Origin of the sequence: Xanthobacter autotrophicus, from assembly GCF_030015065.1 — a bacterium.
Lineage (GTDB): Bacteria > Pseudomonadota > Alphaproteobacteria > Rhizobiales > Xanthobacteraceae > Xanthobacter > Xanthobacter autotrophicus_D.
The window spans coordinates 1-52362 of sequence record NZ_JAIVFN010000014.1; the positions used below are offsets into that span (position 1 = coordinate 1).

52 protein-coding genes and 4 pseudogenes are annotated in these 52362 nt (G+C 67.1%); 22 read left to right on the forward strand and 34 right to left on the reverse strand.

What is annotated here, in order from left to right; translation table 11 throughout:
* Positions 1 to 524: DUF6969 family protein (locus tag K9U40_RS05025; protein WP_432715905.1), on the forward strand; the 524-nt coding region annotated here is incomplete at its 5' end.
* 98 nt (positions 525 to 622) lie between these two features.
* On the opposite strand, the gene K9U40_RS05030 is transcribed toward K9U40_RS05025, so the two are convergent.
* From K9U40_RS05030 to K9U40_RS05050, 5 genes are all read right to left on the reverse strand, one after another.
* On the reverse strand, positions 623 to 865 hold the full coding sequence (locus tag K9U40_RS05030) for a zf-HC2 domain-containing protein (RefSeq protein WP_282889116.1): 243 nt from the start codon (positions 863 to 865) through the stop codon (positions 623 to 625).
* A gap of 81 nt (positions 866 to 946) precedes the next feature.
* Positions 947 to 1567 carry an RNA polymerase sigma factor gene (locus tag K9U40_RS05035; protein WP_282889117.1) on the reverse strand — a complete coding sequence of 207 codons (621 nt, stop codon included), beginning with the start codon at positions 1565 to 1567 and terminating at the stop codon, positions 947 to 949.
* Between the two features lie 50 nt (positions 1568 to 1617).
* Positions 1618 to 1866, reverse strand: a complete 249-nt coding sequence (locus K9U40_RS05040; RefSeq protein WP_414115019.1) for a GDCCVxC domain-containing (seleno)protein — start codon at positions 1864 to 1866, stop codon at positions 1618 to 1620.
* A gap of 17 nt (positions 1867 to 1883) precedes the next feature.
* On the reverse strand, positions 1884 to 2273 hold the full coding sequence (gene nrtS / locus K9U40_RS05045) for a nitrate/nitrite transporter NrtS (protein WP_282889119.1): 390 nt from the start codon (positions 2271 to 2273) through the stop codon (positions 1884 to 1886).
* Between the two features lies 1 nt (position 2274).
* Entirely contained in the window at positions 2275 to 2970 is a 696-nt protein-coding gene (locus tag K9U40_RS05050; protein ID WP_282889120.1) for a TetR/AcrR family transcriptional regulator, read from the reverse strand.
* On the opposite strand from K9U40_RS05050, the gene K9U40_RS05055 reads away from it, so the two are divergent.
* From K9U40_RS05055 to K9U40_RS05075, 5 genes are all read left to right on the forward strand, one after another.
* A complete protein-coding gene (locus tag K9U40_RS05055) occupies positions 2956 to 3360 on the forward strand; it encodes a thioredoxin family protein (RefSeq protein ID WP_282889121.1) in 405 nt (134 codons plus the stop codon). The two genes, K9U40_RS05050 and K9U40_RS05055, sit on opposite strands and share 15 nt — an antisense overlap.
* A 10-nt stretch (positions 3361 to 3370) precedes the next feature.
* Positions 3371 to 4093 (forward strand): cytochrome c biogenesis CcdA family protein, encoded by a 723-nt coding sequence (locus tag K9U40_RS05060; protein WP_282889122.1) that lies wholly within the window; start codon positions 3371 to 3373, stop codon positions 4091 to 4093.
* A gap of 26 nt (positions 4094 to 4119) precedes the next feature.
* Entirely contained in the window at positions 4120 to 4257 is a 138-nt protein-coding gene (locus K9U40_RS05065; RefSeq protein WP_282889123.1) for a hypothetical protein, read from the forward strand.
* Between the two features lie 13 nt (positions 4258 to 4270).
* The gene (locus K9U40_RS05070; protein ID WP_282889124.1) at positions 4271 to 4960 is read left to right on the forward strand and encodes a haloacid dehalogenase type II; all 690 of its coding nucleotides are present in this window, start codon (positions 4271 to 4273) and stop codon (positions 4958 to 4960) included.
* A gap of 105 nt (positions 4961 to 5065) precedes the next feature.
* On the forward strand, positions 5066 to 5683 hold the full coding sequence (locus K9U40_RS05075) for a TlpA disulfide reductase family protein (RefSeq protein ID WP_282889125.1): 618 nt from the start codon (positions 5066 to 5068) through the stop codon (positions 5681 to 5683).
* 221 nt (positions 5684 to 5904) lie between these two features.
* Here K9U40_RS05075 and K9U40_RS05080 read toward each other — a convergent pair whose 3' ends face one another.
* Positions 5905 to 6528, reverse strand: coding sequence for a pyridoxamine 5'-phosphate oxidase family protein (locus tag K9U40_RS05080; RefSeq protein WP_282889126.1), 624 nt, complete (start codon positions 6526 to 6528; stop codon positions 5905 to 5907).
* Positions 6529 to 6597: 69 nt separating this feature from the next.
* Complete coding sequence (locus tag K9U40_RS05085; RefSeq protein ID WP_282889127.1) at positions 6598 to 7143, reverse strand: carboxymuconolactone decarboxylase family protein; 546 nt, start codon at positions 7141 to 7143, stop codon at positions 6598 to 6600.
* Between the two features lie 128 nt (positions 7144 to 7271).
* Here K9U40_RS05085 and K9U40_RS05090 point away from each other — a divergent pair, with 128 nt between their 5' ends.
* The gene (locus K9U40_RS05090) at positions 7272 to 8222 is read left to right on the forward strand and encodes a LysR substrate-binding domain-containing protein (RefSeq protein WP_282889128.1); all 951 of its coding nucleotides are present in this window, start codon (positions 7272 to 7274) and stop codon (positions 8220 to 8222) included.
* A 42-nt stretch (positions 8223 to 8264) separates the two neighbouring features.
* A pseudogene (locus tag K9U40_RS05095) lies at positions 8265 to 8450 on the forward strand (integrase); the annotation flags it as partial.
* 111 nt (positions 8451 to 8561) lie between these two features.
* Here the strand turns inward: K9U40_RS05095 and K9U40_RS05100 are convergent.
* From K9U40_RS05100 to K9U40_RS05115, 4 genes are all read right to left on the reverse strand, one after another.
* Positions 8562 to 9971 carry an MFS transporter gene (locus K9U40_RS05100; RefSeq protein WP_282889129.1) on the reverse strand — a complete coding sequence of 470 codons (1410 nt, stop codon included), beginning with the start codon at positions 9969 to 9971 and terminating at the stop codon, positions 8562 to 8564.
* Between the two features lie 61 nt (positions 9972 to 10032).
* Complete coding sequence (locus K9U40_RS05105) at positions 10033 to 10362, reverse strand: multicopper oxidase domain-containing protein (RefSeq protein WP_282889130.1); 330 nt, start codon at positions 10360 to 10362, stop codon at positions 10033 to 10035.
* Positions 10363 to 10473: 111 nt separating this feature from the next.
* The gene (locus tag K9U40_RS05110; RefSeq protein WP_282889131.1) at positions 10474 to 11394 is read right to left on the reverse strand and encodes a sulfurtransferase; all 921 of its coding nucleotides are present in this window, start codon (positions 11392 to 11394) and stop codon (positions 10474 to 10476) included.
* Positions 11395 to 11443: 49 nt separating this feature from the next.
* The gene (locus K9U40_RS05115; RefSeq protein WP_282889132.1) at positions 11444 to 12109 is read right to left on the reverse strand and encodes an ArsR/SmtB family transcription factor; all 666 of its coding nucleotides are present in this window, start codon (positions 12107 to 12109) and stop codon (positions 11444 to 11446) included.
* Between the two features lie 93 nt (positions 12110 to 12202).
* Between K9U40_RS05115 and K9U40_RS05120 the strand changes: the two genes are divergently transcribed.
* Both K9U40_RS05120 and K9U40_RS05125 read left to right on the forward strand, forming a co-directional pair.
* Positions 12203 to 12556, forward strand: a complete 354-nt coding sequence (locus K9U40_RS05120; protein ID WP_282889133.1) for a DsrE/DsrF/TusD sulfur relay family protein — start codon at positions 12203 to 12205, stop codon at positions 12554 to 12556.
* The gene (locus tag K9U40_RS05125) at positions 12556 to 13755 is read left to right on the forward strand and encodes an MFS transporter (RefSeq protein WP_282889134.1); all 1200 of its coding nucleotides are present in this window, start codon (positions 12556 to 12558) and stop codon (positions 13753 to 13755) included. Before K9U40_RS05120 ends, K9U40_RS05125 begins: the two co-directional genes overlap by 1 nt.
* Before the next feature lie 4 nt (positions 13756 to 13759).
* On the opposite strand, the gene K9U40_RS05130 is transcribed toward K9U40_RS05125, so the two are convergent.
* Positions 13760 to 15130, reverse strand: coding sequence for an ATP-binding protein (locus K9U40_RS05130; protein WP_282889135.1), 1371 nt, complete (start codon positions 15128 to 15130; stop codon positions 13760 to 13762).
* Complete coding sequence (locus K9U40_RS05135; protein ID WP_282889136.1) at positions 15127 to 15861, reverse strand: response regulator; 735 nt, start codon at positions 15859 to 15861, stop codon at positions 15127 to 15129. Before K9U40_RS05135 ends, K9U40_RS05130 begins: the two co-directional genes overlap by 4 nt.
* A 171-nt stretch (positions 15862 to 16032) precedes the next feature.
* Here K9U40_RS05135 and K9U40_RS05140 point away from each other — a divergent pair, with 171 nt between their 5' ends.
* Both K9U40_RS05140 and K9U40_RS05145 read left to right on the forward strand, forming a co-directional pair.
* Positions 16033 to 16566 carry an EF-hand domain-containing protein gene (locus tag K9U40_RS05140; protein WP_282889137.1) on the forward strand — a complete coding sequence of 178 codons (534 nt, stop codon included), beginning with the start codon at positions 16033 to 16035 and terminating at the stop codon, positions 16564 to 16566.
* 63 nt (positions 16567 to 16629) lie between these two features.
* Positions 16630 to 17127, forward strand: a complete 498-nt coding sequence (locus K9U40_RS05145) for a cytochrome b (RefSeq protein WP_282889138.1) — start codon at positions 16630 to 16632, stop codon at positions 17125 to 17127.
* 21 nt (positions 17128 to 17148) lie between these two features.
* Here K9U40_RS05145 and K9U40_RS05150 read toward each other — a convergent pair whose 3' ends face one another.
* From K9U40_RS05150 to K9U40_RS05160, 3 genes are read right to left on the reverse strand one after another with little or no spacing between them, the layout of a single operon-like run.
* Complete coding sequence (locus K9U40_RS05150) at positions 17149 to 17862, reverse strand: ABC transporter ATP-binding protein (RefSeq protein WP_282889139.1); 714 nt, start codon at positions 17860 to 17862, stop codon at positions 17149 to 17151.
* Positions 17863 to 17867: 5 nt separating this feature from the next.
* Positions 17868 to 19001, reverse strand: a complete 1134-nt coding sequence (locus K9U40_RS05155; RefSeq protein ID WP_282889140.1) for an ABC transporter permease — start codon at positions 18999 to 19001, stop codon at positions 17868 to 17870.
* On the reverse strand, positions 18998 to 20137 hold the full coding sequence (locus K9U40_RS05160; RefSeq protein WP_282889141.1) for an efflux RND transporter periplasmic adaptor subunit: 1140 nt from the start codon (positions 20135 to 20137) through the stop codon (positions 18998 to 19000). The genes K9U40_RS05155 and K9U40_RS05160 overlap by 4 nt, the downstream gene beginning before the upstream one ends.
* A 519-nt stretch (positions 20138 to 20656) precedes the next feature.
* Between K9U40_RS05160 and K9U40_RS05165 the strand changes: the two genes are divergently transcribed.
* Complete coding sequence (locus K9U40_RS05165; protein ID WP_282889142.1) at positions 20657 to 22009, forward strand: ferredoxin reductase family protein; 1353 nt, start codon at positions 20657 to 20659, stop codon at positions 22007 to 22009.
* Between the two features lie 307 nt (positions 22010 to 22316).
* Here K9U40_RS05165 and K9U40_RS05170 read toward each other — a convergent pair whose 3' ends face one another.
* Positions 22317 to 22883 carry a Spy/CpxP family protein refolding chaperone gene (locus K9U40_RS05170; protein ID WP_282889143.1) on the reverse strand — a complete coding sequence of 189 codons (567 nt, stop codon included), beginning with the start codon at positions 22881 to 22883 and terminating at the stop codon, positions 22317 to 22319.
* A gap of 288 nt (positions 22884 to 23171) precedes the next feature.
* Between K9U40_RS05170 and K9U40_RS05175 the strand changes: the two genes are divergently transcribed.
* Genes K9U40_RS05175 through K9U40_RS05190 form a run of 4 tightly spaced genes read left to right on the forward strand, consistent with a single transcriptional unit; the run spans position 23172 to position 25200 of the window.
* The gene (locus tag K9U40_RS05175) at positions 23172 to 23471 is read left to right on the forward strand and encodes an ArsR/SmtB family transcription factor (protein ID WP_282889144.1); all 300 of its coding nucleotides are present in this window, start codon (positions 23172 to 23174) and stop codon (positions 23469 to 23471) included.
* Positions 23468 to 24532, forward strand: a complete 1065-nt coding sequence (locus tag K9U40_RS05180) for a permease (protein ID WP_414114852.1) — start codon at positions 23468 to 23470, stop codon at positions 24530 to 24532. Before K9U40_RS05175 ends, K9U40_RS05180 begins: the two co-directional genes overlap by 4 nt.
* Before the next feature lie 19 nt (positions 24533 to 24551).
* Positions 24552 to 24788 (forward strand): thioredoxin family protein, encoded by a 237-nt coding sequence (locus K9U40_RS05185; RefSeq protein WP_282889145.1) that lies wholly within the window; start codon positions 24552 to 24554, stop codon positions 24786 to 24788.
* A 7-nt stretch (positions 24789 to 24795) separates the two neighbouring features.
* Positions 24796 to 25200, forward strand: coding sequence for an OsmC family protein (locus tag K9U40_RS05190; protein ID WP_282889146.1), 405 nt, complete (start codon positions 24796 to 24798; stop codon positions 25198 to 25200).
* A 223-nt stretch (positions 25201 to 25423) separates the two neighbouring features.
* On the opposite strand, the gene K9U40_RS05195 is transcribed toward K9U40_RS05190, so the two are convergent.
* Positions 25424 to 25708: a type II toxin-antitoxin system RelE/ParE family toxin gene (locus K9U40_RS05195; protein ID WP_282889147.1), complete on the reverse strand. Its 285-nt coding sequence runs from the start codon at positions 25706 to 25708 to the stop codon at positions 25424 to 25426.
* Entirely contained in the window at positions 25705 to 25986 is a 282-nt protein-coding gene (locus tag K9U40_RS05200; protein WP_282889148.1) for a ribbon-helix-helix domain-containing protein, read from the reverse strand. Before K9U40_RS05200 ends, K9U40_RS05195 begins: the two co-directional genes overlap by 4 nt.
* Before the next feature lie 448 nt (positions 25987 to 26434).
* On the opposite strand from K9U40_RS05200, the gene K9U40_RS05205 reads away from it, so the two are divergent.
* The 4 genes and pseudogenes from K9U40_RS05205 (at position 26435) to K9U40_RS05220 (ending at position 31309) form a co-directional block, all read left to right on the forward strand.
* Positions 26435 to 27631 (forward strand): DUF932 domain-containing protein, encoded by a 1197-nt coding sequence (locus K9U40_RS05205; RefSeq protein WP_282889149.1) that lies wholly within the window; start codon positions 26435 to 26437, stop codon positions 27629 to 27631.
* Between the two features lie 173 nt (positions 27632 to 27804).
* Complete coding sequence (locus tag K9U40_RS05210) at positions 27805 to 29904, forward strand: ParB/RepB/Spo0J family partition protein (protein ID WP_282889150.1); 2100 nt, start codon at positions 27805 to 27807, stop codon at positions 29902 to 29904.
* Between the two features lie 62 nt (positions 29905 to 29966).
* Positions 29967 to 30158: pseudogene (locus K9U40_RS05215) on the forward strand (DNA primase); the annotation flags it as partial.
* A gap of 107 nt (positions 30159 to 30265) precedes the next feature.
* The gene (locus K9U40_RS05220) at positions 30266 to 31309 is read left to right on the forward strand and encodes a DUF7146 domain-containing protein (protein ID WP_282889151.1); all 1044 of its coding nucleotides are present in this window, start codon (positions 30266 to 30268) and stop codon (positions 31307 to 31309) included.
* 25 nt (positions 31310 to 31334) lie between these two features.
* Here the strand turns inward: K9U40_RS05220 and K9U40_RS05225 are convergent, their stop codons facing one another.
* The 12 genes and pseudogenes from K9U40_RS05225 to K9U40_RS05280 all read right to left on the reverse strand — a co-directional run bounded on the left by K9U40_RS05225 (position 31335) and on the right by K9U40_RS05280 (position 48992).
* Positions 31335 to 32330, reverse strand: a complete 996-nt coding sequence (locus K9U40_RS05225; protein ID WP_282889152.1) for a tyrosine-type recombinase/integrase — start codon at positions 32328 to 32330, stop codon at positions 31335 to 31337.
* Entirely contained in the window at positions 32323 to 33273 is a 951-nt protein-coding gene (locus K9U40_RS05230) for a tyrosine-type recombinase/integrase (protein ID WP_282889153.1), read from the reverse strand. The genes K9U40_RS05225 and K9U40_RS05230 overlap by 8 nt, the downstream gene beginning before the upstream one ends.
* Positions 33270 to 34517 carry a tyrosine-type recombinase/integrase gene (locus K9U40_RS05235; RefSeq protein ID WP_282889154.1) on the reverse strand — a complete coding sequence of 416 codons (1248 nt, stop codon included), beginning with the start codon at positions 34515 to 34517 and terminating at the stop codon, positions 33270 to 33272. The genes K9U40_RS05230 and K9U40_RS05235 overlap by 4 nt, the downstream gene beginning before the upstream one ends.
* A gap of 166 nt (positions 34518 to 34683) precedes the next feature.
* Positions 34684 to 34875 (reverse strand): annotated as a pseudogene (locus K9U40_RS05240) (DNA primase); the annotation flags it as partial.
* Between the two features lie 90 nt (positions 34876 to 34965).
* Positions 34966 to 37029 (reverse strand): ParB/RepB/Spo0J family partition protein, encoded by a 2064-nt coding sequence (locus K9U40_RS05245; protein WP_282889155.1) that lies wholly within the window; start codon positions 37027 to 37029, stop codon positions 34966 to 34968.
* A 175-nt stretch (positions 37030 to 37204) separates the two neighbouring features.
* Complete coding sequence (locus K9U40_RS05250; protein WP_282889156.1) at positions 37205 to 38401, reverse strand: DUF932 domain-containing protein; 1197 nt, start codon at positions 38399 to 38401, stop codon at positions 37205 to 37207.
* Between the two features lie 418 nt (positions 38402 to 38819).
* Positions 38820 to 47306, reverse strand: a complete 8487-nt coding sequence (locus tag K9U40_RS05255; protein WP_349239411.1) for a GH36-type glycosyl hydrolase domain-containing protein — start codon at positions 47304 to 47306, stop codon at positions 38820 to 38822.
* Positions 47307 to 47492: 186 nt separating this feature from the next.
* Positions 47493 to 47714: a hypothetical protein gene (locus K9U40_RS05260; RefSeq protein ID WP_282889157.1), complete on the reverse strand. Its 222-nt coding sequence runs from the start codon at positions 47712 to 47714 to the stop codon at positions 47493 to 47495.
* 106 nt (positions 47715 to 47820) lie between these two features.
* Positions 47821 to 48084: a DUF1488 domain-containing protein gene (locus K9U40_RS05265; protein ID WP_282889158.1), complete on the reverse strand. Its 264-nt coding sequence runs from the start codon at positions 48082 to 48084 to the stop codon at positions 47821 to 47823.
* Positions 48047 to 48415 carry a hypothetical protein gene (locus K9U40_RS24685; RefSeq protein WP_349239412.1) on the reverse strand — a complete coding sequence of 123 codons (369 nt, stop codon included), beginning with the start codon at positions 48413 to 48415 and terminating at the stop codon, positions 48047 to 48049. Before K9U40_RS24685 ends, K9U40_RS05265 begins: the two co-directional genes overlap by 38 nt.
* Before the next feature lie 9 nt (positions 48416 to 48424).
* Positions 48425 to 48553, reverse strand: a complete 129-nt coding sequence (locus K9U40_RS05275; RefSeq protein ID WP_282889159.1) for a hypothetical protein — start codon at positions 48551 to 48553, stop codon at positions 48425 to 48427.
* A 226-nt stretch (positions 48554 to 48779) separates the two neighbouring features.
* On the reverse strand, positions 48780 to 48992 hold the full coding sequence (locus tag K9U40_RS05280) for a cold-shock protein (RefSeq protein WP_282889160.1): 213 nt from the start codon (positions 48990 to 48992) through the stop codon (positions 48780 to 48782).
* Between the two features lie 391 nt (positions 48993 to 49383).
* On the opposite strand from K9U40_RS05280, the gene K9U40_RS05285 reads away from it, so the two are divergent.
* Positions 49384 to 50247, forward strand: a complete 864-nt coding sequence (locus tag K9U40_RS05285; protein WP_282889161.1) for a transglutaminase family protein — start codon at positions 49384 to 49386, stop codon at positions 50245 to 50247.
* Here K9U40_RS05285 and nhaA read toward each other — a convergent pair.
* The 3 genes and pseudogenes from nhaA to K9U40_RS05305 form a co-directional block, all read right to left on the reverse strand.
* Positions 50242 to 51569, reverse strand: a pseudogene (gene nhaA / locus K9U40_RS24690) (Na+/H+ antiporter NhaA). The gene K9U40_RS05285 and the pseudogene nhaA overlap by 6 nt on opposite strands.
* 91 nt (positions 51570 to 51660) lie before the next feature.
* Entirely contained in the window at positions 51661 to 51987 is a 327-nt protein-coding gene (locus K9U40_RS05300; protein ID WP_282889163.1) for a hypothetical protein, read from the reverse strand.
* Positions 51988 to 52016: 29 nt separating this feature from the next.
* On the reverse strand, positions 52017 to 52362 hold a 346-nt coding region (locus K9U40_RS05305; RefSeq protein ID WP_282889164.1), incomplete at its 5' end, for a hypothetical protein.

Genomic DNA, 52362 nt, shown 5'->3' on the forward strand with positions numbered 1-52362 from the left:
GCCCTCGGCGGCAGAACGCCGGAGGAGGTCCATACGGCCTGCGACAGCATCGACATGGCGGCGTAACGCACACCAGAACCAAGCTTAGCAAAGCCGCCAATCTGTCCGCCAAACCGGGACCACCTCACGCTCGGCCGGACGCCGAAGACAGCGGCAAGCAATTATGCCACCTCGTGGCGATCTCCATGGACCACAGGGGTGTGCCGGTCGAACTGTTCACCACCAACCAATGGGTGACGGACGAATGGCTTTATCCTGCCGATGCGGTGATCCCGCTGATTGATCGGTTCGCTTTCTCCGATCCGGGCGCTGCACCCCTTGCCGCCCGGTGGCTCGCAGCCTTCATCGCCCTCCACCAGCCGGTGATCGCCCGACTGCTGCAAGAACGCGATGCGGCGCTCGAAATCGGAACCGCCGGAGGCGCAGGAAGGTGGGGCGATCCGGACTTGGGGGTCCTCTCGCGGCGTCCGGTCGATATCGACGGCTGGATCACCGCGGTTCGAGGAGCGCGCCAAGACCGGTGAGGCGACTCACGAGCGCCAGCGCCCCGAATGTGTTGTAGACTTCTGTTTTGACGCGCGTTCTTGGCGCAGGATCGCAATCCACTTTTGCTTAAATCCTTTTACGGGCGAGGCTCGCCGGCATTGCGGAACAGCTCTGCGAGCTTGTCTTCCGTGCCGCGATCCAGCGCCTCCGCATGTCCCGCTTCACGCAGCAGTGTCACCGTCTTCGCCAGTTGATCGACATATCTGCGGCAGTGCTTGCACATCATCAGATGCAGCCGAAATTGCGCGCGTGCCGACCAGCTCAACTCCTGATCGAGATAGGCGCTCGCCTTTTCGGTCACTTCGCGGCAACTCAGCACGATACGTCTCCGAAATTCGATCCAGGGCTCTTTATACGAACGAAAGGAGGATCCTTCTCAGTCTCGCAGTTCATCCTACTGTTACACTTTTCGCGTCGTGCGAGGCGCGCTGCCCATTTCCGGCCGAGCGAGCAGCGTCTCCATGGCCTGGCGCAGCCGGGCGCGGCCGCGGTGGAGGAGCACGCGCTGATTGGCCTCGCTCACGCCGAGGATCGCGCAGGCCTCCTCCGGTTCCAATCCCTCGACGTCGCGCAGGATGATGACGCTGCGCTGGGCCGGCGGCAAGGTATCCAGCGCCGCACGCACATGCTCCAGCATCTGGCGTCCCGCGACAATGCGCTCAGGGGTGAGGTCGCACCAGGAGGTTGGAGGATCGGCCCACATGCCGTTGGGTTTAAAACGACCGGGATCGACAGCGGGATCCCCGTCCACGCCCAGGTCCGAAAAGGTGATCGTGCGTCCATCACGCGCGCCGCGCGTGCGGGCCTTGTTGACCAGGACGCCGAAGATCCAGCTCTTGAGGGAGGACCGCCCCTCAAAACCGGAGAGGCCGGTGATCACGGCGACCCAGGTATCCTGAACCACCTCCTCGGCGGTCGGGCGGCTTTTGACGAAGGTGCGGGCCAGGCTGATCATGGCCCCGTTGAGGCTGCGCACCAGTTCGCGGAAAGCAACCTCGTCCCCCGCCCGCAGCCGCGCCACGGCCTCATCCGGTTCGGTTTCACCCGGGCCGTGCTGCTTCCCTCCACCCATCATGGCCCCCGCTTAGGTTTAAGCCCCGAGCATTCGTTCTGAGCCTCGCCCATCGACCCGGCCCGCTGCGCTTGCATCGGGGGACAGGGCACCGATCCGTATGAGCAGAAGACGCAGCAATCGCCCGACTTGGGTCGCAGCACAACGCCGCATGTCTTGCACGCATAAAAGAAAAGACATGCATCTTCAGGCATCGGCTCCGACGCGATGGCGCCGCAGTGCGGACAGGTGATGATGCCCTCGCGCATCAGAGGCGCGGCCGGGGTCATCGCTTCATTTCCGCGTCGGTGTAACGGCGCGCGCGCTCACGAGACGAACCATCAGGCGTTGCGTCTTCCGCCTGGCTCTCCGTCGCAGGAGGGGGCGAGCGAGGGGGCGCCCCGGTGCAGTTGGCGTCCCGTTCCTGGCGCAGGCGGTACGAGACGGCGCCATAGGTGGCGACACAATAGGGCACGATGAATGTGAGTGCGATTTTGGTCCAATCGAGCGCGCGTCCGCCCACCATCGCGTCGCCCTGGTTGATGAGGTTAAGGACGGTGCCCACCACCGCGGCGACGCCGAAGGACCGCCGGGGAATACCGGACTCCAGGGCATGGGAGAGAAAGCGCATGATCATGATGCCTCCCGGATGGCGGCCGGATCCCTCATCGGCCATCTCAGCGCTCCCGCGGCGGCAGCGCGGACCGGACGATGCTCTCCAGGAGCGCGCGGTCCTCACCCAAGCGGGCGAGCACGCGGACCGAGATGACCGCCGACAGGAGGCGGCGGGCAACATCCTCGGAGCGCATGCCGGCGTCGACGGAACCCTCCTGCTGCGCCCGTTCGATGGTGCGGCGAAATCCGTCCTCCACTTCCTTGAGACCGTCCCTGATGTCCGCACCGAGTTCGAGATCGATGGGCGCAACCTCCATGGCGGCGTTCACGAGGAGGCAGCCACGGCGATCGCAGAGGGAGGCGGCAACAAGGTTCGCGAAGAAATCGTGCAGAGCAGCCAGCGGATCGGCGGCGGCATCGAGTTCAGCCATCCGCCGTCGCGACGAGAGGTCGAGATAGCGCTGGAGCGCGCGGATGAACAGCCCCCGCTTATCTCCGAACGCATTGTAAAGGCTCGCTCCGCCCATCTGCATCCGGGCCGCGAGGTCCCTGATCGAGGTCGCGCCATATCCCTTCTCCCAGAAGCCGGCGACGGCGGCGTCGATGACTTCTTCTTCGTCGAAGGCGCGGTGTCGTCCCATGGCGCGTGCTCCTTGAAACGTGACCTGTGCATTGGGGATCTTCGTTGATTTTTTAGATCGCCCGATCAAAAAAACAAGCACCGATTTTTCAGGAGGACCTTCATGAAACGACTGCACCCGCTGCTCGCCGGCCTGACCTGCGCTCTGGTCCTGCTCGGATCGCACCTCTCCGCTTCCGCCGCCGAGCGCAAGCCCTTCGACCCGGCAGCTTTTGCTGCTGCCCAGGCGGCGAGTGCACCCATTCTCGTGGAGATCTCGGCCCCCTGGTGTCCCACCTGCAAGGCGCAAAAGCCCATCATCGATGCCCTGGCCGCGCAGCCGGAGACCAAGGCTTTGGTCATCTTCGAGGTGGATTTCGACACGCAGAAGCCCGTGGTTCGGGGCTTCAAGGCGCAAAGCCAGAGCACCCTGATCGCATTTCGGGGCAAGACCGAGACGGCGCGGTCGGTGGGCGACACCAACCCCGCTTCGATCGCCGCGCTGGTGAAATCGTCACTCGCCCGGTGAGGCGCGGCTCATGACCTTCGGCGACAGCTTTCTCGCATTCCTGGCCGGCATCCTGTCGACGCTGTCTCCATGCGTGCTGCCCATCCTGCCCTTGGTCTTGGGGGCAGCAGCCTCGCAACATCGGCTGGGGCCTGTCGCATTGGCGGGCGGCCTTGCCTTGTCCTTCGTCACCATCGGCCTCTTCGTCGCGACCATCGGCTATTCCATCGGTCTCGATGCCGGGGTGTTTCGGGCCGTCGCAGCGGTGCTGCTGATGTCGGTCGGCCTCGTTTTGCTCGTGCCGATCTTCCAGGCGCGGCTGGCAAGTGCGGCAGGCCCGGCGTCCGGCTGGGCGCAGGAGCGGTTTGGCGGCTTCTCCGCCACCGGGCTGAAGGGGCAGTTCGCCGTCGGGCTATTGCTCGGCGCGGTCTGGAGCCCCTGCGTCGGTCCCACCCTCGGGGCCGCGTCCGTTCTCGCCGCCAAAGGCGAGAACCTCGGCGAGGTGGCCCTGGTCATGCTCGCCTTCGGCCTCGGCGCGGCCTTGCCGCTGCTGGGGCTGGGGATGCTCTCGCGCGAAGCCATGATGCGCTGGCGTGACCGGCTGCTGCAGTTCGGCCAAGGCGGCAAGTCCGTGCTCGGCGCCCTCCTCATCATCATCGGCCTGCTCATCCTGACGGGCCTCGACAAGCGCCTGGAGGCGGCCCTGGTGGAGGCTTCCCCCGCTTGGCTCACCCATTTGACCACGCAGTTTTGACCGGTCTCCGGATGCGGAGGCAATCCATGACCGGCCTCGACATTCTGTTTCTGCACCAGCCATTGCGCACGCTCGGGGTCGTCCTGCCGTTCGGTCGTGATGGCGTGGTGCGCAGAGCGCGCCGCTGGCTGCGAGCCGAGGACAGGCGAGACCGAAACCGATGAGGAGGGCATCCACATGAATTCCGTACCGCTTCAGGGAATCCGGGCCTGCGTCTTCGACGCATACGGGACCCTGTTCGACGTCTCGTCCGCGGCGCAGGACTGTGCCGATGTGCTGGCAGACAAATCCGCCCCGCTTGCTGCGCTGTGGCGCGACAAGCAGCTTCAATATACTTGGCTGCGCGCCGCGCAGGGACGGCACGCTGATTTCCATCAGGTGACCGGTGATGCGCTCGACTTCGCCCTGGAGACCCTGGCGATCAGCCATGCGGGCCTGCGCGAGCGCCTGATGGGCCTTTATTTCACCCTACGCCCCTTTCCCGAGGTGAGCGATGTTCTGCGTCGCCTCAAGGCGGCCCGACTGCGTCTTGCCATCCTGTCCAACGGCAGCCCCGCAATGCTCGACGCCGCGGTCAAGGGCGCTCAGCTCGGCGACGTCCTCGACGCGGTGCTGTCGGTGGAGGACGTCGGGGTCTTTAAACCCCACCCCAAGGTCTACCAGCTTGCGCTCGATCGGCTGGACCTGCCCGCGTCGGCTGTGTCCTTCCAATCGTCCAATGCGTGGGACGCCCACGCGGCATCGGCGTTCGGGATGCGGGTCATCTGGTGCAACCGCTATGGGCAAAGACCCGAGCGGCTCCCCGGGAGGCCCGATCGCATGGTGACGTCCCTTGCCTCTCTCCCGGAACTGGTCGGGGCGGCGTAGGCGGGCTCAGGACGGCGGACCGGACGACGACGGCTTGGAGCGATGCGCGCGCACGTCGGCACCGCGCACTGTCGACGCGCTGACGCCGGCCGCTGATCACAACACATGGAACAGCTTCCCATGCGGGCGCGAAGTCTCATGAACAGGCGGGCAGTGATCGGCGGCCTCGCCAGCCTCATCTGGCCGTCCGCCGTCGGGGCACAGATGCCGCCGCTCCAGGATGATCCGCCCGAGCTGCGAACGGCGCGGTCGCAATTCATCATCGTCGCGGGGGGCGGTGTCCTTTCCCCGGTGAACGTCGAGCGGATGGACGGGAAGCGGATCGATCTGTCGTCCTTTCGCGGCCGCGTCGTCCTGCTGAGCTTCTGGGCCACATGGTGTCCGCCTTGCCGGCGCGAGGTCCCGCAACTGGAGCAACTCCAGGCCATGCTCCGCGGAGAGAAGATCGAGATCGTCGCGGTCTCCATCGATCGCTCAGGTACGTCGGTGGTGAAGCCGTTTCTCGATCGGCTCGGGGTCCGCAAACTGACGCCTTATCTCGATCCGGGCGGACAACTGACGCAAGCTCAGGGGCCCGACGCGAGGCCGCTGTTCAGGCTCTACGGGATGCCCATCTCCTACATCATCGACCGCCACGGCCGCGTGGCCGGCTATTTCAGTGGCGAGATGGACTGGACATCGCCCGCAGCGCTCCGGCTCCTGCGCTATTACGCGGATCCTTAAGACTATCGGGGGCAGGCGGCACAGGAATTCAGATACCATTCCGCAAGGCGAACCAACAGGAGGTGACGAGTTCGGATTCCGGCTCGGCCGCGGCGAGGATCAAATATCGATGCCCTCGACCAGGGTGACTCCGGGCTCGATTGTCGACCGCCACTCCTGACGCGGATGTCCGTATTGCGGGAATCGATCCAGCGTCAGCGGTTGGTTTGGCATGACGCACCTCATCTTGCCCGCGGCTGCGCCGCCTGCCGCGCCAGCTCGGCCTCCAACTCGGCGATCCGGGCCGTCAGCGGCGCCGTCACCGCGCGCACCTCATCGAGCGTCAAGCGCTCGGTAATGTGCTGGGGGCAGTTCCAGTCGAAGCCCTCGACCGTGATGACGAAGCCCCGCTCGATCCGCGCCCTGTAGTCCGGCATCTCAAGGCGCGACAGCACCGCCTCATCGTCGGACCCGACGATCTTGGCGCGGCCGAACAGCTTGAGACGGGTCTTGTTCGGATAATCCATGAAGAACAGGGACACCCGCTCGTCCGTCATCAGGTTCCCGACGCTGACATACTGGCGGTTGCCGCGGAAATCGGCAAAGCCGATCGTGCTCTCGTCGAGCACGCACACGAACCCTGTCGGTCCGCCGCGATGCTGGATATAGGGCCAGCCCGTCTCGCTGACAGTGGCCATGTAGAGTGAGTTCCGGGCCGCGATGAACCCGACCTCGGCATCCGTGAGCCGGTAATTCACCGCATGGGGCAAGTGCTCCATCCGGGCATAGGACGCTCGGCTGCCCAGGTCCTCCTGCACCTTCTTCACCATGGGTGTGAAGGCGATCTCCGCGAAGTGGTGTGGCATGATGTCCTCCTCCATCCGCCCCAGAGACGGATGGCGCGGCCGAAGCCGCGCCATGTCGCCATCGCCGGGTCAAGCGGCCGTGTTCAACTCGATCGCCGGGAAGTCGATGTCGATCTGGGTGGCCTTGCCCAGCAGGTTGGTGAAGATGTTCATGGCCACATGCGTGATGATCTCGATCACCTCGGCGTCGGAGTGGCCCGCCGCGCGGACCGCGTCAAACTCGGCCTTGCTCACCTGGCCCGTATGCGCGACCAGCGCGCGGGCAAAGCCCAGGGCGGCTTCCGCCTTGGCGTCCGAGGACCGGCCCGCACGGTTGGCGAGCATCTCCTGAGTGTCGAGGCCGGCCTTTCGGCCGATCGCCGTGTGCGCCGAGACGCAATACTGGCAGGCATTCTGCTCGGCGACCGTCAGGGCGATGCGCTCGCGCGTCCGCGGGTCGAGCACGCCGGCGCCGGCGATCCCGTAGAGGCCCAGGAAGGCGCTGAGCGCGGCCGGCGAATTCGCCAGCACACGGATGAAGTTCGGTACCATGCCGAGGCCGGACTGGACGGCGTCAAGCAGTTGCTTGGCCTCGCCAGTGGCGGTCTGGGGGTCGATGACGGCAACACGAGCCATGGGATTGGTCTTTCCGTATCTGATGGTGCGGTGCGCCTCGGCGCCGCTCCCGTGCAATCTGGCTCACCGCGCCGTTTGAAAGAATGCCCGAGATGTGGAACGATTTATTTCGCACGGAGGAATAATGCGTGGACCGGCTGCATGAAATCGAGGTGTTCATCGCGGTGGCAGACGCCGGCAGCTTCGCCAAGGCCGGCGCACGGCTGCGCCTGTCGCCGCCGGCGGTGACGCGCGCCATTTCTGCGCTCGAGGACCGCCTCGGCGCGCGCGTCTTCAATCGGACGACTCGCAGCGTGACCATCACCGATGTCGGCCGAAGCTTCCTGGAAAGCGCACGGCGCGTCCTCACCGATCTCGACGCGGCCGAGAAGGAAGCAGTCGGCGAAACGGCCATGCCGCAAGGCCACCTCACCATCACGGCTTCGGTGACGTTTGGGCGATCCGCGCTTCCACCGGTGGTCTGCGCCTTCCTTGCTCAGCACCCGCGCGTGTCGGCATCCGTTCTGCTGCTCGATCGGGTCGTGAACCTCGTCGAGGAAGGCATCGATATCGCCGTGCGCATCGGTCACCTGCCGGATTCGAGCCTGATGGCTAAAAGGATCGGCGCGGTCCATCGGGTCCTGGTCGCAAGCCCGGATTACCTCGCAAGGCGCGGGGCGCCGGTCGCACCCACCGACCTGCGGCTCCATTCCATGATCGCCTTCACAGGCCTCATGCCAAACCGCGAATGGCGGTTCCTGAACGGACAGAAGCAGGGCAGCCTGAACCTCAACCCGACCTTCGAAATCAACGACGCAGTGACCGCCATCCAGATCGCCGAGAAGGGGCACGGCATCGCCATTGCCCTATCCTACATGGTGAGCGACCAGATCCGCGCCGGAACGTTGGTGGCCGTCCTCGACGCATTCAAGCCACCGGCCCAGCCGGTGCATCTGGTCTATCCGCACGCCCGGCTCGTCGCGCCCAAGATTCGCGCCTTCGTCGATTTTGCGGCGCCTCGGCTGAAGACCGCCCTCGATCAATTGATGTGGAGAGGCGCGGGCGACCCCCGACAGGACGCTTCGGGGCGAGCGTCCTGACAGCTGAAAGCCTACGCTTCAGTATTCGGTCCGAGCCCGATGGGCGGACGCCCCAAGAAACCCGGGACGATTGTCTCCGATCTGGGCCGCATCCACCGTCATATCGTTCCTCTCCTCGGCTCGCGTCGCGTCAGGGAGCTGACGAAAGCCGACGTCACGAAGGCCATGAAGGACATCATGGCCGGGAAGACACGCATCACCGTCAAGACGAAGAAACTGCGCGGAGAGCGCTGACGGATATCCGAAAGGGCTTCCTCCACCCGCCGCTCTACAAACCGCTCAAACATGCCATCCCCGAATCCCGGACAATCGGAAGCAGTGATATCGGCTGATTGGAAGTCAATGGCCCGCCAATTGGAATAGCATGGGTCGCCATCTGGAAGCGTAAGGGGAAGCCTTCCCCTGCGGTCGAGCAGCCCGGCGAGCCGCACTCCCACTGGCACCGGCATGCGCCGCTGGCGCATCGGCACCCGCACTATCCCGATCTCCATCATCGTCACGGGCACGGACGGCCTGGGGCCGGGGCGTCTCAGGGGAGGCGCGCGCCGCCCGGCGCGTCAGGGCGGGCACCGTCACGAACAGGGCCGCGACGACCGCGAAACCGGCCCCTGCGGCAAAGGTCGCCGCGGAGCCGATCCGCTCCCACAGCACCCCCGCGACGACGCTCGCCACCAGCATGGCGACGCCGGTGGCGAGGTTGAACAGACCGAACGCCGAGCCCCGCAGCGTCGCGGGCGCGTGCTGGGCTACAAGCTTGGCGAGCAGGCCCTGGGTGAGCGCCATGTGCGCGCCCCACAAGGCGATGCCGAGAAAGGCGCCCCAAAGGCCCGGCGCGAACGCCAGCATCAGGTCCGCGCCGATGAGGACTGCCAGCCCCACCAGCAGCGGGCGCGTGGGTGAGGCCTGGTCGGACCAGGCACCGGCGGGATAGGCGCCGAGCGAATAGACGACGTTCATGGCCACGAGAACGAGCGGCGCGAGGGCCAGCGGCAGGCCCTCGTCGTGCGCCTTCAGCACGAGGAAGGCTTCGCTGAACCGCGCGAGGGTGAACACCACGCCGATGGCGACGACGCCCCAGAACGCGCCGTCGAGGTGCCGGAGATCGGCGAGGCGCACCGGCGGCGGACGGCCGACGGCGCCCTCCTCCCCGATGGCGCGATCCTCGACCCCCAGGATGACGCACGCCACCGCGAGCGCGCCGGGGATGAGGGCGAACCAGAACACCGTTCGCATGTCGTCGGCGAACAGCGCCATCAGCGCGATGGCGAGGAGCGGCCCGAGGAACGCGCCGACGGTGTCGAGCGCCTGTCGCACCCCGTAGGCGCGCCCGCGGATGGAAGGCGGCGTGACATCCGCCACCAGCGCGTCCCGCGGCGCGCCGCGCATTCCCTTGCCGATGCGGTCGGCGAAGCGCGCGGCGAATACCATCGGCGGCGCGCCGGCGAGGGCGAAGAACGGCTTCGACGCGGCGCCCAATCCATAGCCGATGAGGATCAGCGGCTTGCGCCAGCCGATGCGGTCGGACAGGTAGCCGGAAAAGACCTTCACGATGGCGGCGGTGGATTCGCCCACCCCCTCAATGAGGCCCACCACGGCCACGCTGGCTCCGAGGGTTGCGGTGAGAAAAAGGGGCAGCAGCGCGTGGATCATCTCCGACGAGATGTCCATGAACAGGCTCACGAACCCGAGCGCCCAGACGGTTCTCGGGATCGACCGGCGCTTATCGGTGTCTTGAGCCGGAGCATGCATGATAGCTCTCAACTTGACGAACCCGACCGACGCCCACAAGGGCTCATGCGCCCTCGTCCCGTTACGCTGCGCGCACCTGCGTCATCATGCCGAGCCCGTGTGGCCGAGGTGGCAGTGGAGGAACCACGACCACATGGCCCGCGTCGAAGGCGGTGGTCACCGGCGCATGGGCGGGAACGACCACCGTATCGCGCACCGACCCGGAAAAGCGCTGTCCACCGATGCCCACCACCTGGAAATGATGCCCGTGCAGGTGCATCGGGTGCATCATGGATGTGGGGTTCATGAAGGTCATCTCCGCCCTCTCGCCCTGGCGCACGTCGAAGGGCCGGTGCCCGCCGCGGATGTGGCCGTCAATGACCCGGCGAGAGCCGGGCTCTTCGCCGAACATCACCGTATAGCGCGTGTCAGGTTGCCGTGGCGCGACGGGCTTTGCCGCGGGTAGCTTCAGTTCGAGGGAGAGGTCGGCCAGCCCCGGGGAGTATCGGCTCCGTCCGCCTCGTTATCTGAGCTGCGTCTCAACCGGCAGGCCGTGCCTGCTCCAGGCCAGCATGGAGCCGTCATAGAGCATGACGTCCCGGTAGCCGAGCAGTTCGTGCATCACGAACCACGAGATGGCGGAGACATGGGCCGTGTTGCAATAGGCCGCCACCGTCTGCCGGGGACCGAGGCCGACGGCTGTATAGGCGAGGGCGAGTTCCTCCTTCGGGCGATAGGTGCCGTTGGCGGCAAAATTCGCATCGAAAGGAAAGAGCCTCGCGCCGGGAATGTGGCCCGCCTTCACGATGTTCGGGCGCTTCTCCAGGCCCACATAGAAGCTGAAGAACCGGGCGTCGAGGATGCCCGCATCCTTGCGCGTCTGGAGCGCCTCCATCTGGGCCGTGTCGGCGAGGAATTCGCGGCGCGGAGGCCGGGCCTTGAAATTCCCCGTCTGCGCCGCCTCGTCCTCGCCCCACACCTCGCGGTTCTCGGCCACCCATCTGGTCGTGCCGCCGTCGAGGATGGCAACCTTGTCGTGGCCATAATATCTGAGCTGCCAATAGACGTAGGCGGCATAGCCCGCATCGTCCGGTCCCCGCCCCCGATGGGTGAGCACGACGAGCGTGTCGTCGCTCACCCCGACCGATCGCATGAGCGCCGAGAACGCCTCGGGCGGGAGGTTCATGTCGGTGATTTCCACGCCGCGTTCGGTGGTGGTGCCACGGGCCTTGCGGAAGTCGAGAGGCACCGCGCCGATCAGGTGGCCGCCCTCCTTGTAGCTGGTGTCGTCATTGCGCACGTCGAGGACGAGGACCTCCTCCTGGTGGGCTGCGAGCCATTCGCTCGAGACCAGCGGGCCGGGAAGGTCCAGGGCGGCGGCGGGCGGCGCGGGCACGGCCGCGAGGAACCCGAGGGCAAGCATGCCCCATACCAGTTTGAACATTGGCGTTTCTCCCATTCTTGTTGGTTGGGACTTCGGCGACGGCGTCGTGTCAGCCTGCCGCGACGGGCAGCCCGGCGGCGCGCCATTCCGGCATTCCGTCTTCCATGCGGCGGGCCGAGAAGCCCCTGGCGCGCAGGCGTGCAACAGCCTCCACCGCGAGCAGGCAATAGGCGCCGCGGCAATAAGCAACGATCTCCGTCGCCGGATCGAACTCGGCGAGGCGGGCATCGAGCTCCTCAAGCGGGACGCTGACGGCTCCGGGCACGTGGCCGAGGTCGAACTCCTCCCGGGGCCGCACGTCGATCACCGTGACGAGGCCCGCCTGCGCGCGGTCCACAAGGTCGGCGCGACCGACGGGCTCAAGCCCGTCCCGCCCGTCGAAATAGCGCGCAAGCAGAGCACCCACAGACGCGACATTGCGTTCCGCCGTCTGCCGCAGCACCGACATGAGCTGGACGACCCCGTCGTCCGCCAGCCGGTAGAGGACGAACTTGCCGTCGCGGCGGGCCTCCAGCAGGCCCGCACGACGCAGCTGCTGCAGGTGCTGGGAGGCATTGGCCATGGAGAGCCCGGTCAGCCGGGCCAGCGCCTCCACGCTACGCTCGCCCTGCGCGAGGTGCTCCAGCAATTCCACGCGGTGCTCGTGGCCGAGGGCGCGCGCCACCGCGGCCAGCTCGGCGAACAGAGCGCGTTTGGGATCCGTTGACTTGCACATGATGGTAACGATACATCATTCAAGCGATAACTTGAACGTATAATTGTCCTGCCCATGCCGCGAGGGCATCGTGGGGTACAGGCGGAGTCGGACATGCACGCGCTGTTCATTCTCAACGATCCGCCCTACGGCACGGAGCGCGTCTATAACGGCCTGCGCCTCGCCGCCGGCATCCTCAAGCAGGATGCGGGAAACCGGGTCACCGTGTTCCTCATGGCGGATGCCGTCGCCGCCGCGAAGGCTGGCCAGAAGACGCCGGACGGCTATTACAATGCGGAGCGCATGCTGAAGCGGGTCCTCGCCGGCAAGGGCGAGGTGCTTCTGTGCGGCACCTGCATGGACGCCCGGGGCCTCTGCGATGCCGATGTGACGCCGGGCGCGCGGCGCAGCACCATGGATGAACTCTCGGCCGTCACCGTTTCGGCCGACAAGGTCCTGGTGTTCTGATGACCGCACCCGCCATTGCGCAGGCGATGCCGCGAAGCCGCATGATCCGGCAGGTCGCGCTGCTCTCCGCCGCCCAGGCGCTGTTCCAGACGGCATCCGTCATGGTGATGACGGTGGCCGGCCTTGCCGGGGCCGCCATCACCCCCGCGCCGGAACTCGCCACGCTGCCGGTCGCGGCCATGTTCCTCGGCACGGCGATCGGCATCGCCCCGGCATCCCTGTGGATGGCCCGCGTGGGGCGAAGGGTCGGCTTCGTGGCGGGCGCCGTGCTGGGAACCCTCGGCGGCCTCCTGGGGGCGCTCGGAATCTTTTATGCGTCGCTGCCGCTGCTCTGCCTCGGGACCGGCCTCGTCGGCGCCTATCAGGCCTTCGCGCAATTCTATCGCTTCGCCGCGGCGGAGGTGGCCACCGACGCTTTTCGCCCCCGCGCCATCTCCTTCGTCCTGGCCGGCGGGGTGGTGGCCGCCATCGCCGGACCGATCCTCGGGCGCTTCGGTGGCCCATTGCTGGCGGCGGACTATGCGGGCTCGTTCCTGATCCTCGCCGTCGTTTCGCTGCTGGCGGCGGGTCTCCTGCAGGGCGTTGACGTGCCGCGCCCCACCCAGAGCGCATCGAGCGGCGGGCGACCGCTGGGCGCGATCGTCCGGCAGCCCGGCTATCTCGTGGCCCTGTTCGGCGCGGCCACGGGCTATGGCGTGATGATCCTCGCCATGACGGCGACCCCGCTCGCCATGCTGCACCATCAGCACGACCTTTCGGCCGCAGCGACGGTGATCCAGATGCATGTGCTGGGAATGTTCCTGCCGTCCTTCTTCACCGGCGCGCTCATCTCCCGCTTCGGGGTGCTCAAGGTGATGCTGGCCGGGGCGTTCCTGCTGGCGGGTCATGTTCTCATCGCGCTGTCGGGCACGCAATTCCTCGCCTTCGCCTCCGCGCTGGTCCTGCTGGGCGTGGGCTGGAACTTCCTGTTCATCGGCGGCACCACGCTGCTCACACGCTGCTACGCGCCGGAAGAGCGCGCTCGGGCGCAGGCGGCCAACGACCTCGTGATCTTCATCGTCGGGGTGGCGACCTCGCTCGGCGCCGGCGCGATGCTGCACCTGCTCGGCTGGCAGATCATGAACGCCGTGCTGCTGCCATGGCTCGCCCTCGCGGTCCTCGCCCTCGTCTGGCTCGGCTGGCGCGAGGGGCGGGTTTAAACGGCTAGACCTCACGCGACGCGTTCGCCCAAGCTTTGGCCCCAAGCTCCGGCGTCGGCAGGCGGACCGTCGCCCGCAGGCCGCCTTCCGGCCGGTTGGACAGGCTCACCTCGCCCCCATGGGCGCGCAGGATGGCGCGGGCGATGGGCAGGCCGAGGCCTGCGCCACCGGTCTCGCGCGAACGGGAGGTCTCCAGCCGCTCGAAGGGGTCGAACACCCGCTCCAGGTCCGCCTCCGGAATGCCCGGCCCGGCATCGTCGATGGTGACGAAGGCCGCTTCCCCGGCATGGCTGATCCCGACCGTCGCGCCCGCGCCATAGCGCTGGGCGTTCTCCAGGAGGTTGCGCAGCGCGCGGCGCAGGGCCATCCGGCGGAGCGGGAGGATGTGCGGCGTCGACACGACGAGGGTGACGGGCGGGCCCGAGGCGGAAAGCTCCGCCGCGAGATCGGCCAGGAGGCCGGTCAGGTCCACCGGCTCCAGGGGCTCCGCCACCGACACGCCGCGCGCGAAGGCCAAGGTGGCCTCGGTCATCTCCTGCATCTCGTTGAGGATGAGGGTCATGCGCTCGCGGATCTCGTCGTCCTCCACCATCTCCGCACGCAGCCGCAAGGCGGTGATGGGCGAGCGCAGATCGTGGCCGAGCGCCGCCAGCATCCGCGTGCGCTCGCCGATCATCCTGAAGAGCCGCTCATGCATCCGGGCCAAAGCCTCGGCGAGCGCACGCACCTCGCGCGGGCCGTCGCGCGGCAAGGGCGGCGGCTCGGCGCCGAGCCCGAAGGCGTCGGCTGCGGCGGCCAGCCCGCGCAGGGGACCGGTGATCCGCTTGAGGCCCAGCCAGAGCGCGCCGAGAAGCAGCAGCAGCGTCAGCAGGGTCGAGGCGAGCGCCTGCGGCGGCAGATGCATGCCGGGCCGCTCCAGCCGGGCGGCGGCGTTGAGCCAGAGGCCATCCGAGAGCGGCAGCGAAAGGCGCAACTCGGCCGGGGCGATGCCGTAGTCCCTCAGCCATCGCATGGGGGACGGTGGCCCATGGCCGCGATGAAAGGTGTCCCAGGCCTCCTGCGCGCGGGCGCCGGGCCAGTCCACCGCAATGTCCGAACGGCCCTCAGGTACTGCAGGATCGGGGGAGAGCGCGAAGCGCAGGGCACGGGAGGTGGCAGCCTCCACCAGTTCGCCACGCACGGGCGCGGGGCCCCCGTCGACGAGCCTGGCGAGCCGCGTCGCGTGCTCGGCCGCCATGGCCCGCTGATCCGCCCGGATGATCGCGCCCCGCTCCGCCGTGAACAGCCAGAAGCTGGCGATCTGGCCAACGATCATGGCCGCCACCGAAAGTAGGGCCACCTGGGCCAGAAGGCTGCGGGGGAGGGGGAATTTCATCTCGCCTCCCGCACATCGGCGGCGAGGCTGTAGCCGCCCGCCCGGATGGTGGTGATGATCTTCGGCTCGGCCGGGTTCACCTCGATCTTACGGCGCAGGCGGCTGACCTGGTTGTCGATGGTGCGGTCGAAGGCGTCGGCGCTGCGGCCGCTGGTCAGGTCCATCAGCTGGTCGCGGGAGAGCACGAAGCGGGGCCGCTCCAGAAAGGCCACCAGCAGCTTGAATTCTGCGGTGGTGAGGGCGACCTCCCGTCCGTCCGCCGCATGCACGAGTTGGCGGCTGTCGGTATCAAGTACCCAGCCGGCAAAGGCCAGCTTGCGCCCGCCGAGGGCGCCCGCCAGCAGTTCGGGCCGCTCGCTGCGGCGCAGGATGGCTTTTACCCGGGCCAGCAGCTCGCGGGGGCTGAAGGGCTTCACCAGATAGTCGTCCGCGCCGATTTCGAGGCCGACCACCCGGTCGGTCTCCTCCGCCAGCGCGCTGAGCATGAGAATGGGCGGGCCGCCAGCAGCGCTCAGGCGGCGCGCCGCCGACAGCCCGTCCTCGCCCGGCATCATCACGTCGAGGATCACGAGATCGAAGCGTCCGCCCCGCAGATGCTCGTCCATCTCGGCCGCCGACTTTGCGGTGGTGGCGCGCAGGCCATTCTTCTCCAGGTACCGGCCGACCGCGTCGCGGATCTCGCGGTGATCGTCCACGACCAGGATGTGGGGAATGTGAGGGTGCTCGGCCATGGGGCAGGTTTAGCGCCTCCTTGGACGACCCGGAAAACCAATTGTCGCGTCCGGTCGCGAAGCCAGGGCTTGCGACAGAGCGATACACTTCGCCCCTTCCCCCGATATCCTCCTGCGACGCAGCCCGCCCACCTTCGCCCCATCGACACGCACAAGCGATGAGGTGAGGACATGAAACGCAAGACGCTCGCGATCCTGGGCGCCGTCGCCGCAATTGCCGTGGTCGGCGCTCTCTCCATCCCCGCCATTGCCGGTGGCCCGGGCGGCTGCTGGGGCCGCGGTCCCGGCTTCGGCATGATGGGCGGCCATGGCGGTCCCGGCTGGCAGGGCATGGGTGGCCCAATGGGCGGTGGCATGGGCGGTGGCATGCATGGGCCTATGGGCCGCTTCGCCGCCGCGCAGGTCTACATGACCTTCGACGCCGACGGCAACGGCACAGTGACCGTCGCCGAGGCGGAGGCCGGCATCGAGAAGCTGCGGGCGAGCCATGATGGCGACGGCAACGGCACCTTGTCCCGCGAGGAGTTCGGCAAGCTCTTCGCCGAGGTGACGAAGACCATGGCTGACCGCCCCTTCGCCATGCTCGACGCCAATGGTGACGGCCAGCTGAGCGCCGAGGAGATGCGCTTCCCCGCCCAGATGATGGCGCGGATGCAGGCGTGGCACGGCCAGCAGGCTGCGCCCGGCGCCAAGCCGGGGAAATGACCTGGAGCAGGTGGCGGCCCCGCGCGGGGGCCGCCACCTCGTCCGACACGGAAAGGAGAGGACATGACCGCCCCCATCACCACCGGATATTCCCGCACCCAGATCGCCCTGCATTGGGCCGTTGCGGCCCTCGTTGCCGCCCAATATCTCTTCAACGATGCCATCGCCGAGGCCTGGAGCGCTTATGTGCAGGGCAAGGCCTACGGCTTCGACCCGCTGGTGCTCGCCCATGTGGCGGGTGGCGTCCTCATCCTCGCCCTGGTCCTGTGGCGCATCGCCCTGCGCACGACGCGCGCCGCGCCGCCGCTGCCCGAGCGCGAGCCCCCGGCGCTCGCCGTGTTGGCAAGGGTGACGCATCTTGCCTTCTATGCGGCGCTGATCGGGCTTTCGGCCACCGGGGCCCTCGCCTGGTTCGTCGATGTGCGGCCCGCCGCCGGCGCCCACAACGTGCTGAAGGTGGTGCTGCTGGCGCTGATTGCCCTGCACGTCCTCGCCGTGATCTTTCACCAGAGCGTGCTGAAGAGCGGCATCATGCAGCGCATGGTGCGTCCCGGCGTCTGAGGGCGGGGGCGTCGTGGGATCTCAGGCGGGTGAAACCGCTTCGGCTTCCAGCCGGCCATCGCGAAGGGCAAAGATGCGGTCGAAGCGATCAAAGATCTTCTCGTCGTGGGTGACGGCGATGATCGCGGCATCCTGATCGATGGCGACCTTGCGCAAAAGATCCATGACGATCCCGGCGCGCTTGGAATCGAGAGCCGCGGTGGGCTCGTCGGCCAGGATGATGCACGGGCGATTGGCCAGCGCGCGCGCGATCGCGACCCGCTGCGCCTCGCCGCCCGAAAGCTTGGCCGGCATCGCCGAGCGTCGATTGCCGACCTCCAGATAGTCGAGGAGCTCGGCCGCGCGTGCCCGGGCCGTCTCGGCATCCTTGCCGGCCAGGCGCAGGACGAGGGCCACATTCTCGGTTGCGTCGAGAAACGGGATCAGGTTGTGGAACTGAAAGATGAAGCCGATCTTGTCCAGCCGCAGACGCCTGAGATCCGACCTCAGCCAGCGACCATCCTCGATCACGCGCTCGCCATCGAGCTCCATCGCGCCGGACGAGGCGTCGAGGATGCAGCCGATCACGTTCAGCAGTGTCGTCTTGCCGGATCCTGACGGACCCAGCAGAGCCACCACCTGGCGCGGGTAGACCGTCAGCGAGACGTCGCGCAGGGCGTCGACACGCGTTGCTCCCGTGCCGAAATGCTTGGAGATGTGATCGAGCCGAACCAGGGGATCACCGGCCAATGGCATGTCGCCTAACCTCCGAGCGCCGTGGCGGGATCAACCCGCAATGCCGCGCGAACACCCAGGCCGCTCGACGCGATGCAGACCGCAAGCACGACCAGGCCGAGCCCGGCCACATTGTCCACATCGAGGACCACCCGACGCGGGAAGTGATCCTTGATGGCGAAGATCATGGCCGTGCCGAGCGCGAACCCAATCAGGCCGAGCGCCAGCGCCTGCTGCACGATCATCAGGACGATCGTGCGATCGGGGGCGCCGATCAGCTTGAGCGTCGCGATCTGCTTCAGCTTCTCCATGGTCATCGTATAGATGATGAGGGCGATGATCACCGCGGACACAAAGAGCAGGATTGTCGTGAACAGCCCGATCTGGCGCCGGGCGCGATCGACCAGCGAGCGGGACAGGATATCCTCCTGCTCCGCCTGCGTGATGGCCGAAAAGTGTTTCCATCGACGAATCGTCTCCGCCACGGCATCCACTGACGCTTTGGGCTGAAGGCGTGCGACGACGGCATTCACCGTGTCGCGACCGGCCGCCGCGGTTCCGCGTGCGATCTGGACGCGGGCCGCGGGAGGACCGAGATCGAACTGCAGCTTCTGCGCATCGCCCAACGTGATGTAGACCGCCGGGTCGCCGCCGGAATTGACCTGGTGCCGGGTCAGGCCGACGACCGCGAACGTGTTGCGCCCGAGATCGATCCTGTCGCCGAGAACAAGTCCGCTCGCCTGGTCGGCGACCATCTCGAAATGGCTGCGCACGATGGCGCGTCCTTCCGCGATCTCCGGCGGTCCCCCGGGCCGCGTCGGCTCATAGCCGATGACGTAGAGACGGAGCTTGCGGCCTTGATGCTCGGCCTCGACGGTCTGGTAGGTGATGCCGCCGGCTGCGGTGACGCCGGCGATGCGCGCCACCGCCTCGCGGACATCGCCCGGAATGCGGGACGCTTCGGCGAAGGGGCCGCGCGAGTTGGCTTCCACGACCCAGAGATCCACCGCCGGAGCACGCGCAATCGTCAGGGCGTCAACGACGATGCCGCGATAAATTCCGATCATCGCCATCACCACCCCGAGCAGAAGGGCGAGCCCCAGGCAGGTCAGCAGGAAGCGCCCGAGGTTGTGGCAGATGTCGCGATAGGCGAGGTTCATGGGGCGCCGGCCTCGATGACGCGCGCGGCACGGCCCTCCTTGAAGGCAGGATCGACCTGCGTGACGACCAGCGCTCCCTCGGGCAGGCCGCCGAAGATCTCGAGCCGCCCATCTTCGGTGCGATGGCGAAAGGCGACGAGACGGCGCTCGAGGCGCCCCTGCTCGACGGTCCAGACCTTGCCTTCCCGCCCGTCATAGCCTTGCACGGCGGCTTCCGGAACGAGCAGCGCCTTGTCGAGCGTGGCGACAGAGATCCAGAACTCGACTTGCTCGCCGAGGAAGATGCGGGGCGGAGGATTGTCTCCCTTCACATAGATGCGCCGCTCTTCCGTGACACGGTCGCTTTCAAGACCGATGCGCGCCACGCGCCCGGCGAAGCTCTGCTGCGGGGTTGAGCGCCTGCGGGCCTCCACGCGCTGGCCCTCCTCGATGAAGCCGGCACGCGCCTCGTCCACATAGGCCAGCCCCCAATAGGTGCCGACCGCCACGAGGGAAAAGATGGGCTCCCCCGGATTGACGACGCTGCCGGCCTCCTTGTGGCGCGCGATGACGATGGCGTCGTAGGGTGCGACCAGCGTGCGATGGCGCAGCATGGTCTGCTCAAACTGCAGCTGGGCGCGCGCATCGGCGAGTTGGGCCTTGGCGCTTGCAAGCTCGCTTTCCGCCACAAGCGCATCCGCATTGGCGACAGCCTCGTCGCGCAGCGTCTCCTCGGCGACCTGCTGGGAGACGATGTCGCGTCCCGCCAGGGTTTGCTTGCGCCGGTTGGCCACCTGCTTCTGGGCGAAGACGGCCTTCGCCTTCTGGAGGTTCGCCTCGGCGCGGCGGATGTTGACCTCCGCGATCTCCGCTGCGGCCACCGCCTTGGCAACCTTGGCCTCCTGCTCCCCCGCATCGAGGCGCGCAAGCACCTGCCCCTGGGACACGCGGTCCCCATGATCGGCCAGAAGCTCGGTGAGGGTCGCACCGACCTCGAAGCCGATCTTGGACAGCACCTGGGCCTCGACGGTGCCCAGGCCGAACACCCGCACAGGCACGTTTTGCTCTGGATATGCGACACTGACGGGAATGGGTCTGCTGCCGGCGAAGAAGACCCCCGCCGCAAGCACCGCGACCGCCGCGGCGGACAGGGCCACCGTCCTGAGCATCCGTCCCTTGGGACGCCTTTCGGCGGCGCCAGCGGATGAGGAAGGCATGGGCGGCTGCGCCTCGTCTTGTCCGTCCGACACTTTCACCTCCTGCCAGAAGTCTCCACAGCGTCGCACCGACATCCGGGTGAGGCCGATATCAGCATCATTTCGGACGCGGCGCATTGCTCGGACCTCGGGCGATCCTCGGTAGGCTCAATGCGCGCGGCGACTTCGAGCCTCTTCAACGGATCCAGCCCCGCCTGCACCAGCACAATCGGGATCAGACGGGCATCCACGTTCGGGAATATTCTGACCATACATCAAGCCAGCATTACACATTGCCTGATTCGACGTGGCCATAAGCGACCATTCCGCGCCGGCGGGCGGTGCGGTGCGGTGCGGACGTAAAACCTGCCGCTTGAGTTCTCTCAATGCGGCATCCGCCACTCTCGGGTGTTCTTCGCCATGGAGATGCCTGTTCAAGGTCGATGGCGCCTCGTCGCGGCGTGAAAGAGAAACGTAGACATGCGACACATCAAGCTGGCCCTTTTCGGCATCCTCGCTTTCATGTCCGTGCTGTGGATCGCAGCGGAGCCTGGGGTGTTCCAACGGAATGGCTTCTTCGCGGTGCGGGCGGTAGCGGCGCAATATACCGGCGTCCTGGCCATCGCCGTCATGAGCGTGGCGATGCTGCTGGCCCTGCGCCCGCGCTGGCCCGAGCGCTGGATGGGCGGGCTCGACAAGATGTATCGCCTCCACAAATGGCTGGGCATCACCGCCCTTGTCGTCGCCGTCATCCATTGGCTGTGGGCGCAGGGGCCGAAATGGGCCGTGGGCTGGGGCCTGCTGGAGCGACCCGTCCGCGGCCCACGCCCACCCATCGCGAACCCGGTCGAGGCCTTCTTCTCAAGCCTGCGCGGCACCGCCGAGGGCATCGGCGAATGGGCCTTCTACGCGGCCGTGGCGCTGATCGCGCTGGCCCTGATCCGCGTCTTTCCCTACCGCTGGTTCTACAAGACCCACCGCCTGCTGGCGGTGGCCTATCTGGTGCTGGTGTTCCACACGGTGGTGCTCCTGAACTTCGCCGACTGGATGACGCCGCTCGGCGCGGTGATGGCCCTGCTGCTGGCCGGCGGCACCTTCGCCGCGGGCGTGGTGCTGGCGCGCCGGGTCGGCGCCGCGCGGCAGGTGAAGGGGCGGATTGCCGAGATGAACTATTTTCCGGGGGTGAAGGTGCTCGAAACCATCATCGATGTGCCGGCCGGCTGGCCGGGGCATCGGGCGGGCCAGTTCGCCTTCGCCCTGTCGGATGCCTCCGAAGGCGCGCATCCCTACACCATTGCTTCGGGCTGGCATCCGGACCATCCACGGATCACATTCATTACCAAGGAGCTCGGCGACCACACCAGCCGCCTCAAGGAGCGGCTCAAAGTGGGCCAGGAGGTTCGGGTCGAGGGGCCATACGGCTGCTTCACCTTCGACGACGACTGCCGCCACCAGATCTGGATCGGCGGCGGCATCGGCATCACCCCGTTCATCGCGCGCATGAAGCACATGGCCCTGCGCGGCGAGGCGCCCGACTGGCCGGAAGGACAGACGGCGGACCTGTTCCACGCCACCTCCGATGTGGACGAGGGGGCGCTCGCCAAACTCGGGTACGACGCGCGCTCCGCCAACGTGCGCCTGCACCTGCTGGTCAGCCCGCGCGACGGCCGGTTGACCGGCGCCCGCATCCGCGAGGCCGTGCCGAACTGGCGCGAGGCCAGCATCTGGTTCTGCGGTCCCGCCGGCTTCGGGGCGGTGCTGCGACGGGATTTCGCCGCCGCAGGGTTTCCCGTGGAGCAGAGGTTCCATCAGGAGCTCTTCGACATGCGGTGAGGCTGGCTCAACCTGTTGTGTCCAAATCGGAGGCGGGAGCCCGGACGGTGCGCAGAACCGCTGACCGCGGTTCCTCGTTGCGGCGGCTCACCGCCTGCAGACATGCCTCCTGCTGTGGTTGGGAAGGGACCCGCGCATCTGCCGTTGCTCGTCAACGGCGCGACGGTGGTGGGACCATCAGGCGGACGACAATCCCGACGACATCAGCCAGACCGAACAGGCCCGACGAGACGGGCCGGTCGCGACAAAGTACGTCAGAGGCGGCGGGCATCCGCCCAGGCCGGCGGCGAGGCCCGCCCCGTCACGCTCACATCATGCATCCCATGCCGGTGAGCAACTCGTTGGCCTTCTTTTTCTGGCCATCGCTGAGCGCGGCGTAGAGGCCGCTTAGCGGCTGCTTCATGTCCTTAAGAGCGGCGGCGCGGGCTTCCATCACCGCGATACGGGACTCCAGGCGCTCCACCGGCGTGTCGGCGTCAAAGCTGGCGCGCATGGCCTGGCGCAGGCCCTGCATGCTGACGAAATTGTTCTTCATCACCACCACATAGGCGTCCCATGCCTTGGCCTGCGCATCGGTGACGCCGAGCTCGGCCTTCAGGAAGGCAGCTCGCCCCTCAATGAAGGCGGGCAGCTCGCCATCGGCATCACCGGTCATCCAGCCACCGCAGCCGCCCATCATGCTCCGGGCCGCGCGCTGGAAGCCGGGGCCCCAGCCGCCCTGGCCGGGACCCATATAACCCGCACCCTGACCCATCATGCCCGGACCATAGCCGGGCCCACCGCCCATCTGGGCGCTCGCCGGCACGGCGGACAATGCCGCCGCGACCAGCGCGAACGCTGCGACGCCCGTGACGGAAAAAGACTTGATCTTCATGACGCTCTCCCTTCCTGTGGGCGGACACGTCCGCCCCTCCGACCTGAACCGGGGTTGAGCCCGAGCATTTTAGGCGCGCTTGCGCCTCCTGCCGCGTCGATCCACGCGCAATGCCCCAATCGTGATGCAGGACGGACGGCTTCCGCGGTCCTGTCGCGCGACCCACAGCGGCGGGCGGGCACACCCGAAACTGTCGTCACCGATGGCCGGCATCACCGCGCTACCGGCGATAGACCTCGATCAAAAAATGCGTTTGCACGCATATGCGCATGAGCGTAAATAGATCCCATGCAGCCTGCACTCACTCTTCTGTCGGCCTTGGCCGAACCCACCCGCCTCGCAGCGGTGCGCCTCCTATGGGACGGGCGCGAGCATTGCGTCTGCGAGCTCGTGCGCGTCCTCGGTGTCACCCAGTCCCGCATGTCGCGCCATATGGCGGTGCTCAAGCAGGCGGGCGTCGTGGTGGATCGGCGAGACGCCCAATGGGTGCGCTACCGTCGCAATCCCGAATTGCCGGCCGAGCAGGCAGCCATCATTGATGCTGTCCTCAACAGCCTGAACACCTCGTCCGATAGGAGAGCAGCGTGAGCGCTGACCTGTCATTGACCGGGCGCAAGCCGCCGCGGGAGGCATCGCCTCTGGCCTGGGCGGCGGCGACCGTCGCGGCGATCGCCCTCTGGTTCGTGGTCTATGCCCAGCTCGCGCCGTTCTCCCAATGGCTGGTGGCCCGCCTGCCGGTGGAGCCGGGCAGCCATCTTGCCGAGGCGGTCGCGTTCTTCATCTACGACACGCCCAAGGTGCTGATGCTGCTGACGCTGGTGGTGTTCGCCATGGGCGTGGTGCGCAGCTTCTTCTCCGCCGAGCGCACCCGTGCGCTGCTCGCCGGAAAGCGCGAGGGGCTCGGCAATATCGCGGCCGCCGGCCTCGGCATCGTCACGCCCTTCTGCTCCTGCTCGGCGGTGCCGCTGTTCGTCGGCTTCGTCTCCGCCGGCGTCCCCCTCGGCGTGACGTTTTCCTTCCTCATCGCCGCGCCCATGGTCAATGAGGTGGCGCTGGGCCTGCTGTTCGCGCTGGTCGGCTGGAAGGTGGCGCTCACTTATCTGGCCTTCGGCCTTGCGGTGGCCATCGTCGCCGGCTGGGTCATCGGGCGCCTGCATCTGGAAGGCTGGCTGGAAGACTGGGTGCGCAATGTGCGCGCCGCTCCGCTCGAACTGCCGCCAAATGGCATGACGCTGGTGGATCGCATCAGGGCTGGTCTCGACGCGGTGCGCGACATCGTCGGCAAGGTCTGGATGTGGATCATCGCCGGCATCGCGGCGGGCGCCTTCATCCACGGCTACGTGCCGGCGGATCTGCTCGCCTCCATCATGGGGCGGGATGCGTGGTGGTCGGTTCCGGCGGCGGTCCTGCTGGGCATTCCCATGTATTCCAACGCCGCGGGCATCATCCCGGTGGTGGAGGCCCTGCTGGCCAAGGGGGCGGCGCTTGGCACCGTGCTCGCCTTCATGATGGCGGTCATCGCTTTGTCCCTGCCGGAAATGATCATCCTGCGCAAAGTCCTGAGCCTGAAGCTGATCGCCGTGTTCGTGGGCGTGGTCGGCACCGGCATCCTCGCCGTGGGTTTCCTGTTCAACGCGCTGTTTTCTTGAAACAAGAAAGGCGAAGGCCATGAAAGAGGTGAAGGTGCTCGGTCCCGGCTGCTCCCGCTGCGAGGCAACGGCGCAGATGGTGCGCGACGAGGCGGCCAAGCTCGGGCTCGACGTCACGGTGGAAAAGGTCACCGACTATGCGGTGATCGCCGGCTACGGCATCGCCTCGACCCCCGGCATCGTCATCGACGGCAAGGTGGTGCACGCGGGCGGTCTGCCGAAGCCGGACGATGTCGCCCGCTGGCTCGCGGCGTGAGCGCCGCATGCTGGAATATAAGGTTCGTGCGTCGCGCATCGACGCTCACGGCAGCCTCGCCCGGACGAAAGAGGCCGAGATCACCCTCGACACCGACATCGGCGGGCGCGCCGATGCATTCAACCCGGCGGAACTGTTTCTCGCCGCCATCGCCCCGTGCATGATCAAGGGCATCGAGCGGGTGGCCCCGATGCTGAATTTCGAATTGCGCGGGGTGGAGGTCGCGCTCCATGCCGTTCGGCAGGATGCGCCGCCGAAGATCATCTCGGTGGATTACGAATTGATCATCGACACCGACGAGACGGAGCAGCGCCTGGCTTTGCTCCACACCAACGTCCGCAAGTACGGCACGATTTCGAACACTGTGGCGGAAGCGACCCGATTGGACGGGACCATCCGAAGGAAGGCATGAGCGTCGTGGGCGTGCGGACCCCGCCAGCGCGCATGCGATCAGTCGTGATCCATGAAAGGCCAAGTCCATGACGAAACGAAACGTGCGCACCGGCACCCGGTGAGCACGGCGATCGGCATACCCTTTCGGCGGTAATGCTCTGCTAGGCATCCACAAGCAGACGTTTCCGAGGTCCACAAAGGATCATCTCCAGCCCAGCTTGACAGCCATCCGCGGGGGAGATCTAGAGCAGATCTTCCCATTGTCGTGCGCCGTGCACGACACGGACGATCTCCGCCCCCTCGTCGATCTGGCGGTACAAAATCAAGTAGTTGCCGGCTGGGAGGCTTCTCAACTCAGGCCGCACCTCCGGCCGAGCAACGCCGATGCCTGGCATCTCCCCGATCCGCTGGCAACGGCGGTAAATATCTTCGTACCAGTGTCGGGCCGCCGAAGGATTGTCCTCGGCAATGTAAAGGGCGATGGCTTCGATGTCCGCCTCGGCCTGTGGTCGAAGCCGGTAGCTCATTCTCCCCCACGCCCAGCAATCTTGGCATCGAGCTTCTGCCTGATCCGGGCGAAGGCTTCCTCACCATCGACAGCGGGGCCGCTGCTCATGCCGGCATCCCACAACCGCCCCAGCTCTTCGACGGCCTTGGCACGCAGCGTCCTCCGGTGCTTCCAGTCGCGCAGGGCCTCCCGCATGACCTCGCTCGCCGACGCATACTCGCCGGTCTCGACCACCTCACGCATCATCGCCGCCATTTCAGGGGTGAGGGCGACACTCACCTTCTCGACATTGGCCATGAGATCGTTCTCCTTTTGTCCTATAGTAGGCAAGCTTACTACCAACAGCAAGCGGAGAGTTTTCGGAAGTCGGGAGCAGCCCGGCACCATCTCCAGCAAAGATGCTGCGCACCGCCATGACGGTGCGTAACGGCTAAGGCCGCGCTGGTTCAGTTCGTGCCCCCAAAGCAGGCGTTCCAAAGGGCCGCAACGGGTCACAGCCCGTAAGCGCGCCAGAGGGAGAGATCCCCGCAGTCCTCAGCCGAGCCGCATGGCCATCGCCCCCTTTTGCGTCCGCTCCGATTTACGGCTCTGAGGGAAGGGCTTCCCTACTAACACGCTGCGGGTCTCCGGCGACCCGTCTGCGGGGTTGTCCTGCAACGAGTCGAGAGTGAGAGGTTGGCCGGTTCGGCCATGACGGGTTGTGGACTGGGAGAGAGGCTCCCGGCGCCCGTCATGGAGACGACCCATGACTCAGGTGGAGATTCTGGACGCGACGCCCGCTGGTGCGGGCGCCTACAAGGTGGATGTGAGCCGCGGCGAGCGGATCGGCCGCGTGTCCTCGGAGTGGTTCTCCCGGCCCGACGACGAGCGCTACCTGTCCCTGTCGGACCTGTTCACCGCAGTGTACGGCCGGACCGAGCACAGCAGGACGCGGACGGTGGAGAGCGCGGCGATCCGCGTCGAGGCGAGCCGAGAGGACGCCGAGCGCCTGATGCTGGTGTTGCCGGGCTCGGACGCACCCGTCGCCCCGACACATTGGAGCTTCGGCCAGCTCGCGAGCCTCGTCGGCGCCCCAGCGGCCTATTTGCGCCAGCTCCCCGCACCTCTTGCCGGCATCAACCTGCAATATGGCCTCACCTCCAATCGCGCCGAGCAGGTCAAGACACTTGAGATCGAGGATGGTCGCGTCGAACTGCGCGCCGTCACCGGTCCCGACTATGGCCGCATCTTCGACCATGAGCTGGTCGCCGCCGTACAACGCATCGCCGGCAACGGCACGGGGGACACCCGCTGGAAGGTGCCGGGCGTGCTCGACTGGTCGACCGGCATCTACAATCCCCGGGTCGACATCACCAGGGATACGACGACGCTCTATGCCTCGGATCGGGACGTCTTTCTGTTCCTGGTGGACGACCTCAATCCCATCGAGGCCGGCCGTCTACCCGACGGTTCGCCCGACCTCTATTTCCGCGGCTTCTATTGCTGGAACTCGGAAGTCGGGGCGAAAACGCTTGGCATCGCGAGCTTCTATCTGCGCGCCGTGTGCCAGAACCGCAATCTGTGGGGCGTCGAGGATTTCGAGGAGATCACCATCCGCCACTCCAAATACGCCGCCTCGCGCTTTGCCCATGAGGCGGCGCCGGCGCTGACCCGCTTCGCCAATTCCTCCCCCCTGCCCTTCGTCAACGGCATCAAGGCGGCTCGCGAGAAGATCGTGGCCCGCTCGGATGAGGACCGCAGCGCGTTCCTGCGCAAGCGCGGCTTCTCCAAGGCCGAGACGGCCAGGATCATCGAGACGGTGCTGATGGAGGAGGGCCGTCCACCCGAGAGCGTCTTCGACTTCGTGCAGGGCATCACCGCCGTCGCGCGGGACAAGCCCCACCAGGACGCCCGGCTCGATCTGGAGGCGCGGGCGAAGAAGCTGCTCGACCGGGCTGCCTGAGTTCCGGAAAGCCGGAGATGCGGATTGCCGTGTCTCCGGCTCCATATGGTCCCAGCTTTCCAGATCGTCGGGTTTGCGGCGCCGTCCTCAGAGGCAGAGGGCGGCGCTGTGCTTCATGACGGGTTGAAGGCCAGAGAGAGGTTCTCCGGCCGCCCGTCGCGGAGAAGCATCCCATGGCCACGGCCGTTCAGAAGATCACCCTTTCGTCGTCCCGCGACATCCCCTTCAACAAGCTGGTGCTCAGCCAATCCAACGTCCGCCGGGTGAAGGCCGGCGTCTCCATCGAGCAACTCGCCGAGGACATCGCCCGGCGCGGCCTGCTGCAGGGCCTCAATGTCCGCGCCGTCGTCGATGCAGACGGTGTCGAGACCGGCATGTTCGAGATCCCGGCTGGCGGCCGGCGCTACCAGGCGCTGGAGCTCCTGGTGAAACGCAAGCGCCTGGCCAGGACCGCGCCGGTGCCCTGCGTCGTGCGTGAGGGCGGCATCGCCGAGGAGGACTCGCTCGCCGAGAACGTCCAGCGCGCCCCGCTGCATCCCCTCGACCAGTTCCGTGCCTTCCTGGCACTCCGCGAGAAGGGCCAGTCCGAGGAGGAGATCGCCGCCGCCTTCTTCGTGTCGGTGGCGGTGGTGAAGCAGCGGCTGAAGCTCGCCTCGGTCTCACAGAGGCTGCTCGACACCTATGCCGAGGACGGCATGACGCTGGACCAGCTCATGGCGTTCACCGTGTCGGGCGACCATGAACGCCAGGAGCAGGTGTTCGATCGGCTGCAACAGGCCTACGACAAGCAGCCTCATGTCATCCGGCGGATGCTGACCGAGGGCGCCGTGCGCGCCTGCGACAAGCGGGCGCGGTTCATCGGTGTCGAGGCCTATGTGGAGGCCGGCGGCACGGTGCTGCGCGACCTGTTCCAGGGCGACGACGGCGGCTGGCTGCAGGATGTCACCCTCGTGGACCGGATGGTGGCCGACAAGCTGAAGGCGGAAGCGGAAGCCATCGCCGCCGAGGCCTGGAAATGGATCGAGGTCGCCCCCGACTTCGCCTACGGCCACACCTTCGGCCTGCGCCAGCTGCGCGGCGATCCGGTTCCCATGTCGATGGAGGAGGAAGCGGCCCGCGATGCCGTGCAGGCGGAGGTCAACCGCCTGTCCGAGGCGTATCAGGACGCCGACGAGCTGCCCGACGAGGTCGACGCGCGCCTGGGCGAGCTTGAGGCGGCTCTGGAGGCGATGGACGCGCGGCCGCTGGCCTTTGATCCTGCAGGGGTCGCCCGTGCCGGTGCGTTCGTGAGCATCGGTCCTGAGGGCCGCCTGCGGATCGAGCGCGGCTACGTCCGGCCGGAGGACGAACTGCCGGTCGAGGCGGACCCCGACGCGGAGGACATCGGCGAGGTCGCCGCGGTGTCGGCCACCCACGACATCGACCACACCGTGTCCGCCGATGCCCAGGCAGTGGAGCCGGAGGAGGATGACGGCCTGTCGCCGATCTCGGACCGGCTGATGACGGAGCTCACCGCCCACCGCACCCTCTGCCTGCGCCAGGCGCTCGGCGACCGTCAGGACGTAGCCTTCCTCGCGGCGCTCCACGCTTTGACCCTCAAGGCCTTTTATCCCTACGGCCTGGACAGCTGCCTGGAGCTGGATCTCAAGAGCGTCAGCTTCGGCACGCAGGCGCCGGGGCTGAACGACAGCGCCGCCGCCGAGGCGATCCGGATGCGGCACGAGAGCTGGGCAAAGGCATTGCCGAAGGAGTCCGCAGAGCTGTGGGACGCCCTGGAAGGCTGGGAGGCCGATAGCCGGTCCGCCCTCTTCGCCCATGTCGTCAGCCTTTCGGTCAATGCCGTGCAGGAGGCCTGGAACCGCCGGCCCCGGGCGCTCGCCCATGCGGACCAGCTGGCCCAGGCTGTCGGCCTCGACATGGCGGCGGCCGGCTGGCGACCGACCGTGGACACCTTCCTCGGCCGCGTCACCAAGCCCCGCATCCTCCAGGCGGTCACGGAGGCGAAGGGCCAGCGCGCCGCCGAGCGGATCGCCCACCTCAAGAAGGGCGACATGGCCACCGAGGCGGAGACCCTGCTCGCGGACACTCGGTGGCTGCCCGAGCCGCTGCGCACGGCCGGCATGAAAAGCCCCGAAACCGGGGAGACGACGGCGCTGGACTCCGTCGTCGAGAAAACGGCGGAAAACGACGGCGAAACGGCCGTGGTCGAAGGCGACGGCTTCGACGACACTGACGAAGCCTCGGACGCTCCCGTCCCCTCTGCCGCTGAATAGCACCGGCGACCTGCGCGACGGGCCCACCGGCGACGGTGGGCCTTTTCTTATGGAGGTCCATCATGGCGCAATCGCCCCATGATCTGGCGCGCCGTCTCGCCGAGCGCGCGGAAGCGGTGTGCCGCCACTATCTCTCCAATGGCCGGCGGCAGGGGAACTACTGGCAGGTGGGTGACGTGCGCAATACGCCCGGCCACTCCATGTTCGTGCGTCTCAGGGACTCTCCGAAAGGGCCGGCCGGCAAGTGGACCGATTATGTTGCGCCGAGGGTTATGTTGCGGGCGCGCGCCGGGCGGCGGTGTTGCGAGGGCTCGGCAGCTTCTGCACAACATAATCTCAGCCCGTCAGGGAGGGTCGCGTGATGCCCCGCGACGCTTCCGAGCTGGCGCGGCGTCTCGCCCGCGACGCCGAGGCAGTCTGCCGCCATTACCTCTCCAAGGGCCGACGCCAGGGCCGCTACTGGACGGTGGGCGACGCGCGCAACGCGCCGGGCCGGTCGATGTTCGTGCGGCTGAGCGGGCCGGATTCCGGCCCCGGCGCAGCCGGGCATTGGACCGATGCCGCCTCGGCCGAGCACGGCGACCTGCTCGACGTGATCCGCAAGAGCTGCGGGCTCGTCGAGTTTCGCGATGTTGCCGAGGAGGCCCGGCGCTTCCTGTCGCTGCCCCGCGCCGAACCGCCATATGAGCCGAGACCGCCCGCTCCGACCGGTTCGCCCGAGGCGGCGCGGCGGCTCTGGGCCATCACGAAGCCGATCGTCGGCACCTTGGCCGAGGCGTACCTGCGCGCCCGCGGGATCACGGACCTGAGGGGATGTGAGGCCCTCCGCTTTCATCCGCGCTGCTGGTATCGTCCGGACGAGCGTGCGCCGACCGAGAGCTGGCCGGCGATGATCGCGGCGGTCACCGATCTTTCCGGCGCCGTCACCGGCGTGCATCGTACCTGGCTTGCCCCGGACGGCTTGGGCAAGGCGCCGATCGACACGCCGCGACGAGCCATGGGCGTTCTTCTCGGCCATGCCGTTGGGTTCGGCGCGGCCGGCGACGTCCTCGCTGCCGGCGAGGGCATCGAGACGATGTTGTCGCTGCGATGCGCGATGCCCGCCATGCCGATGGCGGCCGCGCTCTCAGCCAGCCATCTCGCTTCTCTCCAGTTCCCGCCAGGGCTCCGTCGGCTCTACATCGCGCGCGATGCCGATGCCGCAGGCGAGACGGCGGTCGCGGCGCTCACCGAGGCCGCCGAAGCCGCTGGCGTCGAGGCGCTGGTCCTTTCCCCGCAACTTGGGGACTTCAACGAGGACCTGCTCGCGTTCGGCCTCGGCGCCGTTCGCGCGTCGGTGCGCGCTCAGCTCGTCCCGCAGGATGCGGTCCGCTTCATGCGGCGGAGGATGGCGAGGACAGGGTGACCGACGCCGGCACCCCGTCTCCGACTCACAATGCCTTCAGGAAGGCCATGAGGTCCTTGTCCTCCTTCCATGAGCGAGCGGGCCGTGGCTGCCCCACCTCGCAGAGCGCGACGGCGTTGGCCTTCAGCGTGAGGTCGATCTCGGCATAGATGTTGGTCGTGCTGATCGACACGTGTCCGAGCCAGGCACGGATGGTGTTGATGTCCACGCCGGCGAGGACCAGGTGGCAGGCCGTGGTGTGCCGGATCATGTGCGGCGTTATCGTTCGATCGGCCAGTCCCGGGACCTTGGCCGCACAACGCTCGATGAGGCGGTACACCCCGAAGCGGGTGAACGGCGTCCCGAGCCGGCTGACGAACACGGCGTCTTCGGTCGCGCGGCCGCTGATCTCGTCCACCAGAACGCGCTCGGTTTCCGGCCATAGCGGGCAGTGCCGCGTCCTGCCGCCTTTGCCGTGCAAGGTGGCGAGATCGTGCCCGCCGTTCCGCAATCCCATCTGCAGATCGCACACCCTTAGCTGGGTGGCTTCGGAGACCCTTGCGCCGGTATTGTAGAGGAAGAGCAGAAGCGCGTACTCGCTCCGGCCGCGTCGGGTCTTGCGGTCGGGCGTCGCCAACATCGCCTCCATCTCCGTCCTGGTCAGCCATCCGACCGGCGGCGGCATGGACCGCTTCGACGCGATGGCCCGGATGTGACCGCACCATTCAACATGGATCGGGTCCCGGCTGCCGACGAAGCGCGCGAACGCCCGGATGGCGGCCAGTCGCTGATTACGGGTCCGGGCGGTGCAACCTCGATCTGTCTCGATATGGGCGAGGAACTGCAGCACGTGTCCGGACGTCAGGTCCCACACGGCCAACCGGTCCACGGGCTTGCGTGCCTTCCGGCTGATAAAGGGCAGCAGCAGACTGAAGGTGTCGCGGTAACTCTTACGGGTGTTCCGGGCGAGATTGCGTTCGGTGACGATGTGCTCGCCCAGGAAGCGGCGGAGCCAGGGGCCGAGGGCTGCGAGGTCAGACATGCCGACCTCCCTCTGCATAGCGGGCGAACCGCAGCGACGCCTGTTCCAGCAGCTCCGGCGTCATCGACAGGTAGACCTTCGTGCCCTCCAGATCGGCGTGACCGAGATAGGTGGAGAGCACCGGCAGCAGCCGTTGCACATCGGCGCCCTGCCGATACCAGCTCGTCAGGCGATGGACCGCGAAGCTGTGCCGAAGGTCGTGCAGGCGCGGGACCTTCCGACCACCTGCCGCGCGGTGGATCCCGACGACGCGCCGCAGCGTGTCGAACGCGGCCTGCACGGTGCTGCTCGCGAGCCGAGTTCCGTCCTGGTTCGCCAAGAGCAAGGCGTTCTCGCCTTGGGCAAGCCCGCCGCGCCCACGCAGGGAGACGTGTCGGTCCAGTACCGCTGCGAGCTGTGGTCCGACCGGAACTAGGCGGCTCTTGTAGAACTTCGTGGCCCGGATGGTCAGGACGGCGTTCGCCAGATCGACGTCGGCCAACGTGAGCCGGGTCGCCTCACCAAAGCGTAACCCCGCCGCGTACAGCAGGAGAAGCAGGGTGCGGAACGTCACCGCATCCAGCTGGACCGCGCCGCGCCGGCTTGCCTCCACGGTCGCGGGATCGAAGAGGCGCGCAAGCTCATCGCGCGAGTAGATGTAGGGCGGTGCCCGAACGGGCGATCTCGGCGCGTCGACCGGCATGGGCGAGCGGGCCGCATGGCCGCGGCTGATCGCGTGACGCCAGAAGCCGGCAAGCGCATAGTACCTGTTCTCGCGGTGACGCGTCGGCGGGCCCTCTCCCGCGAGGTAAGCCAGGACCTGTCCCGTGGTGGCCGCGTCGCAGGCGGCATCGCCATCGGCATGGTCAAGGAAGCGGCGCAGCAGGTTCGCGCCGGTCGTGAACTTCGCGCCGTGAGCCCGTCGCCAGAGCACATAGCGTTCGATCGCCTCGCGCAGGATCATGCCAGGCCCTCCAGGTCGAGAGCGGCCACCTCGCGAAGCGCTGCGAGGTCGACCTTGGCGTAGATCGTGGTGGAGGACGGATCGCGATGGCCGAGGAAGTCCCCGATCACCTTCATCGATGTACCCTGATCCAGGAGGTGCTGGGCCGCCGCATGCCGCAGGGCGTGAGCCCCACGTCGTCCGGTGACGATGCCGATGCCGGCCAGCCGGTCGCTGACGATCTTGCCCAAGGCTCTTCGGTCGAGCGGGCGGATGGGCGCGCGCGTCGTGAAGAAGAGACTGCGGCCGAAGCCGGACGGCCGCGCCTCCCTGATGTAGCGCAGGATGGCGTGGCCGACGCCCTGCGACAGCGGCCACAGATGGGTCCGGCCCGGTTTCGGGCAACGGACCCGGAGCATGGCGTTCTCCCAGTCCAGATCGTCCAGCCGCAGCCCACCGACCTCTCCGGTCCGAAGCCCGTACCCGATGAACAGCATCAGGATGGCCCGGTCGCGCTTGTCGACCGGGCGGTCGCCCCCAACCGACGCCAGCAGGCGCACGACATCCTCGCGCCGCAGCCCCTTCGGCACGCCCTCGTCGGCCATGAAGCGGGGTGCCACGATGCCCGCAGCGAGGCCCGCTCGGCACCAGCCGCGCATCTCGGCGTACAGGAAGAACGCCCTTAGCCGCTGCGCATAATCATGTCTCGTCCGGCGGCTCCAGGCGCCACGCTCGTGCTCCGCCGCCATGGCATCGTCGATGTCGGCCATGCCGACGACGCTCAGCCGGACGCCTTTGGCAGCCAGCTGGCCGAAGAAGTGGTCGGCCGCCTTGCAGTAGCTTTGCACGGTCGCATCGGAGAGCCCACGATCCCCGCGCGACCATCGTGCAAAGGCCTGGACCTCGCCATGATGCGGATGGCGGCAGTCGCCATCATCTTCGAGCCAGCCCAGAAAGGTGAGCCATCGAACACCGTTGCTAACGAAGCGGTCGCGCGTCTTGGGCGACGCGGCCCGATCGCACCGGCGTCCCCTCGGCTGCGCCCATAGCGCCGCGGCAGCCTCGATCCGTGACCGGCTCACCCGGTCGCCATCTTTAAGGTCCAGAAGGCGCACCAAGCTCAGCTGATCGTTGGCACACTTGCGCAAGGTTGATCGTCTCGTGCCGGTCGCCTTCAGATGAGCAAGGTATCGCTCCCGCTGCTCTGCGAGCGGCGCCGCCCGATACGGGTTGGCGGTGTGGGGGAAGAAGATGTCATCGAACACGCTGGCCTCCATGTTGTTGGAGGCTTGATCTTCCTGACGGAGCGGGGCGGCGGAAGCTATGTTGGTCGAAACCGCTCAGACAGGGATTATGTTGCGCAAGAGCTGACGATCGCTCGCAACACCGCCGTCCAGCGCGCGCCCGCAACATAACTCTCGGCGCAACATAATCGGTCCACTTGCCGGCGGGGCCTTTCGCGCTGTCCGTCAGCCGCACGAACATGGAGCGCCCGGGCGTGTTGCGAACATCGCCCACCTGCCAATAGTGCCCCTGCCTCTGGCCAGCGGAGAGATAATGGCTGCAGACGGCTTCCGCCTGCCTGCCGAGCCGTCGGGCGAGGTCATGCGCTGCATCCGACATGGGGACGCTCCAACAGAAAGGCCCGCCGTCCGGGCCATGCGACAGGGGGAGCGCGAGGCGACGGGCGGCGGGCCAAGTTGCCCGGGAGGATTATTCGGCAGCGATCGGGGGAGAGATCGCTTCGGGCTCCTCACTATCGGCGAGGTCCTCGCTGTCGCCCATGGCCGTTGCGCCGTCCTTCTCCGCCGCCTCTTCGCCGGCGATGTCGCAGGGCTGGGTTCGCAGGGCTTCCGGGAGCCAACCGCTGTCGGCGAGGAGGGTTTCGGCCTCCCGCGCCATGTCGCCCTTCTTGAGGTGGGCGATCCGTTCCGCCGCGCGTTCCCCCTTCGCCTCGGTCACCGCCAGCAGGATGCGGGCCTTGGTGACCCGGCCGAGGAAGGTGTCCACGGTCGGCTTCCACCCGGCCGCCGCCATGTCGAGCGACACCGCCTGCGCCAGCCGGTCGGCATGGGCAAAGGCGCGCGGACGCCGGTTCCAGGCCTCGTGCACGGCATTGACCGAGAGGCTCACCACATGGGCGAACAAGGCGGCGCGGCTGTCGTGCTCCCACCCGCTCAGGGTGTCCCAAAGTGTACCCGGCTCCTTGGGCAACGCCTTGGCCCAGCTCTCATGGCGCACGCGGATGGCCTCGGCCGAAACGCTGTCGTTGAGGCCTGGCGCCTGGGCGTTGAACGACACGCTCTTGAGATCGAGCTCGAGGCAGCTATCCGAGCCATAGGCGTAGAAGGCCTTCAGCGTGAGGGCGTGGACTGCGGCAAGGAAGGCCACATCGGGCTGCTCACCGAGCGCATGGCGCAGGCCGAGCGTCCGATGGGTGGTCAGCTCCGTGAGCAGCCGGTCGGAGATCGGCGTGAGGCCGTCTTCCTCCTCGGGCTCCGCAGGGGCATCGGGTGTGGCCGCCTCCTGGAGAGGAGTCGAGGGCATGGCAGACCCATCATGGCTCTCGGCGGGACGGTCTTGGTCCTCCTCGACGGGCACCTCGTCCTCGGGACGGACATAGCCCCGTTCCACCCGGAGCTTGCCATCCTGCGCGATGCTGACGAATGCACCGGCACGAACGACCTCGGCAGGGTCGAACACGACGGGAGGCGCTTCGAAGGCCTCCAGCATCGCCTCGAGTTCGCCAAGGCGGGCGTCGGTCTCTTCGGGAAGCTCGTCGGCATCGGCATATTCTTCGGAGAGGCGATCGTATTCCGCCTGGGCGGTCTCTCGTGCGGCCTCCTCCTCCTCGGTCACCGGCGCGGGCTCGCCCCGCAACTGGCGCAGGCCGTAAGTGTGGCCATAGGCGAAGTCCGGCGCCACCTCGATCCACTTCCAGCCTTCACTCCGGATCGCGTCGGCCTCGGCGGCAAGCTTCTCCGCCACCATCCGGTCGACGAGGGTTACGTCCTGCAGCCAACCGCCATCATCGCTCTGGAACAGGTCGCGCAGCACCGTGCCGCCGGCCGTCTCGTAGGCTTCGATGCCGATGAAGCGGGCCCGCTTGTCGCTGGCCCGAACCGCGCCTTCGGTCAGCATGCGCCGGATGGCATAGGGCTGCTTGTCGTAAGTCTGGGCGAGACGCTCCAGCACCTGCTCCTGCCGCTCATGGTCGCCCGACACGGTGAATGCCATGAGCTGGTCGAGGCTGAGGCCATCCTCGGCGTAGGTGTCGAGCAGCTTTTGAGAAAGGGAGGCGAGCTTCAGCCGCTGCTTCACCACCGCGACCGAGACGAAGAAGGCGGCGGCGATCTCCTCCTCGGACTGGCCCTTCTCGCGCAAGGCGAGGAAGGCGCGGAACTGGTCGAGCGGATGCAGCGGCGCGCGCTGGACGTTCTCGGCCAGCGAATCCTCCTCGGCGATGCCGCCCTCCCGCACGATGCAGGGCACGGGCGCGGTCCGGGCGAGGCGCTTGCGCTTCACCAGCAGTTCCAGCGCCCGATAGCGCCGTCCGCCGGCCGGGATCTCGTACATGCCGGTCTCGACCCCATCCGCATCGATCACGGCTCGGACATTGAGGCCCTGGAGCAGGCCCCGTCGGGCGATGTCCTCGGCGAGCTCCTCAATGGAAATGCCGGCCTTCACCCGGCGGACGTTGGACTGGCTCAGGACCAGCCTGTTGAAGGGGATGTCGCGGGACGACGAAAGGGTGATCTTCTGAACGGCCGTGGCCATGGGATGCTTCTCCGCGACGGGCGGCCGGAGAACCTCTCTCTCTGACCTCCAACCCGTCACGAAGCACGGCGCCGCCCTCTGCCTCTGAAGACGGCGCCGCAGAACCGACAATCCGGAAACCTGGAACGACACGGAGCCAGAAACACGGCGATCCGCATCTCCGGCTTTGCGGATCTCAGGCGGCCCGGTCGAGGAGCTTCTTTGCCCGGGCCTCCAGATCGAGGCGAGCATCCTGATGCGGCTTGTCCCGCGCCACCGCTGTGATCCCCTGCACAAAGTCGAAGATACTCTCCGGCTTGCGGCCTTCCTCGGCGAGCACGGTGTCGATCACCTTCTGCGTCTCTGCCTTGGAGAAACCTTTGCGACGCAGGAACTCGGTACGGTCTTCATCGTTGCGCGCCACGATGCGCTCGCGCGCCGCCCTGATGCCGTTGACGAAGGGCATGGGCGAGGAGTTGGCGAAGCGCTCCAGGGCCGGCGCCGCCTGATGGGCGAAGCGGGAGGCGGCGTATTTGGAGTGGCGGATGGTGATCTCCTCGAAATCCTCCACGCCCCACAGGTTGCGGTTCTGGCAAACCGCCCGGAGATAGAAGCTGGCGATGCCCAGCGTCTTGGCGCCAACCTCCGAGTTCCAGCAATAGAAGCCCCGGAAGAACAGGTCGGGCGAGCCGTCAGGCAGTCGGCCGGCTTCAATGGGGTTGAGGTCGTCCACCAGGAACAGGAAGACGTCCCGGTCAGAGGCGTAGAGCGTGGTCGTGTCCTTGGTGATGTCGACGCGGGGATTGTAGATGCCCGTCGACCAGTCGAGCACGCCCGGCACCTTCCAGCGCGTGTCGCCGGTGCCATTGCCGGCGATGCGGCGCACGGCGTCCACCAGCTCATGGTCATAGATGCGGCCGTAGTCGGGACCGGTCACCGCCCGGAGTTCGACGCGCCCCTCCTCCACCTCCAGCGTCTTCACCTGCTCGGCGCGGTGCGACAGCAGGCCGTGCTGCAGGTTGATGCCGGCCAACGGTGCTGGGAGCTGACGCAGATAGGCGGCGGGCGCCCCGATGAGGCCCGCCAGCTGGCCGAAGCTCCAGTGGGTCGGGGCCACAGGCGCCTCCGCCCCGGGCAGCGCGAGCGTCAGCCGGTCCGGAGCCTCCCGGCTCGCCTCGACGCGGATGGCGGCGCTCTCCACGGTGCGCGTCCGGCTCCGGTCGGACCGCCCGCGCACCGCGCCATAGAGCTCAGACAGGGAAAGGAAGCGCTCGTCCGCCGGCCGGGAGAACCACTCGGAGGACACGCGGCCGATCACCCCGCCGCGGTTCGCATCCACCCTGTATCCGCCTGCCACTTCCCGGCTCGTCTCTAGAACCTGAACCTCAGTCATGGGACCAAACTCCGTGACGGGCGCCGGAAGCCTCTCTCCCGATCTTCAACCCGTCACGGAAATCCGATCCAACCTCTCGCTCTCGACAATGCGGTCGGAACGCCGGCCGAATACCGAAGAGCGTCTCGCTCGGGTGGATGGTATCCCGCCGGATTGACGCGTGAGGGAGCGAGGCTGTCACTGCCTCGGGAGCGCCATAAGCAGAAGTTCGCTGCGGTGAGGGCGAACGGCCGGTATGGGGCCGACAGCGGACAGTCCGGTATTGGAAACTTCGCACGATAAGCGGACATGTCGCCGATGACAGTCGTGGGCAGGAACTGACCCAAAGCTGACGTCCGGAACGTCTGGTCTCCGGCACCAACCTGCGCAATGTAACCTTCTGATCCAGCTCGCCATTGCGTAGAGGTTGGACGTGACATCAGGACGGCACGTCTAGCCCAAGCGTAACGCGGATGGGGTGATCTGCAGGCCAATCCTCCAGAGCGATGAGCAGCGGGTTCACCGGCAGTGCGACCCCATCCAGCGTGGCGGACACAATGCCCCGGCTCACACCCTGCGGATTTTCCACTGTGATGCGATATCGCGCCGAGCCGTGGCGGATCGTCAGCTCGAAGCCCGGCCACTCCCGCGGGATGCAGGGATCGAGGCGGAACATGCACCCTTCCTTGCGCAGCCCGAGGATGCTCTCGATCCCCGCCCGTTGCATCCAGCCCGCCGAGCCCGTGTACCAGGTCCAGCCGCCGCGGCCCGCGTGGGGCGGCTCTGCATAGATGTCGGCGGCGAGCACGTAGGGCTCGACCTTGTAGCGCAGGACGTCGGAGCGGGTCCGCGCGTGGTTGATGGGATTGAGCATGGAGAACAGGGCCGCGGCCCTGTCGCCATCTCCCAAGGCTGCGAATGCCATCACGGACCAAAGCGCCGCATGGGTGTATTGGCCGCCATTCTCGCGGATGCCCGGCGGATAGCCCTTGATGTAGCCGGGATCGAGCGGCGTCCTGTCGAACGGCGGCGTGAACAGCAGCGCCAATCCTTCGCCCGGCCGGATCAGCTCCCGCTCCACCGCCGCCATGGCGCGGACGGCCCGTGCGGGATCGCCCGCGCCTGACAGCACCGCCCAGGACTGCGCGATGGAATCGATACGGCATTCCCCGCTCATGGCCGAGCCCAGCGGAGTGCCATCGTCGGAGAAGGCGCGGCGATACCATTCCCCGTCCCACGCCGCGCGGTCGAGCGCAGCGCCAAGCCCCTCCGCATGGGCCCGCCATCGCGCGGCGCGCAGATCGTCTCCCCTTGCGTCGGCCAGGGGGGCGAACGCCGTGAGGGCCGCGTGCAGGAACCAGGCGAGCCAGACGCTCTCGCCCTCGCCGCCTTGGCCCACGCGGTTCATGCCATCGTTCCAGTCGCCGGTTCCGATCAGCGGCAGGCCGTGGCGGCCCAGCGCGAGACTCTGGTCCAGGGCGCGGGCGCAGTGCTCGAACAGGGAAGCGGCCTCGTCGGAGACGGTGGGTGGGAAGAAGGCTTCGTGCTCGCTTATATTGAGCTTCTGGCCTTCCAGGAAGGGCACCCTTTCATCCAGGACGCCACGGTCGCCGCTCACCTTCACATAATGGGCGGTGGCAAACGCGAGCCAGGCGCGATCGTCGGAAATGCGGGTGCGCACGCCCCGCCCCGAATGGGGCAGCCACCAATGCTGCACGTCGCCTTCGACGAATTGCCGTGCGGCGGCCCGCAGCAGGTGCGCGCGCGTCATGTCCGGACGCAGCGGGGCAAGGGCCATTCCGTCCTGGAGCTGGTCGCGGAAGCCGTAGGCGCCGCTCGCCTGGTAGAAAGCCGAGCGCGCCCACACCCGGCACGCCAGCGACTGGTAGAGCAGCCAGCCGTTCAGCATGATGTCCATGGCGCGGTCCGGTGTGCGTACCTCGACAGCGCCGAGGATATCGTCCCAGCCCTTGGTCACTTCGGCGAGGACTGCGTCAAGGTCGGCGGCGCGGAACCGGGCGATCAGTTCGCGGGCCTCCGGCGCATCGGCACCTTCACCCAGGAGGATGACGATCTCCGCGCTGGCATTCGGGCGCAGGTGCACGGTCGACCGCATGGCCCCGCAGGGATCGAGGCCTGCCCCCACGAGCCCGGAAAGCGGCGCGAGCCGCCTGAGCGCCGCGGGGTCGGCGAGGGTGCCGTTTCGCCCGATGAATTCGCGGCGGTCGCCCGTCCAGTCGGTCTGGCGTCCGCCCATGTCGAGGAAGGCGACGCGTGACCCGAAATCGCCGTTCCAGGGATTGCAGGCGAACAGGGCCCCGGTCTCGCTGTCGATGGAAGTCGCCACGAAGGGCGCCGTGGCGGAGCGCGATGGACCGAGCACCCATTCCGCGTAGGCGGTGAGCGAGAGCCGTCGCGGGCGGCTTGTCAGGTTGCGCAGTGTGAGGCGGGAGATCTTGACGGCCCCCTCGACCGGCACGAACTGGACAAGCTCGCTCGCTATGCCATGGGCCGCATGGGTGAAGACGCTGTAGCCCCGGCCGTGGCGGGCCGCATAGGTGGCCGCCTCGTCGCGCATGGGCAGGGCGGTGGGCGTCCAGACGGCGCCGGTCTCATCGTCCCGCAGGTAGAAGGCTTCGCCGGTGCGGTCAGTGACCGGATCGTTCGACCATGGCGTGATCAGGTTTTCCCGGCTGTTCTGGGACCAGGTGGAGCCGCTGCCCTCGGCTGCCACCTGGAAACCGAATGCGGGATTGGCGACGACATTGATCCACGGCGCCGGCGTGGACCGGCCCGGGCCGAGCACCGTCACATATTCGCGTCCATTGTCGGCGAATCCGCCGAGGCCGTTGAAGAATTCCAGCTCCGGCAGCGGAGGCGGCGGCTCGGGCGCCGCTGCACGGAGTCTGAGAGGCACGCTTGGGGTGGATTCGGCTGCGCTGATCCGGTCCAGCTGCTCCACGAGGCTGCCGCGCTGGGCCACGAGTACGATGCGGGCAATGGAAGACAGGAGCGATCGCGTTTCCGCCGGAATGAGATCGGCGCGCAGCACGAATACCCGTCCCGTAGGTCCATTCCGCTCCGCCTGCGGCTGCGATCGGCTGGTGCGGACGAGTGCCTCGAGCGCGATCTGCAGATCCTGCACATAGGACGACTGGCGCTCGTTGAGGATCACCAGGTCCACCGCGAGCTGCTTCATGCGCCAGTATTCGTGCGCCTTCAGGAGTTCATGGGCGACATCGACATCGTCGAGGTCGGAAATGCGAAGCAGCACGATGGGCAGGTCACCGGAAATGCTCTGCGCCCAGAGGCCGGACTGCGGCCCCCCGCCGCGAAGGATCGTGTCCGACGCGGGGCGTAACGTCGGCGCAGCGTAGATCGCATAGCCGGCGAGCCGCTGATATGTGGCCGCATCGCCTGCCGTGATGCCCAAGTGGTAGAGCTCGACCTGAGCCTGCGTCCAGGCGAGGGTTGCCGCGCGGCCATACGCGGCGGTATCGTTATGCTTGTCGATGCCGTCCAGCAGCGCGCCGCGGGTGGACGTCGCCACGGTCCAGAACGCGACACGCGCCATTCCGCCCGGTTCGATCCGCACCCGCCTGCGCAGGGCGAAGATGGGGTCGAGCACCGTCCCGATCGTGTTCGACAGAGGGCGCCCGTCGATGACCGCGATGGGGGTGCGCACACCATGGCCTCGACCCAGGAAGCGCGCACGGTCGGTTTCGACCTCTGGCGTGCCGATGGCTTCGCCTTCCAGCACGCTGAAATGGCCGGCCCAGATTTCCGGCTCGCCCGGGGCGCGCCGCCGGCGCGTGGCCAGGATGGCGCCGATGTCGGCGAGGTATTCCGTCTCGACGAACAGCTTGAAAAAGGCGGGATGGGCGATGTCGGAGGCCTGAGGCGCCAGCACCAGCTCGGCGTAGGAGGTGATTTCCAATTCCCGGACGCGGTTGCCCGTGTTGGTGAGGCTGACGCGGCGGACCTCCGCATCGTCCTCGGCGGAGACGAGCACGTCCAGCGCCGTCTCCAGCGTGCCGTCGCGGCGGATGAATTCCGCGCGGTCCTCGTGAAAGGTCACGTGATAGGCGTCCGGCTCGACGCCGCTCGGCTGGAAGCCACACGACCAGACCTCCCCGCTGTGCACGTCGCGGACAAAGACGTAGGAACCGAAATCGTCGCAGGTCGCATCCTCGCGCCAGCGGGTGATTGCGAATTCGCCCCAGCGGCTGTAGCCGGAGCCCGCGGCGGTGAGCATGGCGGCATAGCGCCCGTTGGAAAGCAGGTGGGTGGCAGGCGTGGCCTGCCGGGCAGACGTGAAGGCGCGCCCGGCGGGTGGCTCCAGATCACGGGCCCGCGCCGCTGCGCGCCCGTCCGCCGACCAGGGGCGCACCACCGCGACGTCACGGGGCGTGCGCTCCTGAAGCAGGAGTTCCGTGGCCTGGACCATGGGCTCGGCATGGAAGCGCGCGCGCATGATGCCGCCCAGAAGCGTGTCGGCGACGGCAACGATGGTCATGCCTTGGTGATGCGCCATGAAGGCCTGCACCACGGCGCGGCTCTCGCCTGCCGGGAGGCGGCTCGTGGTGTAGTCCAGCGCCTCGTAGAAGCCGTAGCGGCCACGGGCGCCGGCCTCGCGGAGCTGGGCCAGATTGGCGCAGGCGGCGATCGGGGCGGCCATGGCGGCAAGCGCGGTCGCATAGGGCGCGATCACCAGATTGTCGCCGAGTCCCCGCTTCAGCCCGAGGCCGGGAACGCCGAAATTGGAATATTGATAGGTCAGTTCCAGGTTGCGGGCGTTGTAGGCGGATTCGGAAATCCCCCACGGCACCCCCATGCCGGCCGCGTAGTCGATCTGCCGGTGAACCACCAGCCGGTTGGTCTGGTCGAGCAGGCTGCCGGCCGGCGCGCGCATGATCAACGAGGGCATCAGATACTCGAACATGGAGCCCGACCAGGAGATCAGCGCGGCGCCGTGGGCAATGGGCGTCACCGAGCGCCCGAGACGGAACCAGTGGCGGGCAGGGACATCGCCCTTTGCGATGGCGAAGAAGCTTGCGAGCCGGGCCTCCGAGGCCAGAAGGTCGTAGCAGCTCGGATCGAGCGTGCCCTCGGCCACCAGATAGCCGATGGACAAGAGATTGCGGCTGCGGTCCAGGAGGAAGCTGAATTCCATCTCGAGAGCCATGGCGCGGGCGGTGTTCTCGAGCGCGGCCAGGCGAAACCCCAGATTGGTTTCATCCGTCGGTCCATCCGCCAGATCGCGGTGGTGACTGGCGATGGCGTCGAGGCTGGCCTGTGCCCAGAACAGCAAGTCCGAGCCCGGCGCGTCGCCGCGTTCGGTGGCCAGGGCCCGCGCGATATCCACCATCGTTTCCGCAGCGGCGGCGAGATCCGCCAGCCGGCAGGACATATCCTCACCGGCCGATAAGGCCCGGCGTGCGGCGGTGGCGAGGGTGGCGAGTGCTTCGTCCAATTGTGGGAGGGTCACGGTCTGGGTGCGGCGCCCGTCCGCAAGAAGGCCGGCCTCTTCGCGGGCCAGGTCCAGAGCGTCGGCGATCCCGGCAAGACGCTGCGTGATCGGCTGCGCGGACGCCTTCCAGTCCCGCAGCGCGTTGGCGAGCGCGATGAGATGCCCGGCCAGGTTTCCGCTGTCGACAGTGGAGACGTATTTCGGATCGAGGGCGCGCAGGTCGCTGGTGTCGTACCAATTGTAGAAATGGCCGCGGAAGCGGGGGAGGCCGGACATGGTGCGAAGTGTCGCCTCCAGACGGCGCACGGCGTCGCCGGTTCCCAGCCATCCGAAATCGCGGGCGCTGGCGACTGACAGCAGATAAAGGCCCATGTTGGTCGGCGACGTCCGCCGCGCCAGCACCGGCGCGGGGGCTTCCTGGAAGTTGTCCGGCGGCAGGGCGTGGTCCGCATCGGTCACGAAGGTCTCGAAGAACCGCCAGGTGCGCCGAGCGGTCAGCCGCAGCGTTCGGGCCTGCGCCTCCGACATCCGCAGTTGGTCCGCCGAATGAGGCGAGCGACTGACGAAGCGCGCCACCGCCGGCGATGCAGCCCACGCCGCGGCGAAGAGCGCCGCCAGCGGCCAGGCACCCCGTCCGGCGACCCCCGCAACAAGCAGTGCCACGCCGGCGATGACAAGCGCGCCGGCCATCCGGCGATAGGAGCCGGCACGATCAAGACGTCGGGCAAGGCTCGCCTGCGCGGCCGGCACCCATTCCAGCAGGTGCCGGCGGGTGACCAGCAGCCGCCACAGCGTGCGGGCGATGGCATCGCCCATCAGCCATGCCTCGTAAGCAAGGAACACCACCGCGAGTGCGGATTGCACCATCGCCAGACGCAGGTCTCCCAGGAGGGCGCGCAGATGACTGGAGATGGCGATGCCGCGCTGACGGGGCACGATGGCGGCGAGGACCGGAATGAGATTGGGCAGCGCGAGGGTGAACAACACAACGGCGGTCCAGAACAACGCGGCGGCGAAAGGCAGCGTCCAGCCGGCGACAAGGGCCGCGACGGCCAGGGGCGCGGACAGGGAGCGGCGCAGATTGTCGAGCATCTTCCAACGCCCCATCACGGGGATGGCGCTGAAGCCCCGGGTGGCGCCGGGGAGCTGGGGTCCGCTTCCGAAGATCCAGGGCAGAAGCTGCCAGTCGCCACGCGCCCAGCGATGGCGTCTTAGGGCGCTGACGTCGTAGCGGGCGGGAAACTCCTCCACCACTTCCACGTCGGAGGCAAGGCCGGCACGCGCGAACACGCCCTCGAAGAGGTCATGGCTGAGGAGGGTCGAATCCGGCACGCGGCCTTTCAAGGAGGCCTCGAAGGCATCCACGTCGTAGATACCCTTTCCGGCGTAGGAGCCTTCCCCGGACAGGTCCTGGTAGACGTCGGACACGGCCGAGCCGTAGGGGTCGATGCCGCTCATGGAGGAGAAGGTGCGCTGGAACAGCGATCCTTCCTCGCCCATGGGCAGGGACGGCGTCACCCGCGGCTGGAGGACCCCATAGCCTTCCACCACCCGCCCCGCCGCCGCATCGAAGCGGGGCCGGTTGAGCGGATGGGCCATCTTGCCGATGAGCCGGCGGACCGTGTCGTGCGGCAGCCGGGTATCGGCGTCCAGCGTCACCACATAGCGCACGTCCTCCGGCAGCCTCGGCGGGCATTCGGCGATGTCCATGAAGGTGGTATCGGCGGCACCGCGCAACAGGCGGTTCAATTCGTGGAGCTTGCCGCGCTTGCGCTCCCAGCCGATCCAGCGCCCCTCGCCCGCGTTCCAGACCCGCCGCCGATGCAGCAGGGCGAACCGGGCGCCGCCCGGCGTGGGCCCATAGCGGGCATTGAGGCGGGCGATCCCTGCCGCGGCCACGGCGACCAAAGCGTCGTCGCCGGCCGCGTGCTCCGTCTCGGAATCAGTCCAGTCGGACAGGAGCGCGAAATAAAGATCGCCTTCGGGGCTCGCGAGGTGGTGGATTTCGAGCCGCTCGACATTTTCTTCGATGGATGCAGCACTCGTCAGCAGCGTGGGGACGGCCACCAGAGTGCGCAGATGCGAGGGAACGCCGTCACGCAATTCCAGCGCCGGCAGCGCCGTCGCCCCGAAGCCGAAGCTCATGGCGCGATTGACCAGCGCCACCGCGGCGTCGATCGCCGGCAAGGTCCCGAGCGGGGTGAGCAGAACGAGCTGTGCCGCGCCGATGCCGGCAGAGGCCAGGGCGAGCATCGGCAATGCCAGCAACGCCACGGCCGCGATGGCGATCGCCCCCACGTACCCGCCGATGCCGAAGGCCCGGTTCAGATGGGTGGAGATGCTGCCGATGGGCAGGCGAAAGCCGAGCTGACGCTCGAACGCCCGCCGCCCGGCTCCGATCAGGTGGTAGCCGGCATCGCAGTCGCGGCGGGGCCCCTCCGGGTCGCAATGCTCGGCGCGAGCCAGTTCAGTGGCGGCGATCGCCTCACGGGCGACCTCAAGCTCGCTGCGGCGTGATCCGCGCGCCAATTGCTCGATCGCGTCCCGGTAGAGATTGCGGGTCGGAAAGTCCATGGCGTCATAGCCGCTTCCGGCAGCCAGCATGGCATGCACGCAGCTGGTGCGCTCGAACATCTCCTGCCAGTCCAGGTCGGAGATCAGACGCAGGCTGGTGATGATGTTGCGAATGGTCACGTTCGCCGCGCCCTGGCTGCGATGCACGTCGCGGACAACCGTGTCGGCCGTCGTATGCCGGGCCGCCAGCCGCTGATCGAGCCAGACGAGGGCAGGCGTGATCCCGGGATCCTGGTCGCGCAGCCGGTGGACCAACTGCACGGCGAAGGCATCGGGGAGCCCGTCCTGCTCATGCTTGGCGAGCACAGTTGCAACGGGCTGGCTGGGGCCGCCGCCGACGCCCAGCAGACGATCGGCCAAAGCATCGGCGTCGCGCCGGGCGATGCGGTCATCGACGATCGCCTGGGCCAGACGCCGGAGATTCTCGATGAGCACGATCCGAAAGGTGATGGAGACCGCCCACAGCTCGCCAATGGTCAGCGGCTGGACCTCCTGGTAGGCCCTGAGATAGCGCGACAGCATCTCGGGATCGAAGCGGCTGTCGGTATGGGCGACGAACGCCCAGGCCACCCCGAACACGCGCGGATATCCGACGAAGGGCCCGGCGGCGAGCTTGGGAAGCTGACGATAGTATCCCGGCGGCAGATCGGAGCGGATCTCCTGGATCTGCTTTTCCACCAGATGGTAATTGTCGATCAGCCATTCCGCCGAAGGGGTGATGGCGCCGCCTTCGGCGACGGCCGCGGCAATGGCACGGTAGGCCGCCAGCAAAGCGGCGCCATTGTCGGCGAGGCGGACCGAGAGCGCATGTCCCTTGGTGAGCCGAGGCTCCACCGGTTGCGCCTCGGCCAGGCTGCGGGCGTGCTCTTCGAGCCGCTCCATACCGAAGAGCTCTTCGCGGACAGGCTGGTCGTCCCAGAGGGATGACGCGGACGTACGCCCGATAGCGCGGAGAAGAAGTGCGAGCAAATGGACCTTTCCATCGTGCGGTGCGGCCCACGATCGGTTCAGTGAAGAGCGGTGCCGGAGGGCCGCGCCGCGCGATCTTATGACCGGTGGAGCAACGGTCTAATCCTCGATCGTGTCCGCGAAGGCGCGGGCGAACCGGATTGCCATGGCCCGCGCGTCCGCCTGGAGCTGCGCATTGCTCTTTGGCGCGGCGGAGCTGTTGCGGACAGGAATCTCGAGTGTGACGGTTCCCCCACCGCTGTCTTGCTCACGCCAGATCACCCTGGCAAGGACGTGCTCGGCGTCGAGCGACTGGAAAACGATGTGAAGGCCCTTGTTCATGGCGATCTGGGCGCCTTTCTCGCGTCGGGTCGGGCAGGACGCGCGACGAGCCTCTCGCGGTGTGTCTCGCGAACGTGCCGTGGCCTCGTCCAAAAATGCGCCGGCCCTAGAAGTCGGACGCGGCGAGGCGGTGGAAGTTTTGCCTGCGACGCGCATAGACACCGCTCGCGACGCGCTGGATCTGGCCCCTGTTCATGTCGAAGGCCCGCAGAGAGGCCTCTTCGTCCTGCCCGCCCTGGGGATTGAATCGCTTCAGGGCGTCAGCGTCGAGATTGAACACGATCTCAAAGGCGGAATCGTGCCCCCAGAAGGTCACGCAGCGCCTGACCGGATCAAAGATGCGGCTGGCATTGGGAAACTGGAGTGACATTGGTCTTTCCTGTGATGGCTGCGTCCACCTGGTTGGCGGCGACGGAAGACGTCAGGTCGCCGTTGCCGGCCGATGGCTGGTGATCCTTCAGCATGGCGGCCTCCAGCTCGACGGGGTCGATATCGAGGCTCGCGTACCGGCCCTGAGGAGCCGAAATCGCCGGGATATGCAGCACCGTCGCCACACGTCGGTAAGCGATGAAGGAGAGGCCGAGAATCTGCTCCTCGTCGGTCACAACACGGTAGGTCCCAGCCGGCAAAATGCCATCGACATTGCTCAGGCGAAAGGGATGATCGAATGAAACCATGGTTTCACGGGTTCGAATGTTCATGATAACACCTCAATTTTTCTTCTTTGGAGGCCCTACGGACACGGGAGACCATTTTGCGAAGACTGGCTGCGCCTCAGGTTCCTTGATCTTTTTCGGCTTCTTGGATTCGCGGTTGCCGCGCAGCTGACCTTTGGCCATGTGCGCCTCCTGTGTGGTCCGTCGGTTGATGCCGGGGGTGAAACGAAAACAGGGGTGAAATGAAAAACGCCTTGCCCTCTCAGGGAGGTTGCAAGGCGTCGGGCGCCCTGCGGGGCGAAGGGGGGCGCATCGCCGCCGAAGCTGCCGGTACATCCGCGGTCAGCGACAGGATCGAGATGCGCGGGGCCGCCGCTTCCGAACACTTCCGGGACGACGGCCAATCAGATCAGCTCAAATCCTTGAGCATGTCGGCGGCCATCTTGCCGCTCTTGCGGTCAGCGACCAGTTCGAAGCTCACCTTCTGGCCTTCACGCAGATCGCCAAGTCCCGCGCGCTCCAGGGCGCTGATGTGGACGAAGGCGTCGTTGCCGCCCGCATCAGGGGCAATGAATCCAAAGCCCTTCTGGGCGTTGAACCACTTCACGGTTCCCTCAGTCATGGGGAAGCCTTTTCAATTTGATATTTAGCTTACCGGCACGCAACGCGCGGCTGGTCGTCGAAATCGCGTTTTCAGGCGAGAATTTTTGCTTGGCCGCAGTAAACTTCTGCGAGAACCCAAGTTATCAGGCTTTCTATCGACCCACTCAATATGCTCCTGAATGCCGCAATTGGCAATGACATTTATTTATTGAGCCTGCCGCCACCAAAAGGTGGCACGTTTCGTGCTGAATATACGGCTAGCGCCGCAGGCATTCCGCAGTGTTTACCCTATGAACGCCGTTCAGATCCAAGGCGCTCTCGCCTCCGGGCCTCCGGCGAGGCACTGCTGCGGTTTGCTTTTGTATCCCAGCCACCGCCTCATGACTCGATGCTGCCCGATGGAGCGCCCATTGATCACCCTCCAGATCCACCACATCACCACCTATCGCTTCCATCGGCCGGTGACATTCGGCCCTCACAGGCTGATGCTCCGCCCGCGTGAAAGCCGCGACCTGAGGGTGACATCGAATCATGTGGAGCTGACACCGGCGGCGACGGTGGACTGGGCCCAGGATGTCTTCGGCAACGCGGTCGCCACGGCGACATTTTTCACCAACAGTGATCATCTGGTGATCGAGAGCACGACAGAGCTGCAGCTCGATGTCGTGCCATGGCCGGTGTTCGCCATCGCGGGCTCCGCTGTGTCCTTCCCGTTTCGCTATTCCGACGACGAATGGACCGATCTCGGCGCATTGGGCGTCCCCCAGTTCCCTGACGTCTCCGGGCGGCTGCGGAGCTGGGCGCTCGGTTTCGTCCGGGGAAATTCCACCGATACACTCTCCCTCCTCAAGGATCTGAGCGCCGGCGTATCCCAACGGATCTCCTATCAGAGCCGCGACGAGGAGGGGACGCAGTCGCCAACGCACACGCTTGATCGTGGTTGGGGCTCATGCCGCGATTTCGCGGTGCTGTTCGTCGAGACTGTACGCAGCCTCGGCTTCGGCGCGCGCATCGTGTCGGGCTATCTCTACAATCCGGCCGGAACTTTCGCCGGCCCTCAGGGGGCGGGCTCAACTCATGCCTGGGCGGAAGTGTTCGTGCCCGGGGCGGGCTGGATCCCGTTTGATCCGACCAACCGCAGCATGGGCGGTTTCAATCTCATCCCGGTGGCGGTGGTGCGCGACATCCGCCAGGCCATTCCGGTGCAGGGCAGCTTCGTCGGCGACAGCGGCGCCTTCCGGGATATGACGGTGGACGTCCACGTCACGTCATGAAGCGATAGGGCGCCGCAACCCGGAAGATGTCAGGAAGGTCAGGGTGAGCAGCCCCCCGGCAGCCGAGACCACCGACGCCGCCAGGATTCCGAGTTTCGCCGAGGTGAGCAGTTCCCCCTCGAACGCCATCTCGGCGATGAACAAGGCCATGGTGAAGCCGATGCCCGTGAGCATGGCACCGGCCGCCAGCACGCCCCAGGAGAGCTCGGCCGGACGCTGGCCGAGGCGCAGCGCGACGGCGATCGCGCTGAACATCACGATGCCCGCAGGCTTCCCCACGACAAAGCCGGCGAAGACGGCAAATGCAAGCCCACGATGGAATTCAGCGGGTACGATGCTGACGCCGGCATTCGCCAGGGCAAAAAGCGGCATGACAGCAAACGCGACCCAGGGATGGAGCAGCATTTCCAGGCGCTCGATGGGCGAAAGCGCCTCGCGGGCGGCGATGCCGGCCCGCCGCAGGTCCTGTCGCCCCTTGCTGTCGCCGGCCCAACGCTCGCCTGGGGATAGGCGACCACCCGATCGAAGATCGCATGCAGGCGAATGCCGCTGACCCAGCGTCGGGCCGGCGTCATGAGACCAAGGATCACGCCGGCCAAGGTCGGGTGAATGCCGCCCGAATCCAGCGCCAGCCAGATTGCTCCGCCGATGGCGAAATAGGCCGGGATGGAGCGGATTCCCAACCGCGAGATGACCGCCACCAGGGCAAATCCTGTTCCTGCAAGGGCGATGGGGAGCCAGGAGATGGACCCGCCATAGCCGATGGCCACCACCAGGATCGCTCCCACATCGTCAAAGATCGCCAGCGACAGCAGGAACAACCGCAGGCTCAAGGGAATGCGGTTGCCCAGGACCGCGAGCGCCCCGATGACGAAAGCGGTATCCGTCGCCATGACAACGCCCCAGCCATGCCAGCCATCGCCGCCGCCCTGCAGGAGCAGAAACAGGGCCGCCGGAACCGCCATTCCCCCGAGCGCTGCCGCGAGCGAGAGCGTAATCGTCCGGAGATCACGCAGTTCTCCCAGAACGATTTCGCGCTTCAGCTCCAAAGCGACAACGAAGAAGAAGAGCGTCATCAGACCATCGTTGATCCAATGCTGCAGGGATCGGGAAAAGCTGATCGGGCCGATCTCCAACCCGACGCGCGTGTCCCAGACTGCGAGAAACGGCTTCGCCCAGGGAGAATTGGAGAGCACCAGGGCCACAATAGCGGCAAGCAGCAGCGCTGCGCCGGCCATGCTCTCTATGCGCAGGAAGCGCATGAACGGTTTGGTAAAGCGGTCGGCGGGCTCCTGAGGAAGCCGCCCGAGGCCGTTCGCCATCTTGTTCGTGCGGTGCATTTTTGGTTCGCCCTCGGAACACGCCGAAGACGACGACGCGCGCGGCATCGCAACGCGTCTATCCAAGGTCGCACTACGTCTTCACAGTCATGCTGGCGGGGGCGTCCTTATGCTCGTGTAGAAAGCGCGCGATGAGCGCCTTCAGCTGCGCTGGATCGCCCGTGCTGGCGGTGGCGTTCGCAAAGAGCGCGCGCTGAATCGCCGTCGGCAGCAGGTTCCACTCCTTGACCACGGCTACACCCAAATGCTCGAGAACGCGCCGCTCCGGTCCCGTCAAGGCGTTGACCGACCAGGAGGCCTCGGACCGAGGCATCTGAGAACCGCCCTCCCCCTCCCAGCGCGCGACCGCGGCCGCCATCTCCGTAGCATCGAAGGGCTTGTTTTGGTGGATATCATTCATCGTGAATACCTAGCACATATCGTCCTGATTTACAATTTTCGCCTCTGTTTGCTTTCGCGGTGCGGCAAAACGGCTTTTAGCTTGACCGTTTTCATTTGGCGCGCGGCGGCTTTCTGAGAAACGTCTTCTGACATTGCGCGCGAGATGCACCATTCCATGGCTTCCTGGCAGTGGCCGGACGACCGTTTCGCGGCACGCGTTGGCTGGGCATAAGGGCAGTCGAGAGTCCGGTTGTGGTCGGCACCCAAATGCCCGCTATTGTGAAGGGTTTCGGATGCCGGCCCGATCACGACGGTGGGGCTGGTCACGCGGGCCGGCGTCGGAAAGCCTCCAGGGGAGGAAACCGCGGTCCGACGAGCGCGATGGTTGAGGTCT

Bases quoted from the DNA above. Each gene is read 5' to 3' on its own strand.
- K9U40_RS05040 (WP_414115019.1), bottom strand. From the start codon at position 1,866: ATGCGCGAGGGCATCATCACCTGTCCGCACTGCGGCGCCATCGCGTCG.
- nrtS (WP_282889119.1), bottom strand. From the start codon at position 2,273: ATGGCCGATGAGGGATCCGGCCGCCATCCGGGAGGCATCATGATCATG.
- K9U40_RS05055 (WP_282889121.1), top strand. From the start codon at position 2,956: ATGAAACGACTGCACCCGCTGCTCGCCGGCCTGACCTGCGCTCTGGTC.
- K9U40_RS05060 (WP_282889122.1), top strand. From the start codon at position 3,371: ATGACCTTCGGCGACAGCTTTCTCGCATTCCTGGCCGGCATCCTGTCG.
- K9U40_RS05065 (WP_282889123.1), top strand. From the start codon at position 4,120: ATGACCGGCCTCGACATTCTGTTTCTGCACCAGCCATTGCGCACGCTC.
- K9U40_RS05070 (WP_282889124.1), top strand. From the start codon at position 4,271: ATGAATTCCGTACCGCTTCAGGGAATCCGGGCCTGCGTCTTCGACGCA.
- K9U40_RS05075 (WP_282889125.1), top strand. From the start codon at position 5,066: ATGGAACAGCTTCCCATGCGGGCGCGAAGTCTCATGAACAGGCGGGCA.
- K9U40_RS05080 (WP_282889126.1), bottom strand. From the start codon at position 6,528: ATGCCACACCACTTCGCGGAGATCGCCTTCACACCCATGGTGAAGAAG.
- K9U40_RS05085 (WP_282889127.1), bottom strand. From the start codon at position 7,143: ATGGCTCGTGTTGCCGTCATCGACCCCCAGACCGCCACTGGCGAGGCC.
- K9U40_RS05100 (WP_282889129.1), bottom strand. From the start codon at position 9,971: ATGCATGCTCCGGCTCAAGACACCGATAAGCGCCGGTCGATCCCGAGA.
- K9U40_RS05105 (WP_282889130.1), bottom strand. From the start codon at position 10,362: ATGTTCGGCGAAGAGCCCGGCTCTCGCCGGGTCATTGACGGCCACATC.
- K9U40_RS05110 (WP_282889131.1), bottom strand. From the start codon at position 11,394: ATGTTCAAACTGGTATGGGGCATGCTTGCCCTCGGGTTCCTCGCGGCC.
- K9U40_RS05115 (WP_282889132.1), bottom strand. From the start codon at position 12,109: ATGTGCAAGTCAACGGATCCCAAACGCGCTCTGTTCGCCGAGCTGGCC.
- K9U40_RS05120 (WP_282889133.1), top strand. From the start codon at position 12,203: ATGCACGCGCTGTTCATTCTCAACGATCCGCCCTACGGCACGGAGCGC.
- K9U40_RS05125 (WP_282889134.1), top strand. From the start codon at position 12,556: ATGACCGCACCCGCCATTGCGCAGGCGATGCCGCGAAGCCGCATGATC.
- K9U40_RS05130 (WP_282889135.1), bottom strand. From the start codon at position 15,130: ATGAAATTCCCCCTCCCCCGCAGCCTTCTGGCCCAGGTGGCCCTACTT.
- K9U40_RS05135 (WP_282889136.1), bottom strand. From the start codon at position 15,861: ATGGCCGAGCACCCTCACATTCCCCACATCCTGGTCGTGGACGATCAC.
- K9U40_RS05140 (WP_282889137.1), top strand. From the start codon at position 16,033: ATGAAACGCAAGACGCTCGCGATCCTGGGCGCCGTCGCCGCAATTGCC.
- K9U40_RS05145 (WP_282889138.1), top strand. From the start codon at position 16,630: ATGACCGCCCCCATCACCACCGGATATTCCCGCACCCAGATCGCCCTG.
- K9U40_RS05150 (WP_282889139.1), bottom strand. From the start codon at position 17,862: ATGCCATTGGCCGGTGATCCCCTGGTTCGGCTCGATCACATCTCCAAG.
- K9U40_RS05155 (WP_282889140.1), bottom strand. From the start codon at position 19,001: ATGAACCTCGCCTATCGCGACATCTGCCACAACCTCGGGCGCTTCCTG.
- K9U40_RS05165 (WP_282889142.1), top strand. From the start codon at position 20,657: ATGCGACACATCAAGCTGGCCCTTTTCGGCATCCTCGCTTTCATGTCC.
- K9U40_RS05170 (WP_282889143.1), bottom strand. From the start codon at position 22,883: ATGAAGATCAAGTCTTTTTCCGTCACGGGCGTCGCAGCGTTCGCGCTG.
- K9U40_RS05175 (WP_282889144.1), top strand. From the start codon at position 23,172: ATGCAGCCTGCACTCACTCTTCTGTCGGCCTTGGCCGAACCCACCCGC.
- K9U40_RS05185 (WP_282889145.1), top strand. From the start codon at position 24,552: ATGAAAGAGGTGAAGGTGCTCGGTCCCGGCTGCTCCCGCTGCGAGGCA.
- K9U40_RS05190 (WP_282889146.1), top strand. From the start codon at position 24,796: ATGCTGGAATATAAGGTTCGTGCGTCGCGCATCGACGCTCACGGCAGC.
- K9U40_RS05195 (WP_282889147.1), bottom strand. From the start codon at position 25,708: ATGAGCTACCGGCTTCGACCACAGGCCGAGGCGGACATCGAAGCCATC.
- K9U40_RS05200 (WP_282889148.1), bottom strand. From the start codon at position 25,986: ATGGCCAATGTCGAGAAGGTGAGTGTCGCCCTCACCCCTGAAATGGCG.
- K9U40_RS05205 (WP_282889149.1), top strand. From the start codon at position 26,435: ATGACTCAGGTGGAGATTCTGGACGCGACGCCCGCTGGTGCGGGCGCC.
- K9U40_RS05210 (WP_282889150.1), top strand. From the start codon at position 27,805: ATGGCCACGGCCGTTCAGAAGATCACCCTTTCGTCGTCCCGCGACATC.
- K9U40_RS05220 (WP_282889151.1), top strand. From the start codon at position 30,266: ATGCCCCGCGACGCTTCCGAGCTGGCGCGGCGTCTCGCCCGCGACGCC.
- K9U40_RS05225 (WP_282889152.1), bottom strand. From the start codon at position 32,330: ATGTCTGACCTCGCAGCCCTCGGCCCCTGGCTCCGCCGCTTCCTGGGC.
- K9U40_RS05230 (WP_282889153.1), bottom strand. From the start codon at position 33,273: ATGATCCTGCGCGAGGCGATCGAACGCTATGTGCTCTGGCGACGGGCT.
- K9U40_RS05245 (WP_282889155.1), bottom strand. From the start codon at position 37,029: ATGGCCACGGCCGTTCAGAAGATCACCCTTTCGTCGTCCCGCGACATC.
- K9U40_RS05250 (WP_282889156.1), bottom strand. From the start codon at position 38,401: ATGACTGAGGTTCAGGTTCTAGAGACGAGCCGGGAAGTGGCAGGCGGA.
- K9U40_RS05255 (WP_349239411.1), bottom strand. From the start codon at position 47,306: ATGGAGCGGCTCGAAGAGCACGCCCGCAGCCTGGCCGAGGCGCAACCG.
- K9U40_RS05260 (WP_282889157.1), bottom strand. From the start codon at position 47,714: ATGAACAAGGGCCTTCACATCGTTTTCCAGTCGCTCGACGCCGAGCAC.
- K9U40_RS05265 (WP_282889158.1), bottom strand. From the start codon at position 48,084: ATGTCACTCCAGTTTCCCAATGCCAGCCGCATCTTTGATCCGGTCAGG.
- K9U40_RS24685 (WP_349239412.1), bottom strand. From the start codon at position 48,415: ATGAACATTCGAACCCGTGAAACCATGGTTTCATTCGATCATCCCTTT.
- K9U40_RS05275 (WP_282889159.1), bottom strand. From the start codon at position 48,553: ATGGCCAAAGGTCAGCTGCGCGGCAACCGCGAATCCAAGAAGCCGAAA.
- K9U40_RS05280 (WP_282889160.1), bottom strand. From the start codon at position 48,992: ATGACTGAGGGAACCGTGAAGTGGTTCAACGCCCAGAAGGGCTTTGGA.
- K9U40_RS05300 (WP_282889163.1), bottom strand. From the start codon at position 51,987: ATGAATGATATCCACCAAAACAAGCCCTTCGATGCTACGGAGATGGCG.